Below are 52204 nucleotides of genomic sequence, written 5' to 3'. Positions count from 1 at the left end.
TGTGGGGGGGGGGGGGTCTTTTTTAGTGGTTGTTTTGCTGCTTTTTTTTTTGTTTTTGGTGGGTGTGGAGGGCTTAGAGCCCTCTCTCCCCTCCGCACGGGTGCGTCAGCGCCTGTAGGTGGCGGGCCACGCCTTCCCGAGGGTCAGGCCCCCGTCGACGACGAGGTTCTGCCCGGTCACGAACGTTGCGTCGTCGGAGACCAGATAGGCGATGGCGCCGGCGATGTCGTGGCCCTCGCCGGCGCGGGGGATCGGCTGGAATGTCGCCAGACCCTGCCGCACGCTGTCGACGCTGGCGTCCAGCGCGTCTCCGTCCAGGCCGGCGCCGTGACCGACGATGCGGGTGGCGACGCCGCCGGGCGTGACCGCGTTGACCCGGACGTGGAATTCCGCGAGTTCGCGTGCGGCGCTGCGGGTCATCTGCAGCACGGCGGCCTTCGCGGCGCCGTACGGGTGCGGGCCGAAGCCGGTGCGCACGCCCGCCACGGACGACACGTTGACCACGGTGCCGAACCCCTGCCCGCGCATCACCCGGGCGGCGTGTTTGGTGCCGAGGAAGGCGCTGCGCGCCAGGACGGCGAACGAGGAGTCCCACTCGTCGACGGTCGTGTCGGCGACGTACGTCCAGGACCCGACCCGGCCGGCGTTGTTGACCATCGCGTCGAGGCGTCCGAAGCGCTCGGTCGCGGCGCGGACCGCGGCCGCGACGTCCTCCTCGCGGGTGACGTCGGTGTGCAGGTAGACACCGTGCTCGCCGAGGGCGGCCGCGACCGCCTCGCCGCGTTCGTCGTCGATGTCCGTGACCACCACCCGCGCACCCCGCTCCGCGAGAAGTGCGCAGGTCGCCGCCCCGATCCCGCTCGCGCCGCCGGTCACCACCGCGACCTTGCCGTGCAGTTCCGCCATTGTGTTCTGTCCTTTCGCGCCATCCGTCCGAACTGTGGATCTTGAGGTATTAACCTAAAGGTATTAGCTTGATATGTCGACGGTACCGACACGAAGCGGAGGCCGTCGGAACCACACGAGGGGAAGGCCCCGAATGTCCGAACTGATACTGACCGAGCAGCCGCGGCCGGGCGTTCTGCTGATCCGCCTGAACCGCCCGGACGCCCTGAATGCGATGAACGCCCCGCTCGTCGAGGCGCTGCACGCGGTGCTCGCCGACGTCCGCCACGACTCCGAGATCCGCGCGATCGTGCTGACCGGGAACGGGCGGGCGTTCTGCGCCGGAATCGACCTGCGCGGCTACGGCACCCCACCGGGCGCGACCGGCGGCGAGGGCCGGGCGCAGGCGGGCATGCGTGTTCAGCAGCACATCGCCTCGCTCGTCGAGGCGTTCCGCGGTGCCAGGCCGCCGGTGGTCGCCGCGATCAACGGCGCCGCCGCGGGAGGTGGGATGGCATTGGCACTGATGGCCGACGTCCGGATCATGTCCGATACCGCGGCGCTGCATGCGTCGTTCATAAACCGCGGGCAGTCCAGCTGCGACATCGGCGTCAGCTGGTTGCTGCCCCGGATGATCGGATTCTCCAGGGCGGCGGAAATTCTCCTCACCGGTCGCCCCGTCGACGCCGCCGAGTGCGAGCGCGTCGGCATCGTCTCGTCCGTCGAACCGGCGGAGCGGCTGCTCGATTCGGCGCTGGACACCGCTGAGAACATCGCGCGCAACAGCCCGTTCGGCGTGTGGATGACCAAGGAGGTGATGTGGTCCAACCTCGAGGTTTCGAGCCTGCGCGCCGCGATCGACTTGGAGAACCGGACCCAGATCCTCGCCGCCATGACCAAGGACCACCGCGAAGCCGTGTACTCGTTTCTCGAGAAGCGCCCGCCGGTCTATCAGAACCACTAAAGGACGACAACTGTGACGAGTCGAGACGAGGACGGGGGTCGACGGTGAAGGTCGGTATCGCCGCGGGATATTGGGGCTCCGGGCCGCCGCGCAACGTCGACCGGATGCTCGCCGAAGCCGAAGCGCTCGGCGTGGACAGCTTCTGGACGGCGGAGACCTACGGATCGGACGCGCTGACCCCCCTCGCCTGGTGGGGATCGCGCACGTCCACGATCAAACTGGGAACCGCGGTCTGCCAGATGTCGGCCCGGACGCCGACGGCCCTGGCGATGGCGGCGCAGACGGTCGACCACCTCAGTGGGGGCCGGGTGATCGTCGGCATCGGCGCGTCGGGACCGCAGGTGGTCGAGGGCTGGTACGGGCAACCGTATCCCCGGCCGCTCGAGCGGACCCGCGAGTACGTCGAGATCATGCGTGCGGTGTGGGCCCGGGAGAAGCCGGTGACCTACGAAGGCAGGCACTATCAGCTACCGCTGGACGGTGGCAGTGGTCTCGGAAAGCCGTTGAAGTCGATCGTTCACCCACTGCGCGAGGACATTCCGGTCTATCTCGGGGCGGAGGGTCCGAAGAATGTCGCGCTCGCCGCGGAGATCGCGGACGGCTGGACCCCGCTGTGGTTCTCGCCCAAGAGCGACGAGTTCTACCGCGCCGCGCTGGCCGAGGGGTTCGGCCGGGACGGGGCCCGCCGGTCGCCGTCGGATTTCGAGATCGCCAACGTGTGCTGGCTGGTCGAAAACGACGATGTGGAAAAGGCGGCGGCCAAGATCAAACCCGTCGTCGCGTTGTACGCCGGTGGCATGGGCGCGAAGGGCGCCAATTTCCACAACGACGTCTTCACCCGCATGGGCTGGGCCGACGCCTGCGCCGAGATCCAGGAGCTGTACCTGCGTGGGCGGGCCGATCTCGCCGCGCAGGCCGTTCCGACGGAGATGGTCGAGGACGTCGCGCTGATCGGGCCTGCCGACAAGATCTGTGAGGACATCGTGAACCGCTGGAAACCCACCTGCCTGACGACCCTGATCCTCGGCGGCTGGCCGAGGCCGGAGAACCGGGAACGCATCCTCGAGGCGGTGATGTCGTGACACTCGATCCGCGCACCCCGATCCTCGTCGGCGGCGGACAGGTCAACGAGCGGACCGGGGGAGTGGAACCCGTCGATCTGATCGTCGCAGCGGCCCGCGCCGCCGCGTCCGAGGCGGGATCGTCGCGTCTGCTCGAACTCGTCGACTCGGTCCGGCTGATCGGGATGCTGTCGTGGCGGTACCGCGACCCCGGGGCGCTGGTCGGCGAACGCATCGGCGCCGCCGTCCGGCACACCGGGTACACCGGCAGCGGGGGCAGCGGCCCGCAGGTCCTCGTCAACCAGGCGGCCGAGGACATCGCGGCGGGCCGGGCCGACGTGGTCCTGGTGGGCGGTGCCGAGTCCTGGCGGACCCGGATGAAGTTGCGGTCTCAGGGTGTTCGCCCGGAGTGGACCGTGCAGGACGACTCGGTTCCATCCGCGGAGGTCCTCGTCCCCGAGGTGCCGATGGTCTTCGACGGTCAGTCCAGGATCGGGCTCGACCGGCCCGCGTACGTGTACCCCCTGTTCGAGCAGGCGCTGCGGATCTCGTCGGGCCGGTCGGAGGACGAGCACCGTGCCGCGATCGGCGCACTCTGGTCGGGATTCAGCAAGGTGGCGGCGACGAACCCGCACGCGTGGACCGGCCGTGAGTACACGGCCGACGAGATCGTCACGCCGTCCGAGGACAATCGGTGGATCAGCCGGCCGTACACCAAGCTGATGAACTCGAACAACATGGTGGAGCAGGGCGCGGCGCTGCTCCTCTGCTCCGTCGGCGTCGCCACCCGCCTCGGGATTCCCCGCGACAACTGGGTCTTTCCGCATGCAGGCACCGAGGCGCACGACACGTACGACGTCGCCGAACGGGAAGCGCTCGACCGGTCACCCGCCATCCGGCTGGCGGGGGCGCGCGCCCTGGAACTGTCGGGAATCGGGCGGGACGACCTGGCGCACGTGGACGTGTATTCGTGCTTCCCGTCGGCCGTCCAGGTCGCCGCGGCCGAGTTGGGGCTGCCCGTCGACGATCCCGGTCGACCGCTGACGCTCACCGGCGGCCTCACGTTCGCGGGCGGTCCGTGGAACAACTACAGCACCCACGCGATCGCCACCCTGGCGACCCGGCTGCGCGAGGCGCCGGGAACGTACGGACTGATCACGGCGAACGGCGGTTACCTCACCAAGCACGCGTTCGGCGTCTACCGGACGGAGCCGCCGCGCAGCGGTTTCCGGCGCCAGGACGTTCAGGCCGACGTCGACGCGCTGCCGACCACGACGGCGCTCACCAGCTATGAGGGGTCCGGCTCGATCGAGTCCTGGACGGTGGTGCACGGTCGCGACGGCGCCCCGGAGCGCGGCTTCGTGGCGGTGCGGACCGGCACCGGCGAACGCACGCTGGCCACCACGACGGAAACAGGCGCGCTGACCCGTCTGGTCGGCGTCGACGTCGCGCGGGACACAGCGGTCGTCGCCGCCGACGGCACGTTCCGGTTCGCGGACGATTGACTCCGGTTTACCTAACGACATAAGGTATAGGAATCGAGGGCATCCGCCGTGAGGCGTGAGGTTCTCATGGAGAAAAGGAGTTTCGAATGTCTGTCGAAGACTTCCGCGAACTGTACGAGCGGCACGTCGGATACGTGGTGTCCGGAGACATGAAGTCCGCACTCGCCGACATGGTTCAGGAGAACCTGCCCGCCGTGTTCGACGGTGTCACCGTTCCCCGCGGCGACGTCGACGGGTTCGAGATCAAGGACGTCCGGGCCGACGGCGACCGCCGCATCGGCGAGACGGTGTACACGACCCCGGGCGGCACGATCGGCCTGCGGTCGATCTGGGAGCGTCACGAAGGCCGCTGGCTGGCCGCGGCGCTCGAGAACTTCCCCGCCGAAGGAGGGCGTCCGGCATGACGGGAGAACCGTGGGGACCGTCCGCCGACGGCCTCGACCAACCGTACTGGGACGGACTCACCCGAGGTGAGCTGCGACTCCAGCGTTGCGGCAACTGCAAGACCTGGATCTGGGGACCGCAATGGGTCTGCGGATCCTGCCACACCCTCGACCCGAACTGGGAATCCGTGACGCCCACCGGGACTGTGTACAGCTGGTCGCGGAGCTGGTACCCGTTCATCACCGAACTGGCCGACCGCGTCCCGTACGTGACGATCCTGGTGGAACTTCCCGAGGCCGGGCACCGCCGGGTACTCGGAATCCTGACCGGCGACGACACCGATGCCATCCGCATCGGCGACCCGGTCGTCGGGCACATCGAGCACGACGAAGGCGCGACCTGGCCGCTGCTGCGCTGGCGTCGATCCACCGAAGGAGCGCAGGCATGAGTGCACTCACCATGCGCGGGGCGGCCGCCGTCGTCGGCGTGTCCGAACTGCATTACCGCCGCGGCGAGGCCCCGGCGGGTGAACTGAGGATGACGCTCGAGGCGATCCTCGCGGCATGCTCGGACGCCGGCATCTCGCCGCGCGAACTCGACGGATTCGTGTCGTATGCGGGCGGCGGGCACGACGGTGCGGTCATCGGCGGCGCACTGGGCGTCGACGACGTCCGATGGTCGAACATGATGTGGGGCGGCGGCGGCGGGACGGTCGCGGCCGCGATCAACAATGCCGCCGTCGCGATCGCTGCCGGGCAGGCCGAGTGCGTCGTCGTCTGCCGCTCGATGGCACAGGCGGATACCGGTCGCCTCGGCTACGCGAAGTACCACTACGGCCCGCACTTCCTCGCGCACGGCGTCGGATCGCCCGCCCAGGTGTGCGCGCTGCGGACACAGCGACTGCTCGAGCACGACGGGGTGCCGCGCGAAACGATGCGTGCACTGGTGCTCGCCGCGTACCGGCACGCCCAGAACAATCCGACCGCGCAGGGCTACGGCAAGCCGCTCGACGAGGCGACGTACGAGTCGTCCCGCCTGATCACCGAACCGTTCCACCTGTACGACTGCTCGCGGGAGAGCGACGGCGCCGTCGCACTGGTGCTGGTCTCCGCCGACCGCGCGAAGTCGCTGCGACCCGATCCCGCGTACGTTCTCGCGGGCGCGCAGGGCGCACCGGGCGGCTACTCCTCGATCATCGACAACGACGACCAGTACGCCACAGCGGGTTTCGCGGGCGCCGCCGGACGGCCCGGGGTCGCGGACCGACTCTGGGCCGCAGCAGGTCTGGGCCCCGACGACGTGGACGTCGTCCAGGTGTACGAGAACTTCAGCGGGCCCGCCGTCGCCGCGCTCATCGACCACGGCCTGGCGCCGTCCGGCCCCGCCGCAGGCGAGGTCCTCACCGTCGACAACCTCACCGCGGGCGTGGGCAAGCTCCCCGTGAACACGAGTGGCGGCAACATCGCCGACTCGTTCGTCAACGGAATGGGCCTGGCGGTCGAGGCCGTGCGGCAGATCCGCGGCACGTCGACCAATCCCGTGGCGCACGCCAAGACGTCGCTGTTCATCGGCGGCCCGATGGCACCGCTCGTCAGTTCGACGCTCTTCGCCCACGAAGACGTGCTGTAGCACCCCGACTCTGTGAGAAGGATCGACATGGACAACATGACCGTGGACCGCGACGCCCTGTTCATCGGTGGCCGGTGGGTCGCCCCGCAGGAGGGTGCCGCGGCCGACGTCGTCGAGGCTGCCACGGAGAAGGTGCTCGGGCGTTCGGCTCTCGCTTCGGCCGCCGACATCGACGCCGCCGTCTCCGCCGCACGCGACGCACTCCGCGGACCGTGGGGGCAGCTCGACAACCGCGCTCGGGCAGACCTTCTCGACGCGTTCGCGTCCGCGCTGAAGAAGCGTGGTCGCGACACCGCGACGTTGGTGAGCCGCGAGAACGGGATGCCGATCTCACTCTCCGCCGGGGTCAACGGTTTCGGGCCCGCCGCCATGATCCGCTACTACGCCGCGCTCGTCCGCGACGCGGCGTCCGAGGACGTCCGTCCCAGCGCGTTCGGCGGCCGCACGGTGGTCCGGCGGGAGCCGGTGGGCGTCGTCGCCGCGATCACCCCGTGGAACTACCCGCAGCCGCTCGCCGCGATGAAGATCGCGCCCGCGCTCGCGGCCGGCTGCACCGTGATTCTGAAGGCCGCCCCCGAAACCGCGCTCGACGCGTTCGCGTTCGCGGATGCCGCCGAGGAGGCCGGTCTGCCTCGCGGCGTCCTGAACATCGTGCCCGCGGGCCGCGAGGCGAGCGCCTACCTGGTGCAGCACCCGGGGGTCGACAAGGTCGCGTTCACCGGTTCGACGGCGGCGGGACGAGCGATCGGGGAGGTGTGTGGCAGGCTGCTGCGCCCCGTCACGCTCGAACTCGGCGGCAAATCGGCTGCAATCGTGGCAGCCGACGCCGACCTGTCCGTGTTCGCCGCGAACCTCGCGGAGGTGTCGCTGGTGAACAACGGCCAGACGTGCCATGCGAGTACCCGGATCCTCGCCCCCCGTGCCCGGTACGAGGAGGTCGTCGAGGCGGTCACCGAGACGGTCCGGGGTCTCGTCGTCGGGGATCCCCTCGACAAGGCCACCGCGATCGGGCCGTTGGTCAGCGCCGCCCAGCGCGAGCGCGTGCTCGGCTACATCGAGGACGGGCGCAGCGCGGGCTACCGCACGACGACCGGCGGGGGCGTACCGGATTCGCAGCCGCTCGGCTGGTTCGTCGAGCCGACGGTGTTCGTGGACGTGGACAACTCCGCCCGCATCGCCCAGGAGGAGATCTTCGGGCCCGTTCTGACGATCACCCCCTACACGGACGAGGACGAGGCCGTGGCGATCGCCAACGACTCCGAATACGGTCTGGGCGGCACGGTCTGGACCTCCGACGAGGAGCACGGCCTCGCCCTGGCCTCCCGGATCCACAGCGGGACCGTCGGTGTCAACCATTACGCCCTCGACCTCGACGCGCCGTTCGGCGGCGTCAAGTCGTCCGGCCTCGGACGTGAACTCGGTCCGGAAGGCCTGAACCCGTATTTCGCGACGAAGTCCGTGTACTTCGGAACACGCTGACTCGAAACGCTTTTCATTCACCATCAGATCTGATCGAACGGAGCAGGCGATGACGCTACCGCTGACCGGTGTCCGTGTACTGGACCTCACCGACGGCCTCGGTGAGTCGTGTGGCCGGTACCTCGCCGACCTCGGCGCGCAGGTGACGAAGGTGGAAGGCCCGGGGGGCGCGCGTTCACGCCGCGCCGAGCCCGTGGTGGACGGGGTCAGCATCCCGTTCGCGCTGCGCAACGCGAACAAGCGGGGGATCGTCGTGGACCTCGACGACCCCGCGGGCCGCGATCGGCTGCGGGAACTCGCCGCGGAATCCGACATCCTGATCGAATCGCACGCGCCGGGCGCGTTGAGCGAGCGGGGAGTGGGCGCAGCCGAACTCTCCGCTCTCGCACCGTCACTGGTGTGCGTGTCGGTCACACCCTTCGGTCAGACCGGACCCTACCGGGACTGGGCGGCCACGGAACAGGTGCTGTACGCACTGAGCGGTGTGCTGTCCCGCTCCGGTGCTCCCGGAGCCGAACCCCTCCTTCCTCCCGCCGGCCTGGTGGAGGAGACCGTGGGGATGCACGCCGCCTGGTCGGCGCTGCTCGCCTACTACGACCGGATCCGCACCGGCCGCGGGCAGGTCGTGGATCTGTCCGCGTTCGAGGCGCTCGTGCACGGCTTCGATCCCGGATTCGGGACGCAGGGTTCCGCGGCCGCGGGGCGTTCCGACGACTTCCCCCGGAACCGGCCGGACGCGTCGAACTTCTACCCGGTGTTCCCCTGCGCCGACGGCTACGTGCGGATCTGCCTGCTGGCCAAGCGGCAGTGGCGGGGAATGTTCGCATGGCTCGGCGAGCCGGAGGAATTCGCCGACCCGAAGTACGACACGATCCCGGCCCGATTCGCCGCCGCCGACACCCTGCACCCCCTCATCGAGGCGCTGTTCGCGACCCGCACCCGCGACCAACTCGTCGCCGAGGGTGCGGCCAGGGGAGTGCCGGTCGGCGGTGTCCTCTCGCTCGGGGAAGTACTGACCACCGAGCACTTCGACGTGGCCGGTGCCCTCGCGGACATGGAGATCGCCGCCGGGGTGCACGCCCGGGTTCCGACGGGATACGTGTCGATCGACGGCGCCCGCGTCGGAATCAGGACCCCGGCGCCCGAGGTCGGGGAGCACGACGCCCAGCCCCGGGCGACGCGGGAGGCACCGGCGGGCGAGGCGTCCGGGACGCGGCAACGGGGCACCCGCCCACTGGACGGCCTCCGCGTTCTCGACCTGGGCGTGATCGTCTTCGGCGCCGAACTCAGCCGCCAGTTCGCCGACTACGGCGCCGATGTCATCAAGGTCGAGAATGCCAAGTTCCCCGACGGTCTCCGGCAGTCGAAGCGGGGTGCGGCGCTGGCCGCGTCCGTCGCCTGGGGGCACCGCAACAAGCGCAGCCTCGGTCTGGACCTGCGCAGCGCGGAGGGCGGGAAGTTGTTCCGCCGCCTCGTCGCCGAGGCCGACGTGGTCCTGGCCAATTTCAAGCCCGGAACACTCGCGTCGATGGGCCTGTCGTACGACGAACTCGCCGCACTCAACCCCCGCGTCATCGTGTCCGAGAGCAGCGCGTTCGGCAGTACCGGGCCGTGGAACAACCGACTCGGATACGGCCCGCTGGTGCGTGCCGCGTGCGGTGTGTCCGCCCTGTGGCGGTACCCCGGGAACGAGGATCTGCTCTGTGACGGCTCGACCGTCTATCCCGATCACATCGCCGCCCACGTCACGGCGATCGCGGTGCTCGCCGCCCTGATCCAGCGGACCCGCACGGGTAGGGGCGCAGCGCTCGAGGTGGCGCAGGCGGACACCGCGCTCGTCCAACTCGGTGCTCAACTCGTCACCGAATCGCTCCGACCGGGCACCGTCTCCGCGCCCGGCAACGCGGACCCGTTCGCCGCGCCGGCCGGGGTGTTTGCCTGTGCGGGTGACGACGAATGGTGCGTCGTGTCGGTCAGGGACGACGACGACTGGGTGCGACTGTGCGCCGCGATCGGCACGCCCGAACTGGCGGACGTTCCAGCGTTCCGCACCCGGGCCGAGCGGATCCGCAACCGCGTGGACGTCGACGCCGTGCTGGGTGAGTGGCTGCAGACGCGTTCTCCCGCAGCGGCGGTCGCGCAGTTGCAGGCGGCGGGAGTGCCCGCCGGGATGATGCTGCGCCTTCCCGAACTGCTCACCGATCCACACCTGGCGGCCCGCGACGCCTACACGGTCACCCATCACGCGTTGCTCCCGAAGGCGTTGCCCACGGCAGCCCGCATCGCCCGCTTCTCGGCCATTTCCGATCCGCCGCTGCGCCAGGCCCCGCTCGCCGGGCAGCACACCCGCGAGATCTGCGAGGAGCTGCTGGGCATGACGTCCACCGAGGTGGATCGCCTCGTGGACGAGGGAATCCTGCAACCGCCCGTCACGGATCCCCCGCTCGGGGTGGCCGCCTCCGCCGCGCGGTGACACGCGAGTGGATTCGACAGCGACCCGGGTTACCCTGGGCCGCTGTCGAATCACGCCCATGTCACCGGTGTTCCGGTGAGGCCGAAAGACCCGAAGGTACAACGTAGACAAAACTAATGGCCGTTGGTTAACGTGGCATCCGTCACAATCATTCTCGAACTATTCGAGACCGCACGACACGGAGTGTGTGCATGACGACCAACCCATCAACCGCCGCAGGCGGCGCCACGACGGTCTCCGAGTCCGGGTCCGCCGGCGACTCGAAGCGAGCCAGCCGAGCCGCCTTCGTCGGAACTCTGCTCGAATACTACGATTTCAGCCTCTACGCCTCCGCCGCGTCGGTGGTGTTCGGGAGCGTCTTCTTCTCCGGTGCGAGTCCCTTCCTGGCCACGCTGCAAGCGGTCGGGACGTTCGCGGTCGGCTTCCTCGTCCGGCCGATCGGCGGCGTCGTCCTCGGCAGCCTCGGCGACCGGATCGGACGGAAGAAGATCCTCGTCTTCACCCTCGTGATGATGGGGGCCGCGACGATGCTCGTGGGCCTGCTGCCCGGCTACGAGCAGATCGGCTGGCTGGCCCCGGCCCTCCTCGTCCTCCTCCGGATCCTCCAGGGCATCGGCGCCAGCGCCGAATACGGTGGCGCCACCCTGGTCGCGGTGGAGTTCGCGCCGCAACGCCGAAAGGGACTTCTCGGATCCCTGCCCGGGGCGGGGGCGTCCATCGGCGGCGTTCTCGGCACCAGCGCCCTGCTGATCGTCTCGGCCGCGCTCCCCGAGGAAGCATTCATGTCCTGGGGATGGCGCCTGCCGTTCCTGCTCAGCGGACTGATTCTGCTGTACGGCCTGTCGCTGCGCGCCCGGCTGCCGGAGACCCCGGCGTTCCGCCACATCGAGGAGACGGACGGCAAGACCACCTCGCCCGTGCTCGACGTCATCCGCAGCCAGCCCCGCGCCATCCTGTCCGTACTCGTGATGGTGTTCGGGCAGGCCGGGCTGGGGTACTTCTACCTCGTCTTCATGCTGACGTTCGGCCGCAACCAACTGGGCATGGGGCAGACCGACATCCTGATCGGCCTGGTGCTCGCGCAATTGAGTTGTGCGGCATTCATTCCCCTGTTCGGGATGCTGTCCGACCGGGTGGGCCGGCGACCGGTCATCATCTCCGGATTCGTGTTCTCCGCGCTGCTCGCCTTCCCGGCATTCTGGCTCGTCGGGCACGGCGGCGGTACCGCCGCGTTCTGGTTGGTCCTGGTGCTGGGGAACGGGGTCGGCGTCGCTGCGATCTTCGGGCCGATGGGGGCGTATGTCACCGAACTCTTCGAGACCCGGCACGCCTTCAGCGGTCTCGGGTTGGGCCGTGAACTCGGGAACGCCCTCGGCGCCGCGCTCGTGCCGGTCCTCGCCGTGCAACTTGCGTTCAACGACGGCGGCAGCACCGCAGCACTGAGCATCCTGCTGGTGGCGATCTCGGTGGCAGGCGTCGCCGCCGCATGGGTCTCGGTGTCGCGCACAACGCGCGCGCGGGACGGTGCGGAGCGGGCCGCGTCGTCGTCCGAGGTCGCGGTCTAACGCAGGTCGTGGTTCAGGGCAAAGGCGCCACGGGATGGCAGGCGGGGGCAACGGCCGTCTCCGGGTCGAGAAGGTTGCGCACGATCCGGAGCGTGATGTCGTCGTAGACCATCGTTCCGTGATTGGTCAGATTCTCGGGGCAGAAGTCCTGAACCACGACGTTGGACACGTTCGGCCCGGGCGGCAGTTGCGACTCGCTCAGTTGCACGACGAGGTCGTGCCGCGAACTGACGGTCGCATACTCGACTCCCGGGCGGGTCATGCCGCCCTCGCCGGTCTCCGTGACGAACGCGGAACCCGCCGTCCCGTCGTCGACCGCCGGAATCACTTTCCCGACCGCATCTTTCGCCTGCGAATGCGCGGCGAGAAAATGCAGGATTCCGTAGGCGCTGATGCCGTTGGTGGCGGGAGCGACCCCGATCATCGTGCCGACCTTCGACTCTCCACCGAGGTGGTTGATGAAGTAGAGGGGGACGAGTCCGCCCTGGGAGTGCCCGACGAGGTCGACCCGGTCGGCGCCGGTGGCGGCGAGGACGGTCTCGACGAACTCGCCGACCTGCCGGGCGGACACGCGCATGTCACCGGTCTGATGGAACGGGCCGGTGTCCGGGCCCCCCGTAGTCGAGGCCAAAGACGCAGTAGCCGTCGGCCTTCAGCTGGGGTGAGTACATCGCCCAGTTGGCGTAGCTGTTCTCGAACGTTCCGTTGACGAGGACGACGGGCCGCGGATGAGCGGCGTCCGGCCGGCACGAGAAATCGTTCATGCCCTGCGGAATCGCATCGGGGTGCTCGATGGAATAGGCCCACGCGGCAGGCCACCCCGTTTGCGGGGGCCCGACGGGAGCGTTGTCCGGGGCGGCGTCTGCCACCGCGGGAGTGCCCAGGACTGCCAGGGCTCCGAGAACTGCCGCCGTGCGTGCGCGTGCACCCATCGCGTCCGACTCCTTTACCGCCGAGCGACCGTTTTAACTAACTAGTGTAGTTTCCTCCCGGGTGTGCACGGGTGTGCACGGGTGGGAACGGCATGAAAGAAGGGGTGCGGCGAATACTTCTTCGCCGCACCCCTTCCTGCCGGAATCGTTCAGGCCTTCATCAGGTCTCGATGGATGATTTCCTTCATGATCTCGTTGGTGCCGCCGTAGATCCGCTGGATCCGCGCATCGATGTACGCCTTGGCGACGGGATACTCCATCATGTAGCCGTAGCCACCGTGGAACTGCACCCCGGCATCGATGACGCGGCCCTGCAGTTCCGTGGCCCAGAGCTTCGCCTTCGCCGCATCCACGGCGGTGAGGGTGCCCGCATTGTGCTCGCGCACGCACCGGTCGATGTACGCGCGGGACACCTCGACGGCGGTCTGCAGTTCGGCGAGGGTGAACCCGAGGCCCTGAAATTCCCCGACCCGCTTGCCGAAGGCCGTCCGCTCCTTGACGTAGTCGAGAGTCCAGCCGAGGACCGCCTCGGCGGACACCTGCGCGGCGATCCCGATGCCGAGTCGTTCGAGGGGGAGGCTCTGCATCAGATACGCGAACCCCGAACCGATCTCACCGAGCAAATTCTCCTTGGGGACGCGGACGTCCTCGAAGAACAACTCCGCGGTGTCCTGGGCGTGCAGACCGAGCTTATCCAGTTTGCGGCCCCGGGCGAATCCCGGCGTCCCGTCCTCGACGACGAAGAGGCTGAAGCCGCGGGAGCCGGCGGAAGGATCGGTCTTCGCGAACACGATCACCAGGTCGGCGAGGATTCCGCTGGTGATGAACGTCTTGGACCCGTTGATCACCCAGCTGTCGCCGTCGAGAACCGCCGTGGTCTGGATGGCGCGCAGGTCGCTGCCCGCGGCAGGCTCGCTCATCGCGATCGCGCCGATGGTCTCGCCGGTGACGAATCCGGGCAGCCAGCGCCGACGCTGCTCGCCGTCGGCGTGGCGGAGCAGGTAGTTCAGGACGATGTCGTCGTTCGTGGAGAATCCGGACTGCAGCGCCGACGCGCCGACCCGGGCGATCTCCTGCTGGATCACGAAGCGGAAGCGGTAGTCCAGTTCGCCGGGCCCGCCGTACTCCTCGGGGACGGGCAGTCCGAGCAGGCCCTGGCGACCGGCTGCCAGCCAGGTCTCGCGATCGATCAGGCGATCCGCATCCCATTTCTCGAGTTGGGGCACCACGTGCTTGTCGACGAATCCCCGCACGGATTCGCGGAACAACTCGTGGTCCCGGTCGAACAGATCGCTCTGCATGTCTTCCTCCTGATGCGGGACGCCCGGTGGGCGCCCCGCACGTCATGTGTTGTCAGTTCGTTGCCAGTAGTTTCTGCGTCTCACGCCGGAACACCTGGTTGGCGACCTCGTTCTGGCCCAGCACCATTCGGCCGGCGTTGGCGCTGGTCATGCCGTGCTGGGAGTCCCGCAGGAGCGGGAAGTCCTCGGCGTGGAGAACCGCGAGGAGAATCTCCCAGTTCTTGTTCCACAGGCGAGTCCACTTCTCCTCGGTCATCTCGGTGTCCGCCACCGGCGGCACGATCAAGCGCATCTCCATGCGGCAGCGCTGCGGATCGGTGGGGTGGGGCCGGAAGGTGAGGAGCTGGAAGTGATCCGGCTGCCGCAGCAGGGTGCTGTTGGGAAGCAGGAAATGGGTTTCCGTGATGTCCTTGGCGAGGCTCCGGTCGCCGGGGTCCTCCTCGATCCACCGATCGATCGACTTGCGCGGGGCGATGAAGCGGCAGTGCCTGCCGAAGTCCTCGAATGCCATCACGTTGGTGTGAATGTGCTTGGCTGCGGTATTCGGATGCGCGTACTGGATGTGATACCCGTCGAGGAAGGCGTCCTGCATGATCTTCCAGTTGACCGGTTCGTCGAATCCCTCGGACTGCACGGCGATCTTGGAATCGAGGCCGTACCCGGAGAGGATCGTGTCCATCTCTTCGCCGAGCCAGCCCGCCACGTCGATCTCGGCGTTCGCATCGTCCACGACCCAGATGAAGCCGTGACGCTCCTCGGTCGGCAGCTCGACGAGGCCCATGTTCGCGGTGTCGGTCTCGCCGAACGTGTTGTCGCGGGTAATCGTCCGGAGACTGCCGTCCGTGTCGTACGACCACCGGTGGTACGGGCAGGAGAAGAGTCGGCAGCGGCCCTTCTCCTCCTTCTCGAGGAGGGCGCCACGGTGCCGGCAGAGGTTGACGAACGTCTTGACGCCGCCGTCGCGCTGCCGGACCACGATGATGTTGTTCCGCGGCATCTGCAGGGTGAAGAAGTCGCCGGCGCGGGGGATCTCGGAGCCGTGAGCGACGATCGAGGGGACACGTCCGAAGATGAGGTCACGTTCCCGCTTGGCCACGGCCGGATCGGTGAATTCCTCCGGCTGGAACCAGGTGATGTGGTCGAATTCGTCCGTCGTGTCGTTGCGCAGGTGATCCAGGGCGCGGCGAATGCGTTCCTCGCGGGGTGCTCCGACCTCGGTCATTGCGTTTCCTCCAGTGTCGTGCGGAGTCGATGGGCCCGGCATTGTCGCCGCTACCCGTCACCGGCTCCGAATGCGGTGTGGATCGACCCATTAAATCTAACTCACATAGATTTATGTGTAAACCCTCGCAGGTCCGGCCGTTGCGGGTGTTATCAATGAGCATTAGGTTTAGGTGACGCTGTCCGATGAGGAGTGATACGGATGATTTCCTGTCAGTGGTGCGAGGAACTCGCAGACGACGACCGCGACGAAGTTCTCGCCCTGGTGGGCGCGGCCGCGGAATACGACGACGAAGCGGGGTTCTCGCGCATCGAACCGCGTGACGTCACGGCACGTTCGCGGCCGGGGATGCGGGTATCGCATCTTGCCGTCAAGGCGCGTCGCGGTTTGAGCGCTGTCGACGACGTTCCGCTCGTCGTGGTGGCGTACCTCAATATCGCCGTGGACGACGACGGTCTCGGGGCCGTCCAATTCGTCGTGCACCCCGACTATCGATCGCGGGGGATTGCGACCCTGCTCGTCGAGGAGCTGGGCCTCGACGTGGACCGGCCGGACGGCTGGATGGGGACCGGTGCGCGCGCGCTGCGCGCCTGGGCCTTCGGCACGCATCCCGCGGCCGAGCGCCTGACCCGACGGTTCCGGATCTCGTCGGTGAGCCGGCTGTGGACGCTGTTCCGCAGCCTGACCGGGCCGTTCGCGGTTCCGCTCGACCCGGTGCCCCTCCCGGCCGGGTCCGTGCTGGAGGCGCCGCGCGGGCTCGACGCCCCCGAGTCGGTGACGGCTCTCGACGACGTGCTGGGCCGTTCGGGAATTCCGGCCGCTCAGCTGGAAAAGCTGTCGGAGAGCCGTGCCCACGGAACCGGGTCCGTCGTACTCGCGTCCGGCGACGCCGGCCGGCCCCAGGGGTTCGTCTGGCTGGACCCGTCGCTGCACACGCACCTCGAACTGCGGGCGGCGTGGATCCGTGCACTGGTGCTCGAGAAGGAGGCACGGGGCGGCGGCCTGGGTGCGGCGCTGCTCGTGCGGGCGCTCGAGGTGCTGCGCGACGCGGGGGCCCAGATCGCCTTGATGAGAATCGATCCCGACGACGACGGTGCGGTCCGGCTCTGCCGGTTGCTGTCGTTCGAGCAGGAGGATGCGCACACGTGCTACCAGGTCGGTGAGTGGCACGAGGCTCCCGGCTACCTCTGAGGCATGAGACGGAGAACGATATTTGTGTCACTGTTGACGAGCGGCGAATGTCACGCTACTGTCCTGTGACACGGCTCACAAGCAGTGTCCGTTTCGAGGGCGTCCGGCCGACGGCCCTCGAACCCAAGACCCACATCCAGTGCTCACATCGCGCGCACGCCGCGCGACATTTCGGCGCACATCACCGACATCTCAGGCTCGGTTGAACGAGAGGACACGTCATGGCACGACTCGAGGGGAAGGTCGCGTTCGTCACCGGTGCGGCACGCGGACAGGGACGTTCGCACGCGGTGCGACTGGCGGAGGAGGGCGCCTCCGTCATCGCGATGGACATCTGCGAGCAGATCGACACCGTCTTCTATCCGATGGCGACCACGGACGACCTCGCCGAGACCGAACGCCTGGTCAAGGAGGCCGGCGGTTCCATCGTCACGTCGGTGGGCGACGTTCGGAACCGCGCCGACGTCCAGCGCGCGTACGACGCCGGGATCGAACAGTTCGGACACGTCGACATCGTCCTGCCCAACGCCGGCATCATGCCCGTCATCGGACCCGGAAATCAGCCGCAGGCGTGGCACGACGCCATCGACGTGATGCTCACCGGCGTGTGGCACGTACTCGAGGTGACGGTCCCCGGGCTGATCGAGCGGGGCGAGGGCGGGTCGATCGTCATCACCAGTTCCGCCGCGGGCCTGACCAGCATCGGGCTCAACACATTCCCCGGCCAGGCCGGTTACTCCGCGGCCAAACACGGCGTCGTCGGTCTCATGCGCCTGTACTCGAAGCAGCTTGCGAAGCACAGCATCCGGGTCAACACCGTGCATCCCACAGGGGTGAACACCCCGATGGTGGCCAACGCCGAATACGGCGAGTTCGTGAACTCGCACCCCGAGGTCGCGAACGACGAATCGTACAAGAATCCGATGCCGGTCGAGCTGATCGAGGCCGTCGACATCAGCAACGCCATCGTGTTCCTCGCCTCCGACGAGGCGCGGTACGTCACGGGCGTGACCCTGCCGGTCGATGCCGGCTACAACAACCGCTGAGCGAAGGGAATTTTCGACCATGACGACAACAGAGTCGGCGGCCGCAGCGCCTCCGAAGATCGCCGATCGCGAGCAGGTGTTCGTGGGCGGCCGGTGGGTGGAGTCGACGGGAGACGAGTGGATCGACCTCGTCGACCCGTTCACCGAGAAGAAGGCGGCGCGAATCCGCAGCGCCACAACCGAAGACGTCGAACGCGCCGTGCAGGCCGCTCGCACGTCATTCGATTCCGGTGAGTGGGCGTCGCGCACGATGGCCGAACGCGCCGACGTCCTCGACGAGATCGCTTCGCGACTCGAGAGCCGCGTGGAGGAGTTGACCCCGCTCGGCGTGATCGAGGTCGGCATCCCCGTCGCGGTCAGCGGCCCGACCCAGCAGATGACCGCCGGCTTGTTCCGCGCCGTGGCGGCCGTGGCCCGCGACTATTCCACCCGCGACGACCGGACCCGCGCCGACGGCGGGGTCTCGCGAATCCTGAAGGAACCGACCGGGGTCGTCGCAGCCATCATCCCCTGGAACGGGCCCATCGGAACGATCGCCTTCAAGGTGGCCCCCGCCCTCGCCGCAGGCTGCTCGGTGATCCTCAAGACGGCGCCGGAAGCCCCGCTGTCGCCGTCCGTGTTCGCCGACGTCATCGGGGAACTGACGGCCGAAGGCAAGATTCCGGACGGCGTCGTCAGCGTTCTCTGCGCCGACCGGGAGGTATCCGAAACTCTCGTCACCAATCCCGACGTCGATCACATCACGTTCACCGGAAGCACTCTCGCCGGGCGGCGCATCATGTCGCTCGCCGGGGAGCGGATCGCCCGGGTGTCGCTCGAACTCGGTGGCAAGTCGGCGGCGATCATCCTCGACGACGCCGACCTGGGGCACGTCATGCAGTCGCTCCCGATGGGTGGCTGCATGCAGAGCGGTCAGGCGTGTATCGCGCTGACGCGGGTGCTCGTGTCACGCAAGCGCCACGACGAGGCGGTCGAGGCGCTGAAGGGTGCACTGGGCTTCCTCACCATGGGAAACCCGTGGGAGCAGACGACATTCCTCGGCCCGCTCGCCATGGAACGGCAGCGTGACCGGGTCGAGAGTTACATCGCCTCGGCGAAAGAGGAGGGCGCGACCGTCGTGCTCGGAGGCGGTCGTCCCGCAGGAGTCGACCACGGCTTCTTCGTCGAACCGACCCTGATCGACGGCGTGCGCAACGACATGCGCGTCGCGCAGGAGGAGATCTTCGGTCCCGTCGTCTCCGTGATCACCTACGAGGACGAGGAGGAGGCGATCGCCATCGCCAACGACTCGATCTACGGACTGTCCGGCGCGGTGTACACCGCCGACCTCGAGCACGGTTTCGAGGTGGCGCAGCGTATCCGGACCGGAACGGTCAGCGTGAACGCCGCCATCATCGATTTCACCGTGCCGTTCGGCGGCTACAAGCAGTCCGGCGTCGGACGTGAAGGCGGCGTCGAGGGTCTCGAGGAGTTCTTCGAGACCAAGACGGTGCATCTGCCCGCCATCGGGTAGCGGATCGCCGGCACCGAGATGACGAAGGGCCCCTGGAACTCGTGTCCCAGGGGCCTTCGCCTCGTCGGGCGCCGGCGTGTCAGGCGGAGCGTTCCTGCGGTGCGTTCGCGGCGGCAGCGTCGTTTCGCATCACGCCGTACAGGAAGCTGCGGATCATCTCCTCGAACAATCGCTTCGACGAGAGTTCGTTGGCGGCAAGCGCTTCGGCGAGGAGTGGCTGAGACTCCGGGTCGACGTTCGGGAAGATCGTTGCCCGGGTGCTCGGCTTGCGCATCGCCTCCGTGAGGACCGCGCCGATCGACAACGTCTCCATCCCGTCCAGAATCTGGACGTGGAGATGCGTCGGCACACCGGAGTCCAGCAGGAATCGCGCTGTGTCCTCGTACGTGCCGATCAGGAGGTCCCGGGGCAGATACTGCAGGAGGATCGGCGCCGCGTTCCGGTGCCGCAGGATGGCCTGGCGGAAATTCATGCTCAACGCCACGAAGAACTCGGGCCAGTCGGGACCGGGTTTGCGGCGGGGACGGACCACGGATGCGCCGGCGATGTGCCGAGCCACGGCGGAGAGGATCTCGCTCTTGTCCGCGAAGTGGTGGTACAACGACGGCGCCTGCACTCCGAGGTGCTTGGCCAGTCGCGGCAGACTGAATGCCTCGAGTCCTTGGGAATCGATGATCTCGATGGACGCCTGCACCGCAGCCGCGCGGCTGATCAGGGGCTTCGATGGTCGGGGCATGTCAGGCTTTCCGGTCAGGGTGTTCGCTCGGATGGTTGTCAGTCATGATGAGGTGAATCGTAGTCGGTCGTGGTCACCTCATGGGTGTAGGCGACGTCGCTGTCGAGGAAGTCGAGCAGGCCGCCGCTGAGCAGGTCGTTGTCGTCGCCGCTGACCATGTGCCCGGCCCCTCCGACATCGATATGGCGGGCCGTCGGGATCAGTTCCAACAGGTCACGGGCGCCGTCCGCGCTGACGACGTCGGACTGCGCGCCCCGGATGAGGAGGGTCGGGACACGCACTTCGCGCGCCGCGGCACGGGCCCGCGCTTCCCGGACCTCGGCGTGGGCGTCGGTGTTCTCCCGATACGTGATCATCCGTGGATCCCAGTGCCAGTACCAGCGCCCGTCGCGGAGGCGAAGGTTCTTGCGAAGTCCCTCGACGCGCGGCGGACGACGACGGTGCGGGTTGTAGGCGACGACGGCGTCGAGCGCGTCGTCGAGGGTGTCGAAACCGGCGAGGCCGCTCTCCATGAACGACGTGATCTTGGCGAGGCCGCCGGGTTCGGCGCGGGGGGTGATGTCCACCAGGACCAGCGCGCGGCCGATGCCGTGGTCGCCCTGTGCGAGCAACGACGCCATCCCGCCCATGGACGCGCCGACCAGGACCGGTGGTTCGTCGAGACCGGCGGCGACGGCCGCGACGTCGCGCGCATGGGCGTTGCTGCCGTAGTCGCCGTCGTCGGCCCACTCGCTCTCACCGTGACCGCGGGCATCGATCGCGAGGGCGCACCAGCCGTTGTCGGCGAGTCGAATTCCGGTGCGCTGCCACGAATGACGAGTCTGCCCACCACCGTGCAGCAGCAGGACGATTCCCTTCCTCGTGGACGCCGGCTCCCACCGGTCCGCGACGAGTGTGACTCCGTCGCCTCGCAGTTCGGTGCGCATCGTGGTGATCGGCATGGTCGTTGTCGCCTTTCGTCGGTCAGTGACCGGAGGTTCCGCCGTCGACGGCGAGCGTCGAACCGGTGATGTAGCCCGAGGCCCGGCTGGCGAGGAAGACCACCGCCGCGTCGAGTTCGCGCTGGGTGGCGGTCCGTCCGAGTGAACAGTCGTGGAGGAATGCCGCGAGTGTCTCCGCCGACATCTCGCCGATCATGTCGGTGTCGACGAATCCCGGTGCGATCGCATTGACCCGGATGCCCTTGCGCCCCGACCACTGGTTCGACAGATCCCTGGTCAAGCCGATGAGCCCCGCCTTGCTCGACGAGTACGCGGCCTGCGGGAGCACGGACTTCACCAGGCCGAGCATGCTGGTGATGTTGACGATGCTGGAACCGGGACCCATCACGCGGGCGCAGGCCTGTGCGGCCCAGTAGGCGCCGAAGAGGTTCACGTCGAGCACTGCCCGATAGTCCTCGGGCCGCTCGCGGGTGGCGGGTGCGGCGTGGGTGACGCCGGCATTGTTCACCAGGATGTCGAGTCTGCCGAACCGTTCGATCGCCGCCCGGGCGAGCGCGTCGCACTGCTCTGGATCGGTCACGTCGGTGGGGACGACCAGGCAGTCGCGACCGCGTTCGGTCACCGATCGGGCGACCGCGTCGAGTCGGTCGCGCCGTCGTGCGGCGATCACGACATCCGCGCCCGCCTCGGCGAGCGCGCACGCGAAACCTGCGCCGAGGCCGCTGCCCGCGCCGGTGACGACGGCCACGGCGTCGGTCAGGCGGAACAGGTCGAGCACCGATTCGGTTGCCTGCGGGTTCATGAGCGAGGTCTCCCATCCAAAATTCTAATGCACATAGGTTTATCGCAGGTGCTGCCGCGGGGCAACATCTCCGACGTGCGTCTTGCGTGACATTAATCTAATGACATAAGATTTACGAGCAAGTGGAGTCGAGTGGAACGAGACAGGTACATGACCAGCACCGCGAACCAGGACCGGCTGCAGATGCAGGTCGCCGGTAAGGAAACGCTTGCCGACGGCGTCGTGCGACTCACGCTGGTCGACGAGTCCGGTGCCGCGGCCCCGGCCTGGACCCCGGGTTCGCACATCGATCTGGTCCTCGACGACACGACCACCCGCCAGTACTCGCTGTGCGGGGATCCCGGCGACACGACGTCGCTGACCGTGGCCGTGCTCCGTGAGGCCGACGGTCGAGGCGGCTCGATCCGCGTCCACGACAAGCTCGAACCCGGCGACGTCGTCACCGTGGCCGGTCCCCGGAACCACTTCGCCCTCGTCGACGCCGACTCGTACCTGTTCGTAGCGGGCGGGATCGGCATCACGCCCCTGCTTCCCATGGCGCGGGAAGTGGAGTCGAAGGGAACGCCGTGGCGCCTGCTCTACGGCGGGCGGACCCGCGCGAGCATGGCGTTCGCCGGCGAACTCGCGGACGCACACCCGGATCGGGTGCTCCTCCGCCCGCAGGACGAGTACGGACACCTCGACCTCGCCACGGCCCTCGACGAGGCCGAGCCCGGAACCGTCGTGTACTGCTGCGGGCCGGAACCGTTGCTGCAGGCCGTCGAATCGGCGTGCCGGGAACGTCCGCACGTCACCCTGCACGTCGAGCGCTTCGCACCGAAGGCGCTTCCGGAAGGCGACGACGGCGCGTTCGAGGTCGAACTCGGCCGATCCGGGCGCACGGTGCAGGTCGCCGCGGACGAGACGGTTCTCGACGCCGTCCTCCGGGAAGGCCTCGACGTCGACTTCTCCTGCCGGGAGGGCACCTGCGGAACGTGCGAGGTCGCGGTTCTCGGCGGCACCCCCGATCACCGTGACTCCGTTCTCAGCGCAGACGAACAGGCGGAGAACGACGCCATGATGATCTGCGTGTCGCGGAGTTGCACACCCACGCTGATCCTGGACCTCTGAGGATGGTGGCGACGGGCGCGGAGTCGGTCACGCTCCCGGTCCGACGGTCCGGGACACGCGATCGGCTGCTGGTCCCGGCGCTGTGCTTCGTCGTCATGACCACGGCCGTCATCCAGACGGCGGTCGTGCCGCTGCTCCCCGCGATGGCGTCGCAACTCGGGGTCGATTCGGCCGCCGCGGGCTGGGTGGTCACGGCGAACCTGCTCGCCGCGGCAGTGTGCACTCCGGTTCTCGGCAGACTCGCCGATCGGCAAGGTCCGCGCCCGGTGCTGCTGGGGACGCTCGTCCTGGTGCTCCTCGGTTCGGTGCTGTGCACCGTCACCGAGCAACTCCCGGTCCTCGTGCTCGGCCGCATCCTTCAAGGGGTGTCGTTCGCGCTGTTCCCGATCGGCGTCGCCGTGCTGAGAGGGCGTCTCGACCCGCGCCGGCTCCTGGGGGCCATCGGGCTGATGTCGGGGATCCTGGCCGTGGGCGGGGGGCTCGGCATGGTCGCCGCCGGCGTCCTGCACACCGAGGGCGCGGACTTCCGGCGAGTGTTCGCCCTGCTCGTCGGGCTGAACCTCGCCGCCCTCGTCGTCGCCTGGGTGACCGTACCTCGCGGCGGTGCGGCGCGGACCCGCGACGGTATGGACCCGGTCGGCGTCGGACTCATGGCCGTGGGCCTGTCCGCGATCCTGATCGCCCTCGCCCAAGGCGGCCGGTGGGGCTGGGCCTCACCTGCGACGATCGGCGTGGCGGCACTGGGGATCGCCGTCACGGCGGGGTGGTACCTGCACGAGCGACGAACCCGGGCGCCCCTTGTCCCGCCGATGCTGCTGACCGGGCGGCGAGTTGCGGGCACGCACCTCGCCGCGTTTCTCGTCGGGATGGCCATGTACATCCAGTTCCTCGGTTCGGCGCAGTTCGTGCAGGCCTCGCGCGCCGCCGTCGGATACGGCTTCGACGCCTCGGTGCTGCGCACCAGCCTCCTCGTGCTGCTCCCCGGTTCGGTGGCGGGGGTGGTGGCGGCGTCGGCGAGCGGCCGGTTGATTCACCGCTTCCGCGCCGACCGCGTGCTCGTCGCGGCCTGCGGGATCGGGGTGGCCGGATTCGCGATGCTGGCACTGGCCCACTCCCGGTTGTGGCAGGTGGTCGTGGCGCTCGTCGTGATCAACGTCTTCGTGAGCGGGTCCTACGCGGTGCTGCCCGCGTTGCTCGTCGACGCCGTGCCCTCCGAATTCACCGGGGTCGCCAACGGCGTCAACGCGATTGCGCGGACGTTCGGCAGTTCGCTCGCCAGCGCTCTGGTCGCGACACTGCTCGCGTCCGTGACGGTCGCCGGCACGGACCTGGCATCGGAGCGGGCGTTCGTGATCGCGTTCTGGGTGGGCTGTGCGGCGGCGGGATCGGCCGGGTTGGCAATCGTTCGAGCGGAACACTTTTCGAGAAAACGTGCCGATCGGGGTGTCCGATTCGGTGCAGCATCAGTTAATCTATAGATCATAGGTTTGTAGCGGTGGCGCGAGGCGCCTGCCGTGACATCGATGTCGCCCGGCGGCGACGGCGGAAGGTTGAGTGGAGATGGCTGCGACAATCGGGTCGGCATTGCACTGGTGGGCGGCGACGAAGGGCGACCAGCGGGCGATCGTCGTCGACGACGACGCGCTCACGTACCGGGAACTGCAGGACTGGTCGAGCCGCGTCGCTCGCCGGGTCGTCGAGGCCGGGATCGAGCCGGGTGACCGCGTCGGTGTCCTCGGCCCGAACTCGCTGGAGTGGCCGGCGGTCGCGCTCGGAGTGCTCAAGGCGGGCGCGGTCCTCGTCCCGCTGAACCCCCGGCTCAAGCCCGCGGAACTCCGCAAGGTCGTCGACGACGCGGGAGCCCGGCTGGTGCTGGCGCCCGCCGAATTCGGCGACGCGGTCGAGAAGACCCGCGCTCTCGGCGCGACATTCGATTCGCTGCCCTTCGACGAGTTCACGGCGCTGCGCGGTGGCGGTGTGGACGACTTCCGGATCGACGTCGGTCCCGAAGCGCCGACGGCGCTGCTGTTCACCAGCGGGTCGACGGGGCTCTCCAAGGGCGTGATCTGCACCAATCGCACCCTGCTCAACATCGTCTTCGAGGCGTCGCTGACCGAAGAGGGGCTGCGGCCCGGGGCGACGACACTGCTGGTCCTGCCGCTCGTCTTCACCCCGGGCCTCGTGTGGGGCCTTCTCATGACCACCGTGCTCGGCGGCACCATCATCATCGAGCGCGAGCTGAAGCCCGGACGCGCGGCGGCACTGCTGAGCGAACACAAGGTCCAGGCCCTGTTCGGTGTCCCGTTGATCTTCGAGGCCATCTCCCGTGCCCCGGAATTCGACAACGCGGATCTCGGTTACCTGCGCACGGCGATCGTCGGCGGCGCCGCCGTCGCACCCGCCCTGCTGCAGCGGTGGGCGGACAAGGGGGTGGCGCTCCGGCAGATCTACGGAATGACCGAGGCCGGGGGAGTCGCGACCGCCACGCTGGTGAGCGAGGCATTCGACCACCCCGGGACGTGCGGAAACGGCTCCATCTTCACCGAGATGAAAGTCGTCCGCCCGGACGGGACCGAAGCCGACCCCGGCGAGGAAGGCGAAATCCTCCTCAGCGGGCCCGGCGTCACGCCCGGCTACTGGAACGACGAGGAGTCCACCGCGGCCGCACTGCGGGACGGCTGGCTGCACAGCGGTGATCTGGGAACCCGGGACGCCGAAGGGCGCCTCCAGTTCGTCGACCGGCTCAAGGACCTCATCATCACCGGGGGAATCAACATCTCTCCGGTGGAACTCGAACGCGTGATCGGTGAGATCGAGGGAGTGGAGGAAGTGGCGGTGATCGCCGCGAAGGACCCACGCTTCGGTGAGACCCCCGCCGCGATCGTGACGGTGACCGGCGACGTCGACGAGGTCGCCATCGTCGAGCACTGCGACCGCCTCGTCGCCGACTACAAGGTGCCCCGGTACGTCGTGATCCGCAACGAACCCCTGCCGCGTCTCCCCAGCGGAAAGCTGTCGAAGACCGCGATCAGATCCGAGTACCGCGACGTATCCGAACGGTTCTCGAAGGTGCGCTGACACACCGCGCGACACGGGACCACACACGACGAAAGGAGAACAGTTCATGACGAGTATCGCCACCGAGAGCGTCGTCCACCTCGAGCGGGACGGTGAGATCGCGATCGTGCGGCTGAATCGCCCGGATCGGCTCAACGCCTTCACCCTCGAGGTGCGGGACCGCATCATCGAGGTCTTCGACGAATGCGATGCCGACGACACCATCCGTGCGATCGTCCTCACGGGAACCGGCCGGGCCTTCTGCGCCGGGGCCGACCTCGCGAAGGGCGGCGACACGTTCGTCACGGAGGACGACCCGGACAGCGGCGAGGCGCCACCCGATTCGGGCGGTCAGGCGTCACTGCGGATCTACCGGTCCACGAAGCCGGTGATCGCGGCGATCAACGGTCCTGCAGCGGGAGTCGGGGTGACGATGACACTGCCCGCCGACATCCGGATCGCCTCCGACACAGCCAAGTTCGGTTTCGTGTTCACCCGCCGCGGGCTCGTGCCCGAGGCCTGTTCCACCTGGTTCCTGCCCCGGATCGTCGGGATCTCGACCGCCGTCGAGTGGGCCGTGGGAGGGAAGATGGTGTCGGCGGCGGAGGCGCTCGAACGCGGCCTCGTCCGCGAGGTCGTCCCCGCCGACGAAGTGCTGCCGCGGGCGATCGAGGTGGCGCGCGAACTGGCGGCGGGCACCTCGCCGGTCTCCGTCGCGCTGACCCGGCAGTTGATGTGGAGGATGCTCGGCGCCGACAGCCCAGAGGTCGCGCACCGGGCCGAGTCGATCGCCATCCACGTCCGCGGAACGTCGGCGGATGTCCGTGAAGGGGTCGCGGCGTTCCTCGACAAGCGGCAACCCGATTTCCCCCAGTCGGTGTCCGACGGCCTGCCCGACGTCTTCCGCTGAATCTACTGCTTGGCCACCACCTCGAAGCGGCGCAGCGTCAGCGCCGGGTTCTTGGCGCGGACCTCGGCGATGCGCTCGGCGGAGACGGTGCCGATCGCGGTCCCGGTCCGTTCGCCGAGGGACGCGATCACCACGCCCATCGGATCCACGATCATGGACGCACCCGAACCCACCGGAGCGCACTGATCGGCCGCGAGGACGTAGAGGGTGTTCTCGATGGCCCGGGCGCGGACGAGCGTGGTCCAGTGGTCCTCCTTGAGCGGGCCCGGCATCCACGCGGCCGGCAGGACCAGGACGTCGGCGCCCGCGTCGACGATGCGCCGCGTCACCTCCGGGAACCGCAGGTCGTAACACGTCTGCATGCCGAACGTGATGCCGTCGACCGTGAACGTCTCGGGATCGCCGATGGTCCCCGCCTGCACGAACTCCGACTCCCGGTAGCCGAATGCGTCGAACAGGTGCAGCTTCCGGTACGTGGCGGCGATGCCCCCGTCGGGGTCGACCGCGACGAGGGTGTTGAAGATCCGGCGCTCGCCCGGGATCGCCTCGTTGATCCCGGTTACCAGGGTCAGCCCGTGCCGGACGGCGATCTCGCGCAGGCCGGTCACGAATTCACCGCCGAGGGATTCGGCAGTGTCCACGAACCGCTCGTCGATCGCCGGGAGCGCGAACATCGCGTATTCGGTGGTCGCCAGCACCCGGGCGCCGCCCGCGGCCGCCTCCCCGGCGAACGTCGCGATCTGCCCGAGGTTGTCGTGCTTGTCCGCACCCGATGCGAACTGTGCGATTGCGACGTCGATCATGTCGGTACCTCTCCGCGGTGACGGGTCCGGACGGCGTGCCCGCCTCGGCGACGAAACTAGCTGAACACCACCGTCTTACGGCCGTGCACGAGGACGCGGTCCTCGAGGTGCCAGCGCAGGCCGCGGGACAGCACCAGCTTCTCGATGTCGCGACCCTGCCGGACCATGTCCGCGACCTCGTCGGCGTGGTCGACACGGATCACGTCCTGCTCGATGATGGGGCCCGCGTCGAGTTCGGCCGTCACGTAGTGGCAGGTCGCGCCGATCAGCTTCACACCACGGGCGAATGCCTGGTGGTACGGGCGGGCGCCGACGAACGACGGCAGGAAGCTGTGGTGGATGTTGATCGCCCGGCCGGCCCAGTGCTCGCACAGCTGCGACGGCAGCACCTGCATGAACCGTGCCAGCACCACGGCATCGGGGTCGTGGGCGTCGACCAGTTCACGCACCTGCTCGAACGCCGGCCCGCGCTCGGCGGGATCCTTCGGGAACGGCACATGGTGGAAGTCGATGCCGTGCTGCCGGGTGACCGCCTCGAGGTCGCGGTGGTTGCCGATCACCGCGCAGATGTCGGCGGGCAACTCGCCTCCGGCCGCGCGGCCCAGCAGGTCGTGGAGGCAGTGCGCCTCCTTGCTCACCAGCAGCACCACCCGTTTGCGCTCGCCCGTGTCGGACACGGTCCACTCCGTCTCCGGACCGAGTTCGGCGGCGACGGCCGCGAACCGCTCCCGGAGTTCCCCGATCGACATGTCGACGGACGACGCCCGCACGGCCTGACGGGTGAAGAACCAGCCGGTGTCGGCGTCGGCGTGGTACGCCGCCTCGACGATCCAACCGCCGACCTCGGCGAGGAACGTCGAGATCCGGGCGACGATGCCGGTGCGGTCGGGGCAGCCGAGAGAAAGAACGTACCGGTGGTCCTCGGTCGAAGCAGCGCTCATGGGCAACAGTCTTTCAGGTCGCACTCCGGCCGTTCACCACGGCGGTGCCGACGAGGGTGCCGGCGTCGACGTCGTGGATCGCGCGCTCGGTGAGCAACTCCAGGAAATCGAGGCGGATCTGCTCGACCGTCCGGTCGTCGAACGGGGACAGCGCGCGGCGCAGGTTCCCGCCCATCACGAGGTCCCACACGAACTCGGGTGTCGCGGGAATGATGTTGGACAGCTCCCGGACCTCGGTCGAGTGCGCGCCCAGCTCGCCGAGCCACTGGTGCAGCCCGTCCGGGGTGTCGATGTGTTCGAGCGCGTCGAACGGCGACCCGCCGGAGTCGGCCTCCGGTTCCCGGTGCCGGGCGACAGCGTCGTGGAGCGCCTCGGCGAAGTCCCGTAACGCGCCCCGCCGCCACACCGTGATTCCGACCTTGCCGCCCGGCCGGACGAGGCCTGTGAGCCGCGTGAACGAGGCGTCCATGTGGGGCAGGAAGAACACGCCGTACGAACAGGCGAGTGCGTCGTAGCCTGCCGCCGGGACGGTGCTCGGCGACTCCCACGTGGTGGCGTCCGCGCGGACGAACTCGATGTTCTGCAGCCCGCGGTCCGACGCCTTCAGCCGCCCCACCTCCAGGAGTTCGTCGGACAGGTCGACACCGTGAACGAGGCCCGACGGACCCACCGCGGTGGCCGCGGGAAGCGCCGAAGACCCTGCGCCGCAGCACACGTCGAGGACGGCGTCCCCGGGACGCAAACCGAGTTGGAAGGCGAGGGACTGCCCGGCCGGCCCCCACACGGTCGTCGTCAGCCGGTCGAACTCGAGCCGTGCCTCGTCGAAGACCGATCCCGGATCACTCATACGGCGATGCTAGGCCGTGCAGCGGGCCAGGGAAGGCGTTGTGCGAAGCTCACAGGCATGTCCGACGTTGCACTGACCCGCTCCCAGGTGGCCGACCTCGTCGACCACACACTCCTCAAGCCCGAGGCCACCACCGACGACGTGAAGGCGCTGATCGACGAGGCGCGCTCGCTCGGTGTGCTCGCAGTCTGCGTGTCGCCGTCGATGCTGCCCGTCAAGGCGCCCGGACTGGTGACCGCGGCGGTGGTCGGGTTCCCGTCGGGGAAGCACCACTCGCTGGTCAAGGGGGCCGAGGCCAGGCTCGCAGTGGATCAGGGCGCCCAGGAGATCGACATGGTGATCGACATCGGCGCCGCGGTGGCGGGCGACTTCAACGCGGTGCTCGCCGACGTCCTCACCGTCCGCGAGGCCGTCGGCGACAGCACCGTGCTCAAGGTGATCCTCGAGACCGCCGCGCTGAGCGACGAGGCGATCGTGGAAGCGTGCCGTGCCGCCGAGCGGGCGGGCGCGAACTTCGTGAAGACGTCCACCGGGTTCCACCCGGCCGGGGGAGCGACCGTGGAGGCGGTGCGGTTGATGGCGCAGACCGTCGGCGGGCGGATCGGGGTCAAGGCGAGCGGCGGGATCCGCACCGCGGCGGCCGCGCTCGACATGATCGCGGCCGGTGCGACGCGGCTGGGACTGTCGGGCACCCGCGCCGTCCTGGACGGACTGCCCGACTGACCCGGCCGCCGATCAGACGAGGAGGCCGCAGCTGCTCTGCTGCTCCTGCTGCTGTTGCTGGGTGGGGGCGGCAGGCATCGTGTAGGCGCCGCCTTCGAGGGTGATCTCGATGGCGTCGTCGGTGACCTTCAGCGACGTCGGCTGCATGCCCAGCGGGTAGGTCTGCAGGCTCGAGGTCAGGATCTGGACCACCCCGTCGACGAGGTCGGTGGGGAGCCCGAAGCCGAGGATCGCGGCGCCCACCGTGTCGACCTTCACGGTTCCGTTCACGACCTCCGGTTTGACGGTCAGATCCGCGAGCCCGGCCGGCCCGACGGAGAACTTCAGGGTTCCCGCGCTCGAATCGGCGGTGACACCGCTGATCAGCGAGCCGAACGCCTGCTGCTGCAGCGTGGCGAGGATGCCGGCGGTCGACCAGGTGACGTCCGCGTCGGAACTGCCGATGGTGCCGCTGCTGTCCGCGGTGTTCTCGATCCGGATGTCGTTGACCTGGGCGTGCACCTGCATTCCCTGGGCGGGGCCGAACTTGGTGTCGTCGCTGTCGATGGTGATGTAGGGGACGTTCTTGTCGACGGACTGCAGCAGGACCGGCTTCCAGCTCAGCCCCACGTCCACCTGCGAGCCGAGTTGGCTCTCGAACTGGTCTGCCATGCAGGTCTTCACTCGGTGGCGGACGAAGAGTTCGCCGCCGACGAGTACCGCCACGAGCGCGGCGATGACGACCAGAGAGATGACGAGCACACGGTTACTTCGGGGTGCGGAGTTCGTTCGGGCTGCCATTACACGGATTCTTCCCGACAACTCTGAACAAATTCTGTGAATGCGTCGGCGGAGGGTCGCCGAGATCCGCAGAAATTGTGATACCCGCCACAATTGCCCAGTAATGTAGGGGAATGTCCGGATGGTTGGCTCCACGTCCCGGTGACCCGGAGCGCGAAGGTGTCGGTGAAGAACTGACACGCGTCGCGACGGCTCAGGCGGGTTTCTTCACCACTGCGCAGGCGCTGCGCCTCGGGTTCGCTGCCGACGAGATCGGCGAGCGACTCGCCGACGGCTCGTGGGTCAAGATCGAGCGAGACCTGTTCCGTTTGAAGGATTGTCCGCACTCCGATCTCGAGGAGTTCGCGAAGTGGTGCACCTGGTTCGGTGCCGCTGCCGCGGTCTCCCACCAGAGTGCTGCCGAACTTCACGGTCTCGGGCACCTGTACCCGCGGTTCATCCACCTCTCGACGGTGCTGTCGCCGCCCTCGCCGACGCAGCAGTTGGCGCTGCACCGGCGGTCGCTGCGCCCGGAGGACTGCGAGCAGGTCGGCCCGCTGCGCATCACCACCCCGCTGTGCACGGCACTCGACCTCGCCGCCAGCGGAATCTCGCAGGAACTGCTCGACGAGGTGGTCGCCGACGGCGTCGCGATCGGGCGACTGAACGCCCGCGCACTGCACGGCGAATGCGGATCCCTGCCGGCGCAGGTGGCGCAGCGCGTCGAACACGCACTGGCCACCTGCACCTGACGGAACGCTCCGGCCTTCAGAACAGCCACTCGCCGTCCCCGGCGCCTTCCAGGAGCGGGATCATCGAGAACCCCGCGTCCGACAGTCCGCCGAACGTGTGACGGTTCGCGGACCCCGTCGGCCCGTGACCGTGCCGGTAGCCCGCCACGTTCCACGTGTAGACGGGGACATCGGCCGGGACGTGCCGGGTCGGATCGCCCCACGCCGCCTGCTCGTCGGTGACGACGACGACGCGATCGTGGCCGCGGTAATGCTTCCGCACCGCCGCCGCCGTGTCGGTGCCGCCCAGGTCGCCGAAGCTGTCGACCACCCGCAGCACCGCCCGATGCACGAACGGCACGGTCCGGCTGTCCGTGCCGAATTCGACGAGGTCCGCCCGCTCGGCACGTGCCGCCAGCACGGTGCCGAACACAGCGGCCGCGTCCGCCCTCGTCAGTTCCGACCGCGCCGAGACGCGGCTGTAGAACATCGATCCGGACCGGTCGACGAGAACCAGCGTGCGGCCGGGCAGCGACGGGACCGCGGACATCGACGCCCCGAGCGCACGCTCGAGCGCGTGCCCCCACCGCAGGCTCGGCGCGTTCCGGTACGCCGCGAGAAAGCGCATCGGCAGCTGCCGCGACTTCGCGACCTCCCCCGGATCGGCGATCCGGGCCGCCACCTGCTCCGCGACGTGGTCGGGGATCCCGGCCTCGTCGAAGTTCCGCAGGTTACGGAGAAGCGCCATGAAACCCATGGACGGGATCACCGCCTGCCAGGCCGCGGCATCCATCGGTCCCTGCAGCCAGCCGGCGAGCGACTCCCATGTCATGCCGGCCGCCGACAGCCGCTCCGGGGTCCGGAGAACGGCACGCCGGTCCTCCGGCGGGAGTGCCGCCAGCGCCGCCCGTTCCGTGAGCATGCGCAGACCGGCAGGCACGGCGTTCTCGCGACCCTGCCGACGGTCGATCGCGTGCCGGAACAGCTCGCCCTGCCACGCCGCCGACGGCGACGCGTGGGTGAGTTCGAGAACGTCGCCGAAGCGGACGTCCCTGGCCTCGGAATCCCACTTCAGCAGTGAACGTTCCGAGTACAGCCGGGCGGCGGCGTCGGCGACACCGCGCTTGACCGGCTTCGGGATCGAACGGCCGTGCCGGGACATCCAGTACGCGAGGATCTCGCCCGGCTCGTCGGCCCGCTCCAGCGCGGAGGAGATGACGGCACGGTTGCCGCCGTGCAGACCGGCACCCAGCCGGGCCCGGACGAACTCGGCTGCGGCCACCACCGACGCCGAACGCAGATGCGCATCGCGGCGCAGCCACCCGATCAGGCGGGCGGTCCACTCCGGGTCCGACAGTGCGACCTCGTGGACCAGCGCGACGAACCGTCCGTCGCGGTCCGAAGCCGACTCGTAGAACGTGTGCTCACCGACCATGTTCGTGACCGCGAGGAGGAACAGCTCGCTCTTCGCGTCACGGGCGTAGCCGCTGCCGCCCTCGAAGGTGCGGCCCGACGGTTGCGTCCCCGACGTGATGGGGCTCCGTGCCTTGTTGCGGCGCAGTATCTTCGGGTTGAACTTGCTCATGGTTGTTCCTCCTTCCGGGAGGTGTCGGTGCTCGTGGGTGCGCGCCACCCGAGGTCGAGGCGACGACGGGGTGCGGAGTCGAACCGCGTGCTCACGCACTTCGCCAGAGAAGTATCCGTCGTCTGCGCACCGGGTGGCGCGCACACATGTCGTGCCGAGTTCGGAGTCGGCGGAGGCACGGACGCGCTCTACCACTGAGCTACAGGGACCTGCGTCCCTGACCGGATTCGAACCGGCGACCACGCGATCCAGAGTCGAAGTAGCCCTCGCCTGCGCACCGGCACAACATGTTTCGTGAACCGACTCTACGGGGCGCGTCGGGGGATGTCGCGTGAATTAATTCGTGCCGGAACCGGGTGCGACCAGATCCCACGGAACGGTGAGGATGTTGTCGCGGATCCGGCGGCGCTGCGGCTGCACGGGAAGTCCCTGCGCGCGCAGCAGTTCGAGGGCGGCCCGCCACCGCACCCGCGGTCCGAACGAGCCGTGCGGCGCCGCGGTGGCCCACGCGCGATCCGCCGCCGCGAGGAGGGCGTGGACCGGCTCACCCGGGACATTCCGATGGATCAGCGCCTTGGGTAGTCGTTCGGCGATGTCCGACGGCTTGTCCACCGCGAACGGATCCCACGCCAGGGTCAGCGACAGCGGGCGGGTGGCGTCGAGCAGCACCCACGCACAGCGGCGGCCGAGCTCGTCACACGTGCCGTCGAGGATCAACCCGCCCGGGGCGAGCCCGGACTGCATCCGCGCCCAGGCAGGCCCGACCGCATCCTCGGGGTACTGCCGCAGCACGTTGAACGCACGGACGAGGACGGGGCGCAGTCCGGAGAGCTCGAACCCGCCGCGGGCGAAACTCACACCGTTCCTGCTCTCGACCACACGCTCGGGGTCGATCTCGAGCCCGACCACCCGGCGGTCGCCGCGCACGGCGGTCAACCGGTCGGCCAGCTCGAACGTGGTGTGCGGCCGGGCGCCGTACCCGAGGTCGACGACGAGCGGGTCAGCGGACGCGTGCAGCGTCCGGCGCACCAGCGCGTCGTGGACGAGCCAGCGGTCGCTGCGGCGCAGCCGGTTGATGCCTGTCGTACCCCGGGTGATGACACCGTGGGGCCGCCTCAGCGTCGCTGAAGTCATGGGAAATCCGTGCTGTGAGTGCTAGTGCTGCGACAACCACGTTTCGGTGATCTCGGCCTCGGCGCGGAACAGGTCGATCAGGTTGACCAGCATCAGCTGCTCGAGCTTCCCGCCGATGAACGGCAGGTACACCTTCGCCTCGGACGAGGTGCGGAACGTGCACCCCGTCTCGGTGGCGAACAGCTTCATGGTGCCCGTCAGACTGCCGGGACCCGCAGGGATCGACGCCTCGTACGTGCCCGTGGTCGGCTCACCGAAGGGCGTGTACGACTCCTTGCGCGTGATGACCATGTCCTTCTTCATCACGGTCTGCGCGATCTCGGGGAGTTCCGACCGCGGCAGGATGTGGTGCAGGACGATGTCGATCCCGTCGTCGTTCACGTCGAAGTGCTCGATGTGGTTCTCAGAGTACTTCCGCATCTCCTCGATGCGCGCATCCCAGTAGTCACGGTTGGTGAACGCGTTGTACACCTCTTTGGGGGTGTGCTTGTAACGGGCTGAGTAGTCGATGCGGCGAGCCATGATCGCCTAGGTTACCGGCTGGGACCCGACACAATGGACACCCGCCCCAGGTCAGCTCCCGAGCCACTGCTCGGTGAACTCCTGCTCCTTCGCGATCAGGCGGAGGACCTCGTCCGCGATCGCGTTCTCGATCTTGCCGCCGATGAGCGGGATCCTGACCTCGGCCTTGCCTTCGACCTGCACGTTCGCCCGGGAACCGTCTTCCTTCAGCGTCTGGGTTCCGGAGATCGTCGCGGGCGCACCCACGACCTCGGCCGTGAACGTGCCCTCGGCGTGATCGCCGTCGAGCGTGCCCCACGTCTCCGTGCGCTTGATCACGAGGTCGCCCGGACGGACCTTCGAGACGATGCTGGGCAGGTGCTCGGCGGGAATCGACTGCGACATGGCCACCGAGATGGTGCCCGGGCCGGTCGTGACCTGCTCCAGGGTGGCCCCCGGTCCTCCGACCTTGTCCAGACGGTCGCGCCAGTACTGCTCGGTGATCAGGCCCGCATGGACCTGGGCGACGGGAAACGCATAGGACGACGAATGCTCGATGCGGCGGCTCACGATCGGCCACGCTACCGTTTGCGGTTGTGTGGGATGTGAGCATTGTCAGTCAACTCGTCGATTCGGGTGCCTTCGTGTCGGAAAACCTCGAACTGTCGGGGATGACCACGCTGCGGGTCGGCGGGCCGGCGCGGATCGTGGCGGAGTGCCCGACCACGCAGGTCCTCGTCGACGTGGTGCGGCTTCTCGACGCCGCGCACATCCCGACGCTGATCCTCGCCGGCGGCTCCAATCTCGTCGTCGGGGACGACGGATTCGACGGCGTGGTGGTGCGTGTGTGCAACACCACTGTCGGTCTGGAGGAGGGATTCGTCACTGCGGAGGCGGGCGCCGAGTGGGATCAGGTGGTCGCGCAGACCGTCGCCGCCGAACTGGGCGGGCTCGAATGCCTGTCGGGGATCCCCGGGTCGACCGGGGCCACCCCGGTGCAGAACGTCGGCGCGTACGGCGTCGAGATCGGGTCGATGCTGCGGCGGGTGCACCTCCTCGATCGGCGCACCGGTGAGGCACGCTGGGTCGAACCCGGCGCGCTGGGCCTCGGGTACCGCACGAGCGTCCTCAAGCACTCCGACGCCGCACTGGTGCTCGCCGTCGAACTGACCGTGCATCCCGACGGGCTCTCCGAGCCGCTGCGCTACCGCGAACTCGTCTCGGCCCTCGACGGTTCCGAGGGCGACCGGTTGCCGTCGGCGCAGGTCCGGGGCGCCGTGCTGGATCTCCGCCGGGGCAAGGGCATGGTGCTGGACCCCGACGACCACGACACCTGGAGCGCGGGCTCGTTCTTCACCAATCCCGTCGTCTCCGACGGCGAACTGGCGGGGGTCCTCGCCGCGATCGAGACCCGCCTCGGCGACGTCACCGTTCCGCAGTACCCGGCCGACGGCGGAACCAAGTTGTCTGCCGGTTGGCTGATCGAGCGGTCCGGCTTCTCGAAGGGGTATCCCGGCGAGAACGCCGTCGCGCGGCTGTCGACGAAGCACACACTCGCGTTGACCAACCGGGGCGCCGCGAAGAGCGAAGACCTGCTCGCACTGGCTCGCGACGTCCGGGACGGCGTCCAGTCGGCGTTCGGTGTCCGGCTCGAACCCGAACCCGTGACGGTCGGCTGCGCGATCTGAGACAGGTCCGTAGCGCAGGTAACCTGTTAGCTGTGCATGAACTGGGTTCTCGGACAAGTCGGTCGCGCGTCGCGCTGATCGCGACGGCGCTGCTCGCGTTTGTAGTTTTGCTGACCGGATGCACGGTCGGCTCCGAGTCGGGAACCGCCACCGCGCCTCCCGAACCGGCGGTCGAGGTCACCCAGAATCCGGCGTCGGGCACCGAGGACGTCAGCCCGGTGGCGCCGATCTCCGCGACCGCGTCGCAGGGCACGTTCACCGACATCTCCCTCGTCAACGCCGAGGGGCGTGCCGTGCAGGGTGTGCTGTCACCCGACCGGACCACGTTCACCGTCGGGGAGGCGCTGGGCTACGGCGCCACCTACACCTGGAAGGGCACGGCACTCGGCACGGACGGCAAGTCCGCCGCCGTCGACGGCAGCTTCACCACACTCGAACCGGACGAGACGATCGGCGCCACACTCAACATCGGCGACGGCCAGGAAGTCGGGATCGCCGCCCCGATCATCGTGCAGTTCCACGATTCCGTCGAAGACAAGGCGGCGGTCGAGAAGGCGATGACCGTCACGACCGACCCGCCCACCCCCGGCTCCTGGGCGTGGCTGCCCGACGACAACGGGTCGCGCGCGCACTGGCGTCCCCAGAACTACTGGGCGCCCGGGACCACCGTCGCCCTGGACGCGAAGCTGTACGGCGTGGACTTCGGCGGGGGAGCCTACGGCGAGCAGGACCTGTCGCTGAACTTCACAGTCGGGCGCAGTCAGATCGTGATCGCGAACGCCCCCAGCCACCGCATGCAGGTGGTGCGCGGCGGCGAAACGATCATGGACATCCCCGTCAGCTACGGCGAGGGCAACGAGGCGCGCAACGTCACCCGCAGCGGCATCCACATGGTGACCGAGAAGCACGAGGACTTCCTCATGTCCAACCCGCCGTTCTACGAGAACGTCCGCGAACGCTGGGCGGTCCGCATCTCCAACAACGGCGAGTTCATCCACGCCAACCCCGAGACCATCGGCGTCCAGGGTTCGTCGAACGTCACCAACGGCTGCATCAACCTGTCCCTCGAGGACGCCCAGCAGTACTTCGGCACCGCGATGTACGGCGACCCCGTCGAGGTGACCGGGACGTCCATCGACCTGTCGGCCGCCGACGGCGACATCTACGACTGGGCGATCAGCTGGCCCGACTGGCAGTCCCTGTCGGCCCTCGCATAGGTGAGCGGCACAGCGTGCTCGGGCACACTGTGCCGCTCACCTACGGGTCGGCCGCTCTGAAACTTTCTTCACACTCGGTGGAACCGAAGCCGACTCCGTTGCGTCTACCTGAATGAGGACGCGTCAACGGCGCCGCGTTCTCGGGTGACACAACTGTGGGGAGTCGTCCGCTGTCGAGGGGTCGACGGACGACCCCGACAGTCCGTTTCGGTCGAAAGTCGTTGATCGGCAGGGGGCTGTGGGATGGGATGGATGTTGCTGGGTTTGGTGACGATCGTGGCGGGACTGTGGGCGGTGGTCCTGTTCCTCGAACACCAGGACAGGCGGATCGCCGCGAAGTCGCCTACGTCGTACGGTGAAAACGTCCGGACGAGGCCTGATCTCGTGGCTTGACGACGATCTGGTCGATGTTCACGTGGGACGGCCGGGAGGCGACGAATCCGATGATGTCCGCGACGTCCGTGGCCACCAGCGGGGTGATGCCCTGGTAGACCTTGTCGGCGCGGTCCTGGTCGCCTTCGAAGCGCACCAGCGAGAACTCGGTTTCCACTGCGCCCGGGGCGATCTCGGTGAAACGGACCGGTTTGCCGAGCAGTTCGCCGCGCAGCGTGCGGTGCAGGACGGCCTCCGCGTGCTTGGCCGTCGTGTACCCGGAACCGTTGTCGTACGCCTCGAGCGCAGCCAGCGACGTGACGGTGACGACCAGACCGTCACCCGACTCGATCAACTTCGGCAGCAGCGCCTTGGTGATCCGAAGGGTGCCCAGAACATTGGTCTCCCACATCCACCGCCAGTCGTCGAGATCGGCCTCGGCGACGGTGGCCAGTCCCTTGGCACCGCCCGCATTGTTCACGAGCACGTCGACCCTCGGCAGTACCGCGCTGAACGCGTCCACGGAATCCTGGTCCGTGACGTCGAGTTCGAGCGCGGTACCGCCGATGTCGTCGGCGATCTTCTCCAGACGATCCAGTCGCCGCGCCCCGATCACCACATGAAATCCCTGTTCGGCCAGGGTGCGGGCGGTGGCTTCGCCGATTCCGGAGCTCGCTCCGGTGACGACGGCGATGCGGGTGTCAGGTGAAAAGGTCATGCCGACATGTTAGGGCTCGTCGATGACGGAGTAGTCACTCGCGTCGCCTGCGACGCTGCGGCTGCGCTCGCCCCGGACGTCGACGGGGACGTCGCCGGCCAGGGTGATGCGGTTGAGTCGCCGGTACTGGTCGTCGTAGTCGGCGACGGCGTAGTGCTGAGTGGCACGATTGTCCCAGATCGCGACATCGCCCGACTGCCAGTTCCACCGGGTGGTGAACTCGAGGGAGATGGCGTGATCCTGCAGGACCTTGAACAGCGCTTGCGACTGGGTGCTGCTCAGGCCGACCAGCTTCTTGACGAAGTGACCGAGCAGCAGTGTGCGTTCGCCGGTCTCGGGGTGGACCCGCACCACCGGGTGCTCCGTCTCGAAGTAGGTGGACTGGAACTCGGCGCGGTATTCCTGCGACTTCTCGTCCTGCGCGCGTTCGGCGCTGGTCGCCGCGTAGTCGTAGACGTTGGTGTGCGTCGCCCACAGGTTGTCGGCGAGGACCTTCAGCGGCTCGGGCAGCGCGTTGTAGGCGGCGACACCCGACGCCCAGGTGGTGGTGCCGCCGTACGTGGGGAGTTCCACGGCGCGCAGGATCGACGCCTTCGGGATGCGGTCGACGAACGTGACGTCGGTGTGCCAGCTGTTGGCTTTGCCGTAGTCGGAGTCGATGGGCAGCACCTTGGTGCCGCGCGAGGTGACGGTCGGGTGCGCCGTCGTGGGGGAGCCGAGAAGCTCCGCGAACTCGTACTGCGAGTCGTCGGTGAGATGTTCCTGGCCGCGGAAGAAGATCACCTTGTGCTCGAGCAGGGCCTGACGGATGAGCGAGACGGTGGCGGGGTCGAGGTTGCCGCCGAGCCGGACGCCGTCGATCCGGGCGCCGATGTGGGCGCCCAGCTTGACGACGCTCGCCGCGTTCGGGGACCCCTCGGCGTCGGTCACGTGCTCGGGCGCGAAATCGATGGACATGGTGGGCCTTTCGGATACCGGAGACGGTGTGGAGTCCTGTAACCGAACCATCGGGGAGCGTGTCGCCGGAAGGATTTGCGTCACCCTGATCGCAACGGGTGGGCGCACGACGACGTCTCCGCCGCACCGGCGGGCGGCGTGGCGGAGACCGTGGTCCATCGTGTCGTCGCTACGCGGAGGCGCGGACCTTCCGGGTGATCGCGACGACGCAGAGCAGGCTGAGCAGCGTGACCGCGGTGAGGTACACGGAGATCGGCGCCGACGAACCCCACCTCGCGTACAGCGCGGCGGCCACCGTCGGGGCCAGCCCACCACCGAGAACCGAACCGATCTGATAGCCGAGTGACGCACCGCTGTACCGGACTTCGGCGCTGAACAATTCGGTGAACAGTGCGGCGATCGGCCCGTACACGATGCCCATGAACACGGCCGTGCCGAGAAGCGCGATCATCATCACCGCCGGGTTCCCGAGGTCGATCAGCGGGAACAGCGCCGCCGCCCAGACCGTCAGCCCGACCGAACCGGTGACGAGCAGTCGCCGGCGGCCGTACCGGTCGGACAGCATCGACGCGACGGGGATGACGATCAGCCACACGAACGAGGCGACCAGCGTGAAGACGAGCACGAGCGTCTTGCTCATGCCCAGGACCTTCGTCGAATAGGACAGCAGGTACGCCATGAAGATGTATCCGACGGTGTTGATGCCGACGAACGCGCCCGCGGACAGCAGCACTTCGCGCAGGTTCTCCCGCAGCACGGTGACGATCGGCAGTCGCTGATCGCGGTGCGTGTCCTTGACCTTCTCGAAGTCGGGGCTCTCGGTGATGGTGAATCGGATGACGAGACCCATCAGCACCATCACGGCGCTGGCCAGGAACGGGATCCGCCAGCCCCAGGCCAGGAACGCTTCTTCGCTGAGGCTCGTCGACACCCCGAGGAACACGAGATTTGCCAGGATCAGACCGCCGGGCACACCCATCTGCGGGAAGCTCCCGTAGAAGCCCTTCCTGTTGGCGGGCGCATGCTCGACCGCCATCAGCACGGCGCCGCCCCACTCTCCGCCGACCCCGATTCCCTGGATGAAACGCAGGGTGACCAGCAGAATCGGCGCCCAGACGCCGATGGTGGCGTAGGTGGGCAGCAGTCCGATGCCGACGGTCGCGCCGCCCATCAGCATCAGCGACAGGACGAGCATGGACTTGCGTCCGATGCGGTCACCGAAGTGGCCCATCACGACGCCGCCGATCGGCCGCGCGATGAAGCCGACGGAGAACGTCGCGAACGCGGCCAGGGTGCCCGCGATCGAGGAGAAGGACGGAAAGAACAGCGGGCCGAACACGATCGCGGCCGCCATGCCGTAGATGAAGTAGTCGTACCACTCGATGGCGGTCCCGATGAGACTGGCGCCGGCCACCTTCAGCGGCCGGACGGGCGCCTGCGGTGTCACGGAGATCTGCGTGGAGGTCATGTCGATGTCCTTCGAGGGCGCCGGGGCGGCGGACGTGCCGCCCCGGCAGGGGATGAGGAGTGCGTACCGAACTGCCGAATCCGTTAGTTCAACGTCACCTCGCCCGACTTGTTCGCATCAACCGACTGTTCGGTCAGCGGATCGGTCTTGCACTGGAAGTTCCGATACATGTCCATCTGGTCGCTGTAGTGCCGCGACCGCGTGCCGTCCGGTGCGATGAAACCACTCTGGCCGGGCGGCCCGACGGTGCAGAGGTCGGCGATGCCGTCGCCGAGCACGATGCGGTCGTTCTGGGTTCCGCGATTCATGTACGGCGACAGCGACAGAATCTCGTCGCTACCGGCCTGGGGAACGCCCAGGTAGTTCTTGAAGTCGAACCGGTTCGCGCCGACCGGCAACGTCCAGCCGGCGGGGTCCGGGCCCTGCTCGGCGCGCAGCCGGTCCATCGCCTGGCCGAACGTCGAACGGAGGACGGAGAGGCGATCCGCTCCGTTGAAGAAGTCGGTGGTCTGCGGAACGCCGGACTCGTCGCCGCGCAAGGCGTTGTAGACGAGTTTCGTCGCCTCGGCGGGACGTGCGGTGCCCGCGGCAGGGTAGACCTTCGCCGCATACGACGCGTACACGTCTTCCGGAAGGTCGTCGCGGATCACCGCATCGAACAGGATCGGCAGCCACGTGCGCATGATCACCGGTTCCGGTCCGTCGTAGACGCCGTCCGCGTTGTCGTCGGTGGCCTGCCCGTCCCAGTTGCGGAGCAGGTTCACGCCCGAGGCGACGGGGTCGCCGTCCGGCAGTTGCCCGGTGGCCTGATCCAGGTACGGCAGCAGATAGTCGATGTTGAGGTCGGCGAACGACGCCTGCCTGTTGATGTCCCAGATCTCGCCGGGAGTGAATTCGTCCTTGGCCTCGAGGCGGGTGGTGATGGCCCGCACGCGGTCGACGGGGGACCAGTTGTAGCCGTCGGCGAGCGCGCCTGCCGCGGACTGGTTGTTCCAATTCGCCAGGTAGCCCTGCTCGGGGTTGTACGACTGCGGGTTGTCCTCGAAGGGCCGGATGCCCTCCCACTCCATGCTGCCGTCACCGATCGCGGGAAGCCGCAGGTCCTGGCCGGCCGGGCGGACGGGCAGTCGACCGGGAGAGACGTAGCCGATGTTTCCCTGATTGTCGGCGTAGTACCAGTTGATGGTGATGGCGACCTTCTTCGCCTGCTCGAGGAACTCGTCCCAGTTGGTGGCCTTCATGATGTCGATCCAGGCGACCAGCGACTGGATCTCGTACCCCGCCCAGCTCTCCTTCAGCGAGTACCCAGTTCCGTTCGCGGTATCGAAGCTGGTGACCCGGCCGTGCACCGTCGAGTAGACCGGGTACGCGACGTCCGCTCCGCCGCGCACCTTGATCGTGTCGTTCCGGATCTCCATCGGGCGGTACTCGCCGTCGAATCGGTATGCGTGCTCGTTCGAGGGGTCGAGGACTTCCTGGTAGACATCGTTGACGTCGAGCGGCCCGGCGGTCGCTCCCCACGAGATCGTCTTGTTGGTGCCGAACAGAACGGTCGGGACGGCATAGGGCGTGTTGCCTGCGACGTCGAGACCGGCGCCGTGCAAACCGACGCCGTACACATAGGACGGGTTGAACCAGCCGAACTGCGGCCCGTTCATCAGGACGGACGTGCCGTCGGTGGTCTTGTCGGCGCCGACCATCCACAGATTGCTGGCCTCGGGTTTCATGTGCGGCCAGTCGCCGCCGCCCGCGTTCTTCATCCGAGTCAGATTCGCGTCGGGGAGTGCCTGCGTCACGTCGGAGAGCCCGGCTTCCGCGGTCATCGCGTGCGGTTCGTCGCCGGGCGACGTCGACTTGTCGCGGGGGACCGTGGTCGGGGCGGTGGGGTCTTCCTCGGCCCAGATCAGCTGGTCGAAGAGTTGCCGGCCCTTCTCCGCGCCGTTCTTCGCCTGCAGGCTCTTCAGGACCTGGAGGTTCGCGAGTTCACTGCTCGACTGGGAGAACCTGTTGGCCATGGTCTGCACCCAGACCATCGCCACGTCGTATCCGGTCCAGTGCTCCGGCCGGAAATCGCCGTCCAGGAACTGCTTCGGCATCAGGTGATCCGGGTCCGCGGCGACCTCGTCGATCCGCTTGTTGAACCCCTCGGCGTAGCCGTCGAAGATGTCGCGTTCGTCCTGCGGCAGTCGGGAGAGTTGATCCTTGATCGACTGCGGATCGATGCTCCCCCGCGCCGTCTTGTCGATCTCGACGTAGTCGGGTCCGAGCACCTCGGCCGCCGTGCCGATCGACGACCGCTTGGCCATCTCCATCTGGAACAGGCGATCCTCGGCCACGGAGTAGCCGTATCCGGAGTAGAGCGCGCGCGTGGTGTCGGCGTACACGTGTGGGATTCCGTAACCGTCCCGTTTGACGGTGATTCCGGCGGCGGACTCCTGCGTTCCGGTGGCCGTGCAGGCCGTCAGCAGCACGGTGAGTCCCGTTCCGAGGGCGAGGACCGCCCTCGTCGTCTTCATCGACAACTCCGGACCCGGTGTGCCGACCAGTGACGATCACATCGATACATCTCGCTCCTATAACCGTACGTTCGGTTGGTATCCCGGTGTATTGTGTCGTGAGACACGGTCGGCCGTCAAGAGTGGCGTCGGTCTCCCGCTGCTGCGGATGCCGCCGCCCTGCAGCAGCGGGAACTGGGGAATGGGGTGGCGCGCCCGTACACGCCATCGCGCCTTCGGATTGGTGAAACCGACCGAAGCTGCTACTTTCGTGACATGTCCTCAGGCCAGTCGACCGCTCCGCGGGTCACCTACGTGACCTCCGCGCTGGGTTCGCGGCTGCCCTTGGCGCGGGAACTGTGTTGTCGCTGTCTCAGCATCTGCAGCTAATTAGCGCCGTCTTCTCCTGATCGATCGTCCTCGGTCGTCCCCATCTCCACCCGGGACCGATGCAGCGTTCGGACGAAGGTGCGCACCGCCTCCGCATGCAAGGACTGCCACGTGTCTACCCCCACCCTTTCCAGCCCTACCCGGACCGGATCCGCATCTCGATTCCAGCGGCCCGTGTCCCGACCCCGTCTGCACATCGTTCCTCCCGAACTGCGGATCAGCGACGGCCCCGCCGCCGGCGTTCTGCGGGTGGCCCGGTCCCGTGGGCCGCTGTCGCGGGACGTCGCCGCGAAGGCGACCGGGCTGAGCATCGCCACCGTCAACCGTCAGGTGTCGGCGCTCCTCGACCTCGGGTTGCTGCGCGAACGCGGCGACCTCACGCCGTCCGGCGCGATCGGTCGTCCGCGTGTTCCGTTCGAGGTCAACCACGAGCCGTACCTGACCGTGGGCATCCACATCGGTGCGGTCGTGACCAGCATCATCGCCAGCGACCTCCGTGGAAAGGTCCTCGGCGCGGTCGAGGTGCCCACCCCGCAGGGCGCGTCCGCCGACGCGCTGACCGGCATCGCCCGCAGCGCACGGGCCTTCGCGTCCCGCTGGCACCGTCGTCGCCCGTTGTGGGCGGGTGTCGCGCTCGGCGGACGCGTCGATGCGCAGACCGGTGTCGTCGACCACCCCAGGCTGGGGTGGAAGTCCGCTCAGGTCGGCGCCATCATCGCGACCGGACTCGGGTTGCCCGTCTCCGTCGCGGCGCACGTCGAGGCGATGGCCGCATCCGAGTTGCTGCTGAGCCCCGACAGCGAAGACGGTGTCGCGCAAGGCGAAACGGGCCTGTACTTCTACGCCCGTGAGACGGCCGGAATCGCGATCACGATCGACGGCCGCGTCCACACCCCGTCGAGCGGTCCCGGTTCCATCGCGCACCTGCCGACCGGTTCGTCGGCGCAGTGCTCGTGCGGTTCACGCGGATGCCTCGAGGCGACGATCAGCGATCGCGCGGTCATCTCCGCCGCGCTCGACGCCGGCATCCTCCCCGAGTCGAACCAGCGTCCGACGATGAGCGCGCTCTACAAGGCGGCATCCTCGGGTTCCGTTCCCGCGCACGAGATCCTGGTCGAACGTGCGCAGGTGCTCGGCAAGACGGTCGCGATGCTGCGGGACCTGTTCAACCCGGACCGTGTGATCCTCGGCGGTCAGGCGTTCACCGAGTACCCTGCCGGAATCCCGCACGTCGCGGAGGCGTTCGCGCAGGCATCGTCGCTGGAGCGCAGGGACATTCGCATTTCCGGATTCGGCAACCGGGTGCAGGAGTACGCGTCGACGGTGGTGTCGCTGAGCGCCATCTACTCCGACCCCGTCGGAGCGATGCGCCGCACATCGCCGTAGTTTCACAGCAATTCGTCAGCTGCACAGGCAATTGCCTGTGCAGCTGACGAATTCGTGGGCATCTGCCCCGGCGAGCGGGGCTTCAGAGTCTGCGCAGCCCGTCGAGGACGCGTTCCATCAACTTCCGATCCGGGCCGGTGGATCCGGCGGTCTCGTTCACGGTGACCGCTCCGGCCGCCGCGAGGTCGCCGACGAGTACCCGCGCGACCCCGAGCGGGATCGACGCGAGCGACGCGATCTCGGCCACCGACCGCGGTTCGGAGCACAGCGCGAAGACACGGCGCAGTTCGTCCGGCGCCGGCATCGCGTCCACGACGGCGTCCCCGTCGGCGCGGGCGACGATGACCGCCTCCAACGGCAGATCTATCCCGGACTCCGTCCGCCCGCCCGTGAGAATGAACGGCCGGACGATGGAGACCGTCTCCTCGGGCTCCGCCCACTCCGTGGACTCGGCCGTCTCGGGCGCTCGGCCGGCGGGTTCGGACGGGGCCTCCACCTGCTCGGGAACGGCCTCCGCCCGGCCGGGCTCCACCCACTCGACCGACTGCGACGGGCTCGGCTCTGCCGTCGGCGACTGCTCTTTCCTGTCGCTTCGGCGCCGGCCGGCCGAACCGAAACGCGCCCCTGTCGCGCCGATCATCGGCCAGTTCTCATCGCTCACAGTCATCGGTCGGGACCCTTCTCGCACTACCCCACCCGTTCCATGGTCCCAAACCCGCGTTCCATGCCCATGGTCCGGTCCCTGTGATTCCGGCTACAGAATCCGCGTGAGCGTTAGATTTGCTGCGTGACCCACTGGCGGCAGAACTCGGATCCGTTCCTCGCGCCCGATCTCGGCCGGTCCGCGCTGCTCGTCGTCGACATGCAGGTGGACTTCGTGGACGGCGGGAGGGCCCCGATCCCGGGCACGTCGGCGGTGCTGCCCGCGATCGCACGTCTCGTGGACGCCTACCGGGAGTCCTCGGCCCCGAATCGCTCCTCGCCGGTGACGTCCAGGCCGTATCGCCCACCGAACACGTCCTGTTCAAGCCGCGGTGGAGTGCGTTCTACCGCACCGGGCTCGACGAGCACCTGCGCCGGTGGCGGGTCGACACCGTGGTGATCGCGGGCTGCAACTACCCCAACTGTCCGCGCGCCACGATCGTCGACGCCAGCGAACGGGACTACAAGGTGCTCGTCGCCGCCGATGCGATCTCGGGCGTCGACGCGCGTCACCTGGAGGAGGCCGGACGGATCGGGGTTCTGCACGCGGAGACCGACGAGATCGTCGAGGCGTTGCAGCCACCCGAACTCGAGGTGATCAGCTGAGGGGCGGAGCCGACGTCGCGTCCGGCGGCGCACCCCGCCTGCGCAGTTCCGCGCGCGCCCGCTCGATCCCGCCGTGCTCCAACGCGGCGAGCGGCGATTCGTTCGCCCAGACGAGTTCACCACGGCGGCGCACCGTGACACTCATCGAACCCGCGAGGTGCTCGAGGGCGCCGGGAATGTTGCGACGCTCGGCGGGGAGCGGAACCGGAAGCACGTGGGCCGAGCGCAGCGGGGAGGCGCCCTCGATCTCGACGCTCCATGTGCGGCCGCGGCCGCACAGCGACCACCGCTCGTCCGTCACGTGCGCCCGCACGGGGGAGGTGACCGGATTGCCGAGGCGGAACACCGTGCCGTCGGGCAGCGCGACGACGACGGCCGTGACCTCGGTGCGCAGCCCGCCCGCGGTGATCTCGCCGCCGGCGAACGCGACGCACGCCTGCCGGTCGGCGAATCCCTGGGCCTGGCCCCACCACCAGGAGTCGGGGAATCCGCCCCTGCCCCAGTTCTTCTCGCCGTAGACCTGGGCGCCGTCGAGGTCGATCTCGGTGCCGCCCAGCACCGCGGTTCCCTCGGCCCGTCCGCCGAGCAACCACGGATGCCAGTACTGGTTCAGCGCGGGCACGGTCTGGAACACGCTCGACCCGCCGAGCCTGCGCCGCGGCCACGGGACCTGGGCGCCGATCCGGACGTCGAGGCGGGCGTCCGGCCCGAGATCCACCCGCACGCGGTCGACGGACCCGCGGAACTGATCGCCGGCGAACGCGCCGAGTCCGGCCGGGTTGGCGTAGCCCTCCGGATGCGCGGCGGTCCGCAGGAACCTCGCGGGGTGACCGGCCAGACCGAGCGTCGCCCAGTGGCCGTCCGCGGCCCTGTTGATTCCGGCCAGTGCGATGACGACCTGTCCGGTCGCGGGCTGGGTGAACCGCCAGAAATAGCCTTCCATCGCGACGTCGTGCGCGGCGAGGACGTTGCCGAACGGCAGATCCGCACCCGTGGACCGGTACGCCCGCAGCAGTCTCGACACGGGTTCAGCGGACGCGCGGTCGCGGTGACGGTGCCCTTGCGGACCCGGTGTGCACGACGAACGGCATGGTCGCGACGAGATCAGCGGGGTCCATACCCGTGGATGCTAGGCGCGGACCCGAATCCGCGGAGGCAGTTCCGGTCAGAGCGGCAGCGACGACTCCGCGAGCCCCGCAGGCGCCCCGCGCCGGCGGAACCATTCCTGACCGAACGCCGCCTGCAACTGCTCTTCGGGCATCTGCAGGAACGGGCCGAAGTCCCCGATCTGGGTGGCGTGCGCGTGCATCGCGGCGCGTTTGGCGCCCATCGCCGAAGTGACGTCGACGACGGTGGTGATCTCGGAGTCCGGAAGGCCGAACGTGTCGAGGTCCGGTGGCTGCGCGTTCTCGGACCATTCCGGATTCGCGGCCATCAGTCGCCGGATGTGGTCGCGGCTGACGGCGGCCTCGTACACGTGCGGCACACCGGCCAGTTCGGCGGCCCGGAGGCCCACGTGATGCACCTGGACGTGGTCGGGGTGCCCGTAACCACCGTTGGGGTCGTAGATGGTGACCACGTCGGCGGATTCCTCGACGAGGATCGCGGCCAGCCGGGTAGCGGCCTCCTCGACGTCGACGTTGCAGAACGCTGCCGGATTCTCGTTCTCCGGCGTTCCCGCCATCCCGGAATCCGCGTAGTGCAGCAACACCACACGCTGGGCGCCGAGCAGCGACGTCGACTCCTCGAGTTCGCGGCGCCGACGCTCGGCGAGCGACTCGCCGTCGATCAGAATCCCCTCGGGCGCCTCGCCGAGCGCCCCGTCCGTCGCGGTGACCACGACGACGCGGTGACCGGCGTCGGCGGCCTGACGCATCACGCCGCCGGTGGTGAACACTTCGTCGTCGGGATGGGCGTGGAAACACACCAGGACACTCATGAGCGCAATACTTGCACGTGCTGGAAGTCGCGGCCACGATCTGTGAGGCTCGACGCGTGCTCGGTACCTATCGTCAGATCTTCGCCGCCCCCGGCTCCGCAGCGTTCTCGGCAGCAGGATTCGTCGCGCGCGTACCGATCGCCATGGTCGGCATCGGCATCGTCACGATGCTGTCCGAACTGCGCGGAGACTACGCGCTCGCCGGCGCCCTGGCCGCGGTGTTCGCGCTGACCTACGCGTTCATCACGCCGGTCGTGTCCCGTGCGGTCGACCGCTACGGGCAGTCCCGCGTGCTGCCCGTCGCGTCGGGGATCAGCGCGACGTCCCTCGCCGCGATGCTGCTGTGCGTGCGGTTCGGGACCCCCGACTGGGTGCTGTTCGTGTGGGCTGTCCCGGCCGGCTGCATGCCCACGATCGGTGCGATGGTGCGCGCCCGCTGGACCGAGCTGTACCGCGGGACGCCACTGCTGCGGACGGCGTTCGCATTCGAGGCGGTGGTGGACGAACTGTGCTTCATCGCGGGACCGGTGGTCTCCGTCGGGCTCTCCGTCACGGTGTTCCCCGAGGCGGGACCGCTCGCGGGACTCGTGCTGCTGGTGGTCGGCACCCTCGCGCTCGTCGCTCAGCGTGGCACCGAGCCGCCCGTGCACTCGTCGCCGGACGGCGGCACACCGTCCGTCGTCCGGACGCCCGCGCTGTGGATCCTGGTGGCGGTCATGGTGTCGATGGGCACGATCTTCGGCGTCATCGACGTCGGGGCCATCGCCTTCACCCGGAGCCACGATGCACCCGCCTCCGCCACCGTGGTGCTGGCCCTGTTCGCGGCCGGGTCCGCGGCGGCGGGCCTCGTGTTCGGTGCGATCCGGGTGTCGGTGTCGCTCCGGAAACAGCTGATGGTCGCGGTCCTCGCGGTGGCGGTGCTGATGGTGCCGCTGCTGTTGGCCGGGAGCATTCCGGCGCTCGCCGTCGCCTACGCGGTGGCGGGAATGACGGTGGCGCCGATCATGATCGTCACCACCGGTCTGGTCGAGCAGATCGTGCCCGCGGGCGCGCTCACCGAGGGCATCACCTGGATCGTCACCGGGCTCGGTGTCGGCGTCGCCGTCGGGTCGGCGCTCGCCGGCCGGATGATCGACGAATTCGGCACGACCGCCGGGTACGCGGTGGCGGCGGTCGCCGCGTTGCTGGCCTCTATGGTGACCCCATGGCTATTCGTGAAGCAGTCGGCATCGACGGAACGCCCCTCGTCTACTCGGTGACCGGTGACCCCGACGCGCGGGCCCTGGTTCTCCTGCACGGCTGGGCGCAGTCGTCGAAGTGCTGGGGCACCGGCGTGCTCGACGAACTCGCCGCCCGCTACCGCGTGATCGCCGTCGACCTTCGCGGACACGGCTACTCGGGCGCCCCGGCCGCCGGCTACGACGACTCCGCGATCTGGGCCGGGGACGTCGACGCGGTGCTCACGGCGGAAGGCGTCACGTCCGGTGCGGTGCTCCTCGGCTGGTCCTACGGCGGCCTCGTGATCTGCGACTATCTGGAGTCCCACGGCACGTCCGCCGTCGACGGCGTCGTCCTCGTCGGGGCCATCACCAGCATCGGTCGCGGGGAGGCCGGCGGCAAGGTCGGTGCGGCGATGCGCGCCGCGATCCCCGGCGCGATGTCCGAGGAGCCGCGCGAGGCGATCCGCGCGCTGGGCGCGTTCGGCACCGCGCTCACCGGACCTCCCGAAGGCAAGGGCGCGCAGTCGCAGGCGCTGTTCGGCGCCAGCCTCGCCACCCCGCCGCACGTGCGGGCCGCCCTGTTCCACCGCTCCGCGAGCCACGACGACCTGCTCCGGTCGCTCGACGTCCCGGTACTCGTCCTGCACGGCACCGAGGACTCCGTCGTCGACGTCTCGGCTGGTAGGCACGCTGCTGACCTGATCCCGCAGGCGCGGGCGTCGTTCTGGGAGGGCTGCGACCACGGGCCGTTCGTCGAGGATCCCGGCCGCTTCGTGAAGGACGTCGGCACGTTCGTCGACAACCTCGGTTAAAGAGGCCGATCGGTGGGGGAGCACTATGGAGTGGTGACGCCCTTGCACAACTCGCGCCCCCGCAGGGTGGCCGTCCTCTCGGTCCACACCTCACCGCTGGCGCAGCCCGGTACCGGAGACGCGGGCGGCATGAACGTCTACGTGCTGCAATCCGCCATCCAGATGGCCCGCCGCGGCGTGGAGGTGGAGATCTTCACCCGGGCCACGTCGTCCTCCGACGCCCCCGTCCAGGAAGCGGCGCCGGGCGTCCTCGTCCGCAACGTCGTCGCCGGCCCGTTCGAGGGACTCGACAAGCAGGACCTGCCCACGCAGCTCTGCGCGTTCGTGGCCGGGGTGCTCCGCGAGGAGGCCCGCCACGAACCCGGCTACTACAACCTGGTGCACTCGCACTACTGGCTGTCGGGGCAGGTCGGCTGGCTCGCCCGCGACCGGTGGGGTGTGCCGCTGGTGCACACCGCGCACACGCTCGCCGCGGTCAAGAATCTGTCGCTCGCCGAGGGGGACACCCCCGAACCGGCCGCCCGTCAGATCGGCGAACAGCAGGTGGTGGCCGAATCCGACCGGCTGGTGGCCAACACCACCGACGAATCCGATCAGCTGGTCCGCCACTACGGCGCCGACCCGAACCGGATCGACGTGGTGGCGCCCGGCGCCGACCTGACGCGCTACCGCCCCGGCAACCGGGACGCCGCCCGCGCGAAACTGGGGCTCGACCCTCGCGAGACCGTCGTGACGTTCGTCGGACGCATCCAGCCGCTCAAGGCCCCCGACGTACTGCTCCGCGCCGCCGCCGAACTGATCGCCCGGGATCCCGAGTCGTCGCTGCGGGTGCTCGTGGTCGGGGGGCCGTCCGGATCCGGACTGGCCCGGCCGGACGCGCTGATCGAACTCGCGTCCTCGCTCGGCATCGCCGCGCGGGTCACGTTCCTCCCGCCGCAGGCGCCCGATCGGCTCGCCGATGTGTACCGGGCTTCGGATCTCGTTGCGGTGCCCAGCTATTCGGAATCGTTCGGGCTGGTCGCCATCGAGGCGCAGGCCTGCGGCACACCGGTGATCGCCGCGAACGTGGGTGGACTCGGCGTCGCGGTCCGGCACGGTGAGACCGGGCTGCTCGTGGACGGGCACCGCACCGAGGACTGGGCGACGGCGTTGCAGTCTCTGGTGTCTGCGCCCGGCAGGCTGGCCGCGCTGGCCGCGGAGGCTCCGCGGCACGCCGAGAATTTCTCCTGGGAACACACCGCCGACGGACTCCTCGAGAGCTATCGGATGGCGACCGTCAACTACAACTACGGACACGGCCCGAGCGAGTTCTCCCCGCGTCGCGGACGCGGATTGTGGAAGCTGCGCAGGGTCGGGGGAGTGCGCGCATGACCGATTTGGCCGAGGTGATCGAATCCGCCCTGACCGACCGGGAGTTGGACTTCACGAGGAAGGACTCGACACACTTCGTCGTCGAGTTGCCCGGCGAGCGCAAGCTCAAGACCACCACGCTCCTGACAGTCGG

At 68.7% G+C, this 52204-nt stretch carries 48 protein-coding genes and 1 pseudogene (1 of these 49 cut by a window edge); 26 read left to right on the top strand and 23 right to left on the bottom strand.

What is annotated here, in order from left to right; translation table 11 throughout:
- Window positions 1-105: 105 nt before the first annotated feature.
- Complete coding sequence (locus ACFU5V_RS18050) at window positions 106-906, bottom strand: glucose 1-dehydrogenase (protein ID WP_378701005.1); 801 nt, start codon at window positions 904-906, stop codon at window positions 106-108.
- Window positions 907-1039: 133 nt separating this feature from the next.
- Between ACFU5V_RS18050 and ACFU5V_RS18045 the strand changes: the two genes are divergently transcribed.
- From ACFU5V_RS18045 to ACFU5V_RS18005, 9 genes are all read left to right on the top strand, one after another.
- Complete coding sequence (locus tag ACFU5V_RS18045) at window positions 1040-1849, top strand: enoyl-CoA hydratase/isomerase family protein (RefSeq protein ID WP_378701003.1); 810 nt, start codon at window positions 1040-1042, stop codon at window positions 1847-1849.
- A 44-nt stretch (window positions 1850-1893) separates the two neighbouring features.
- Window positions 1894-2931 (top strand): LLM class F420-dependent oxidoreductase, encoded by a 1038-nt coding sequence (locus ACFU5V_RS18040; protein ID WP_378701001.1) that lies wholly within the window; start codon window positions 1894-1896, stop codon window positions 2929-2931.
- The gene (locus ACFU5V_RS18035) at window positions 2928-4415 is read left to right on the top strand and encodes an acetyl-CoA acetyltransferase (protein WP_378700999.1); all 1488 of its coding nucleotides are present in this window, start codon (window positions 2928-2930) and stop codon (window positions 4413-4415) included. Before ACFU5V_RS18040 ends, ACFU5V_RS18035 begins: the two co-directional genes overlap by 4 nt.
- A gap of 86 nt (window positions 4416-4501) precedes the next feature.
- Window positions 4502-4819 carry a hypothetical protein gene (locus ACFU5V_RS18030; RefSeq protein WP_378700997.1) on the top strand — a complete coding sequence of 106 codons (318 nt, stop codon included), beginning with the start codon at window positions 4502-4504 and terminating at the stop codon, window positions 4817-4819.
- Complete coding sequence (locus ACFU5V_RS18025; protein WP_378700995.1) at window positions 4816-5247, top strand: Zn-ribbon domain-containing OB-fold protein; 432 nt, start codon at window positions 4816-4818, stop codon at window positions 5245-5247. Before ACFU5V_RS18030 ends, ACFU5V_RS18025 begins: the two co-directional genes overlap by 4 nt.
- The gene (locus ACFU5V_RS18020; RefSeq protein WP_378700993.1) at window positions 5244-6428 is read left to right on the top strand and encodes a transporter; all 1185 of its coding nucleotides are present in this window, start codon (window positions 5244-5246) and stop codon (window positions 6426-6428) included. The genes ACFU5V_RS18025 and ACFU5V_RS18020 overlap by 4 nt, the downstream gene beginning before the upstream one ends.
- Window positions 6429-6455: 27 nt before the next feature.
- Window positions 6456-7907 carry an aldehyde dehydrogenase gene (locus ACFU5V_RS18015; protein WP_378700991.1) on the top strand — a complete coding sequence of 484 codons (1452 nt, stop codon included), beginning with the start codon at window positions 6456-6458 and terminating at the stop codon, window positions 7905-7907.
- A gap of 49 nt (window positions 7908-7956) precedes the next feature.
- A complete protein-coding gene (locus ACFU5V_RS18010) occupies window positions 7957-10380 on the top strand; it encodes a CaiB/BaiF CoA transferase family protein (protein WP_378700989.1) in 2424 nt (807 codons plus the stop codon).
- Window positions 10381-10571: 191 nt separating this feature from the next.
- Complete coding sequence (locus ACFU5V_RS18005; RefSeq protein ID WP_378438678.1) at window positions 10572-11945, top strand: MFS transporter; 1374 nt, start codon at window positions 10572-10574, stop codon at window positions 11943-11945.
- 13 nt (window positions 11946-11958) lie between these two features.
- Here the strand turns inward: ACFU5V_RS18005 and ACFU5V_RS18000 are convergent, their stop codons facing one another.
- The 4 genes from ACFU5V_RS18000 to ACFU5V_RS17985 all read right to left on the bottom strand — a co-directional run bounded on the left by ACFU5V_RS18000 (window position 11959) and on the right by ACFU5V_RS17985 (window position 15400).
- On the bottom strand, window positions 11959-12522 hold the full coding sequence (locus ACFU5V_RS18000) for a lipase family alpha/beta hydrolase (protein ID WP_378700986.1): 564 nt from the start codon (window positions 12520-12522) through the stop codon (window positions 11959-11961).
- Window position 12523: 1 nt separating this feature from the next.
- Window positions 12524-12877, bottom strand: a complete 354-nt coding sequence (locus ACFU5V_RS17995) for a hypothetical protein (RefSeq protein WP_378700984.1) — start codon at window positions 12875-12877, stop codon at window positions 12524-12526.
- 149 nt (window positions 12878-13026) lie between these two features.
- Window positions 13027-14178, bottom strand: coding sequence for an acyl-CoA dehydrogenase family protein (locus ACFU5V_RS17990; protein ID WP_378700982.1), 1152 nt, complete (start codon window positions 14176-14178; stop codon window positions 13027-13029).
- Between the two features lie 52 nt (window positions 14179-14230).
- A complete protein-coding gene (locus tag ACFU5V_RS17985) occupies window positions 14231-15400 on the bottom strand; it encodes an aromatic ring-hydroxylating dioxygenase subunit alpha (RefSeq protein ID WP_172651453.1) in 1170 nt (389 codons plus the stop codon).
- 201 nt (window positions 15401-15601) lie between these two features.
- Between ACFU5V_RS17985 and ACFU5V_RS17980 the strand changes: the two genes are divergently transcribed.
- The 3 genes from ACFU5V_RS17980 to ACFU5V_RS17970 all read left to right on the top strand — a co-directional run bounded on the left by ACFU5V_RS17980 (window position 15602) and on the right by ACFU5V_RS17970 (window position 19150).
- Complete coding sequence (locus ACFU5V_RS17980) at window positions 15602-16591, top strand: GNAT family N-acetyltransferase (RefSeq protein WP_378700979.1); 990 nt, start codon at window positions 15602-15604, stop codon at window positions 16589-16591.
- 221 nt (window positions 16592-16812) lie between these two features.
- Window positions 16813-17637 carry a mycofactocin-coupled SDR family oxidoreductase gene (locus ACFU5V_RS17975; RefSeq protein WP_072939746.1) on the top strand — a complete coding sequence of 275 codons (825 nt, stop codon included), beginning with the start codon at window positions 16813-16815 and terminating at the stop codon, window positions 17635-17637.
- 19 nt (window positions 17638-17656) lie between these two features.
- Window positions 17657-19150 (top strand): aldehyde dehydrogenase, encoded by a 1494-nt coding sequence (locus ACFU5V_RS17970; protein ID WP_378700977.1) that lies wholly within the window; start codon window positions 17657-17659, stop codon window positions 19148-19150.
- Between the two features lie 79 nt (window positions 19151-19229).
- Here the strand turns inward: ACFU5V_RS17970 and ACFU5V_RS17965 are convergent, their stop codons facing one another.
- From ACFU5V_RS17965 to ACFU5V_RS17955, 3 genes are read right to left on the bottom strand one after another with little or no spacing between them, the layout of a single operon-like run.
- The gene (locus ACFU5V_RS17965; protein ID WP_072939750.1) at window positions 19230-19886 is read right to left on the bottom strand and encodes a TetR family transcriptional regulator; all 657 of its coding nucleotides are present in this window, start codon (window positions 19884-19886) and stop codon (window positions 19230-19232) included.
- 38 nt (window positions 19887-19924) lie between these two features.
- Window positions 19925-20827, bottom strand: a complete 903-nt coding sequence (locus tag ACFU5V_RS17960) for an alpha/beta fold hydrolase (RefSeq protein WP_378441211.1) — start codon at window positions 20825-20827, stop codon at window positions 19925-19927.
- 22 nt (window positions 20828-20849) lie between these two features.
- On the bottom strand, window positions 20850-21629 hold the full coding sequence (locus ACFU5V_RS17955) for an SDR family NAD(P)-dependent oxidoreductase (RefSeq protein WP_378700975.1): 780 nt from the start codon (window positions 21627-21629) through the stop codon (window positions 20850-20852).
- Window positions 21630-21779: 150 nt separating this feature from the next.
- Between ACFU5V_RS17955 and ACFU5V_RS17950 the strand changes: the two genes are divergently transcribed.
- The 4 genes from ACFU5V_RS17950 to ACFU5V_RS17935 all read left to right on the top strand — a co-directional run bounded on the left by ACFU5V_RS17950 (window position 21780) and on the right by ACFU5V_RS17935 (window position 26706).
- Window positions 21780-22739, top strand: a complete 960-nt coding sequence (locus tag ACFU5V_RS17950; protein WP_378441206.1) for a PDR/VanB family oxidoreductase — start codon at window positions 21780-21782, stop codon at window positions 22737-22739.
- A gap of 2 nt (window positions 22740-22741) precedes the next feature.
- A complete protein-coding gene (locus ACFU5V_RS17945; RefSeq protein ID WP_378700973.1) occupies window positions 22742-24217 on the top strand; it encodes an MFS transporter in 1476 nt (491 codons plus the stop codon).
- Between the two features lie 82 nt (window positions 24218-24299).
- Window positions 24300-25817 carry a class I adenylate-forming enzyme family protein gene (locus ACFU5V_RS17940; protein ID WP_378700971.1) on the top strand — a complete coding sequence of 506 codons (1518 nt, stop codon included), beginning with the start codon at window positions 24300-24302 and terminating at the stop codon, window positions 25815-25817.
- Window positions 25818-25863: 46 nt separating this feature from the next.
- Window positions 25864-26706 (top strand): enoyl-CoA hydratase-related protein, encoded by an 843-nt coding sequence (locus ACFU5V_RS17935; protein ID WP_378700969.1) that lies wholly within the window; start codon window positions 25864-25866, stop codon window positions 26704-26706.
- A gap of 2 nt (window positions 26707-26708) precedes the next feature.
- On the opposite strand, the gene ACFU5V_RS17930 is transcribed toward ACFU5V_RS17935, so the two are convergent.
- Genes ACFU5V_RS17930 through ACFU5V_RS17920 form a run of 3 tightly spaced genes read right to left on the bottom strand, consistent with a single transcriptional unit; the run spans window position 26709 to window position 29297 of the window.
- Entirely contained in the window at window positions 26709-27509 is an 801-nt protein-coding gene (locus tag ACFU5V_RS17930; protein ID WP_378437995.1) for a carbon-nitrogen hydrolase family protein, read from the bottom strand.
- 56 nt (window positions 27510-27565) lie between these two features.
- Window positions 27566-28450: a formyltetrahydrofolate deformylase gene (purU, locus tag ACFU5V_RS17925; protein ID WP_378437997.1), complete on the bottom strand. Its 885-nt coding sequence runs from the start codon at window positions 28448-28450 to the stop codon at window positions 27566-27568.
- 13 nt (window positions 28451-28463) lie between these two features.
- Window positions 28464-29297 (bottom strand): class I SAM-dependent methyltransferase, encoded by an 834-nt coding sequence (locus ACFU5V_RS17920; RefSeq protein WP_378438000.1) that lies wholly within the window; start codon window positions 29295-29297, stop codon window positions 28464-28466.
- Between the two features lie 57 nt (window positions 29298-29354).
- Here ACFU5V_RS17920 and deoC point away from each other — a divergent pair, with 57 nt between their 5' ends.
- Window positions 29355-30020, top strand: a complete 666-nt coding sequence (deoC, locus tag ACFU5V_RS17915) for a deoxyribose-phosphate aldolase (protein WP_072939783.1) — start codon at window positions 29355-29357, stop codon at window positions 30018-30020.
- Between the two features lie 12 nt (window positions 30021-30032).
- Here deoC and ACFU5V_RS17910 read toward each other — a convergent pair whose 3' ends face one another.
- Window positions 30033-30800, bottom strand: a complete 768-nt coding sequence (locus ACFU5V_RS17910; protein WP_043824446.1) for a DUF2993 domain-containing protein — start codon at window positions 30798-30800, stop codon at window positions 30033-30035.
- A gap of 113 nt (window positions 30801-30913) precedes the next feature.
- On the opposite strand from ACFU5V_RS17910, the gene ACFU5V_RS17905 reads away from it, so the two are divergent.
- Window positions 30914-31531: a hypothetical protein gene (locus tag ACFU5V_RS17905; protein ID WP_378438003.1), complete on the top strand. Its 618-nt coding sequence runs from the start codon at window positions 30914-30916 to the stop codon at window positions 31529-31531.
- Window positions 31532-31547: 16 nt separating this feature from the next.
- On the opposite strand, the gene ACFU5V_RS17900 is transcribed toward ACFU5V_RS17905, so the two are convergent.
- The 4 genes from ACFU5V_RS17900 to ACFU5V_RS17885 form a co-directional block, all read right to left on the bottom strand.
- Window positions 31548-33095, bottom strand: a complete 1548-nt coding sequence (locus tag ACFU5V_RS17900; RefSeq protein ID WP_378700965.1) for a TROVE domain-containing protein — start codon at window positions 33093-33095, stop codon at window positions 31548-31550.
- 336 nt (window positions 33096-33431) lie between these two features.
- Window positions 33432-34229, bottom strand: coding sequence for a class I SAM-dependent methyltransferase (locus tag ACFU5V_RS17895; RefSeq protein ID WP_378438007.1), 798 nt, complete (start codon window positions 34227-34229; stop codon window positions 33432-33434).
- Window positions 34230-34250: 21 nt separating this feature from the next.
- Window positions 34251-34751, bottom strand: a complete 501-nt coding sequence (locus tag ACFU5V_RS17890; protein ID WP_005560412.1) for a DUF2505 domain-containing protein — start codon at window positions 34749-34751, stop codon at window positions 34251-34253.
- Between the two features lie 51 nt (window positions 34752-34802).
- Window positions 34803-35300, bottom strand: a complete 498-nt coding sequence (locus ACFU5V_RS17885; RefSeq protein ID WP_378438010.1) for a DUF2505 domain-containing protein — start codon at window positions 35298-35300, stop codon at window positions 34803-34805.
- Between the two features lie 26 nt (window positions 35301-35326).
- Between ACFU5V_RS17885 and ACFU5V_RS17880 the strand changes: the two genes are divergently transcribed.
- Window positions 35327-36418, top strand: coding sequence for a UDP-N-acetylmuramate dehydrogenase (locus ACFU5V_RS17880; RefSeq protein WP_378438012.1), 1092 nt, complete (start codon window positions 35327-35329; stop codon window positions 36416-36418).
- A gap of 32 nt (window positions 36419-36450) precedes the next feature.
- A complete protein-coding gene (locus ACFU5V_RS17875; protein ID WP_378438014.1) occupies window positions 36451-37635 on the top strand; it encodes an Ig-like domain-containing protein in 1185 nt (394 codons plus the stop codon).
- A gap of 343 nt (window positions 37636-37978) precedes the next feature.
- On the opposite strand, the gene ACFU5V_RS17870 is transcribed toward ACFU5V_RS17875, so the two are convergent.
- The 4 genes from ACFU5V_RS17870 to ACFU5V_RS17855 all read right to left on the bottom strand — a co-directional run bounded on the left by ACFU5V_RS17870 (window position 37979) and on the right by ACFU5V_RS17855 (window position 43666).
- Window positions 37979-38725 carry an SDR family NAD(P)-dependent oxidoreductase gene (locus tag ACFU5V_RS17870; RefSeq protein ID WP_378438016.1) on the bottom strand — a complete coding sequence of 249 codons (747 nt, stop codon included), beginning with the start codon at window positions 38723-38725 and terminating at the stop codon, window positions 37979-37981.
- A gap of 9 nt (window positions 38726-38734) precedes the next feature.
- On the bottom strand, window positions 38735-39682 hold the full coding sequence (locus ACFU5V_RS17865) for a TauD/TfdA dioxygenase family protein (RefSeq protein ID WP_378700962.1): 948 nt from the start codon (window positions 39680-39682) through the stop codon (window positions 38735-38737).
- 169 nt (window positions 39683-39851) lie between these two features.
- Complete coding sequence (locus ACFU5V_RS17860; RefSeq protein ID WP_378700960.1) at window positions 39852-41150, bottom strand: MFS transporter; 1299 nt, start codon at window positions 41148-41150, stop codon at window positions 39852-39854.
- Between the two features lie 83 nt (window positions 41151-41233).
- Window positions 41234-43666 carry a penicillin acylase family protein gene (locus ACFU5V_RS17855; protein WP_378700957.1) on the bottom strand — a complete coding sequence of 811 codons (2433 nt, stop codon included), beginning with the start codon at window positions 43664-43666 and terminating at the stop codon, window positions 41234-41236.
- Between the two features lie 480 nt (window positions 43667-44146).
- On the opposite strand from ACFU5V_RS17855, the gene ACFU5V_RS17850 reads away from it, so the two are divergent.
- A complete protein-coding gene (locus ACFU5V_RS17850; RefSeq protein WP_378442415.1) occupies window positions 44147-45421 on the top strand; it encodes an ROK family protein in 1275 nt (424 codons plus the stop codon).
- A gap of 82 nt (window positions 45422-45503) precedes the next feature.
- Here ACFU5V_RS17850 and ACFU5V_RS17845 read toward each other — a convergent pair whose 3' ends face one another.
- Window positions 45504-46088 carry a DUF742 domain-containing protein gene (locus ACFU5V_RS17845; protein WP_378440736.1) on the bottom strand — a complete coding sequence of 195 codons (585 nt, stop codon included), beginning with the start codon at window positions 46086-46088 and terminating at the stop codon, window positions 45504-45506.
- Window positions 46089-46298: 210 nt separating this feature from the next.
- Between ACFU5V_RS17845 and ACFU5V_RS17840 the strand changes: the two are divergent.
- Window positions 46299-46729 (top strand): annotated as a pseudogene (locus tag ACFU5V_RS17840) (cysteine hydrolase family protein).
- Here the strand turns inward: ACFU5V_RS17840 and ACFU5V_RS17835 are convergent.
- Together ACFU5V_RS17835 and ACFU5V_RS17830 are read right to left on the bottom strand one after the other, a co-directional pair.
- A complete protein-coding gene (locus tag ACFU5V_RS17835) occupies window positions 46722-47753 on the bottom strand; it encodes a tocopherol cyclase family protein (RefSeq protein ID WP_378700953.1) in 1032 nt (343 codons plus the stop codon). The pseudogene ACFU5V_RS17840 and the gene ACFU5V_RS17835 sit on opposite strands and share 8 nt — an antisense overlap.
- Before the next feature lie 141 nt (window positions 47754-47894).
- On the bottom strand, window positions 47895-48668 hold the full coding sequence (locus ACFU5V_RS17830) for a PIG-L family deacetylase (protein ID WP_378440740.1): 774 nt from the start codon (window positions 48666-48668) through the stop codon (window positions 47895-47897).
- A gap of 56 nt (window positions 48669-48724) precedes the next feature.
- Here ACFU5V_RS17830 and ACFU5V_RS17825 point away from each other — a divergent pair, with 56 nt between their 5' ends.
- The 4 genes in view from ACFU5V_RS17825 to ACFU5V_RS17810 are tightly spaced (at most 12 nt apart) and all read left to right on the top strand, a layout consistent with a single transcriptional unit that may run on beyond the window.
- On the top strand, window positions 48725-49927 hold the full coding sequence (locus ACFU5V_RS17825) for an MFS transporter (protein ID WP_378700951.1): 1203 nt from the start codon (window positions 48725-48727) through the stop codon (window positions 49925-49927).
- Window positions 49873-50700, top strand: coding sequence for an alpha/beta fold hydrolase (locus tag ACFU5V_RS17820; RefSeq protein ID WP_378440744.1), 828 nt, complete (start codon window positions 49873-49875; stop codon window positions 50698-50700). Before ACFU5V_RS17825 ends, ACFU5V_RS17820 begins: the two co-directional genes overlap by 55 nt.
- A 12-nt stretch (window positions 50701-50712) precedes the next feature.
- Window positions 50713-52071, top strand: a complete 1359-nt coding sequence (gene mshA / locus ACFU5V_RS17815; protein WP_378440746.1) for a D-inositol-3-phosphate glycosyltransferase — start codon at window positions 50713-50715, stop codon at window positions 52069-52071.
- Window positions 52068-52204, top strand: partial view of a YbjN domain-containing protein gene (locus ACFU5V_RS17810; RefSeq protein WP_095862545.1) — the 5' end (the start) only. The gene runs 355 nt beyond the window's last position; 137 of the gene's 492 nt are visible here — the first part of the coding sequence; it begins with the start codon at window positions 52068-52070; its stop codon lies beyond the right edge, outside the window. Before mshA ends, ACFU5V_RS17810 begins: the two co-directional genes overlap by 4 nt.

Source organism: Rhodococcus sp. NPDC057529, from assembly GCF_042802055.1.
Classification (GTDB): Bacteria; Actinomycetota; Actinomycetes; order Mycobacteriales; family Mycobacteriaceae; genus Rhodococcus_F.
The sequence above is the reverse complement of the archived record's forward strand: the minus strand, read 5'-3'. Positions and strand labels throughout refer to the sequence as shown.

Excerpts from the sequence above, each read along its gene's own strand:
- ACFU5V_RS17930 (WP_378437995.1), bottom strand. The coding sequence starts at position 27,509 with ATGATCGACGTCGCAATCGCACAGTTCGCATCGGGTGCGGACAAGCAC.
- ACFU5V_RS17900 (WP_378700965.1), bottom strand. The coding sequence starts at position 33,095 with ATGAGCAAGTTCAACCCGAAGATACTGCGCCGCAACAAGGCACGGAGC.
- ACFU5V_RS17950 (WP_378441206.1), top strand. The coding sequence starts at position 21,780 with ATGACCAGCACCGCGAACCAGGACCGGCTGCAGATGCAGGTCGCCGGT.
- ACFU5V_RS17975 (WP_072939746.1), top strand. The coding sequence starts at position 16,813 with ATGGCACGACTCGAGGGGAAGGTCGCGTTCGTCACCGGTGCGGCACGC.
- ACFU5V_RS17940 (WP_378700971.1), top strand. The coding sequence starts at position 24,300 with ATGGCTGCGACAATCGGGTCGGCATTGCACTGGTGGGCGGCGACGAAG.
- ACFU5V_RS17970 (WP_378700977.1), top strand. The coding sequence starts at position 17,657 with ATGACGACAACAGAGTCGGCGGCCGCAGCGCCTCCGAAGATCGCCGAT.
- ACFU5V_RS17830 (WP_378440740.1), bottom strand. The coding sequence starts at position 48,668 with ATGAGTGTCCTGGTGTGTTTCCACGCCCATCCCGACGACGAAGTGTTC.
- ACFU5V_RS17965 (WP_072939750.1), bottom strand. The coding sequence starts at position 19,886 with ATGCCCCGACCATCGAAGCCCCTGATCAGCCGCGCGGCTGCGGTGCAG.
- ACFU5V_RS17935 (WP_378700969.1), top strand. The coding sequence starts at position 25,864 with ATGACGAGTATCGCCACCGAGAGCGTCGTCCACCTCGAGCGGGACGGT.
- ACFU5V_RS18050 (WP_378701005.1), bottom strand. The coding sequence starts at position 906 with ATGGCGGAACTGCACGGCAAGGTCGCGGTGGTGACCGGCGGCGCGAGC.
- ACFU5V_RS17820 (WP_378440744.1), top strand. The coding sequence starts at position 49,873 with ATGGCTATTCGTGAAGCAGTCGGCATCGACGGAACGCCCCTCGTCTAC.
- ACFU5V_RS17920 (WP_378438000.1), bottom strand. The coding sequence starts at position 29,297 with ATGAGTGATCCGGGATCGGTCTTCGACGAGGCACGGCTCGAGTTCGAC.
- ACFU5V_RS17865 (WP_378700962.1), bottom strand. The coding sequence starts at position 39,682 with ATGTCCATCGATTTCGCGCCCGAGCACGTGACCGACGCCGAGGGGTCC.
- ACFU5V_RS17980 (WP_378700979.1), top strand. The coding sequence starts at position 15,602 with ATGATTTCCTGTCAGTGGTGCGAGGAACTCGCAGACGACGACCGCGAC.
- deoC (WP_072939783.1), top strand. The coding sequence starts at position 29,355 with ATGTCCGACGTTGCACTGACCCGCTCCCAGGTGGCCGACCTCGTCGAC.
- ACFU5V_RS17955 (WP_378700975.1), bottom strand. The coding sequence starts at position 21,629 with ATGAACCCGCAGGCAACCGAATCGGTGCTCGACCTGTTCCGCCTGACC.
- ACFU5V_RS18025 (WP_378700995.1), top strand. The coding sequence starts at position 4,816 with ATGACGGGAGAACCGTGGGGACCGTCCGCCGACGGCCTCGACCAACCG.
- ACFU5V_RS17945 (WP_378700973.1), top strand. The coding sequence starts at position 22,742 with ATGGTGGCGACGGGCGCGGAGTCGGTCACGCTCCCGGTCCGACGGTCC.
- ACFU5V_RS18010 (WP_378700989.1), top strand. The coding sequence starts at position 7,957 with ATGACGCTACCGCTGACCGGTGTCCGTGTACTGGACCTCACCGACGGC.
- ACFU5V_RS17905 (WP_378438003.1), top strand. The coding sequence starts at position 30,914 with ATGTCCGGATGGTTGGCTCCACGTCCCGGTGACCCGGAGCGCGAAGGT.
- ACFU5V_RS17870 (WP_378438016.1), bottom strand. The coding sequence starts at position 38,725 with ATGACCTTTTCACCTGACACCCGCATCGCCGTCGTCACCGGAGCGAGC.
- ACFU5V_RS18045 (WP_378701003.1), top strand. The coding sequence starts at position 1,040 with ATGTCCGAACTGATACTGACCGAGCAGCCGCGGCCGGGCGTTCTGCTG.
- ACFU5V_RS18030 (WP_378700997.1), top strand. The coding sequence starts at position 4,502 with ATGTCTGTCGAAGACTTCCGCGAACTGTACGAGCGGCACGTCGGATAC.
- purU (WP_378437997.1), bottom strand. The coding sequence starts at position 28,450 with ATGAGCGCTGCTTCGACCGAGGACCACCGGTACGTTCTTTCTCTCGGC.
- ACFU5V_RS18000 (WP_378700986.1), bottom strand. The coding sequence starts at position 12,522 with ATGCGCGTGTCCGCCCGGCAGGTCGGCGAGTTCGTCGAGACCGTCCTC.
- ACFU5V_RS17890 (WP_005560412.1), bottom strand. The coding sequence starts at position 34,751 with ATGGCTCGCCGCATCGACTACTCAGCCCGTTACAAGCACACCCCCAAA.
- ACFU5V_RS17990 (WP_378700982.1), bottom strand. The coding sequence starts at position 14,178 with ATGCAGAGCGATCTGTTCGACCGGGACCACGAGTTGTTCCGCGAATCC.
- ACFU5V_RS17985 (WP_172651453.1), bottom strand. The coding sequence starts at position 15,400 with ATGACCGAGGTCGGAGCACCCCGCGAGGAACGCATTCGCCGCGCCCTG.
- ACFU5V_RS18005 (WP_378438678.1), top strand. The coding sequence starts at position 10,572 with ATGACGACCAACCCATCAACCGCCGCAGGCGGCGCCACGACGGTCTCC.
- ACFU5V_RS17855 (WP_378700957.1), bottom strand. The coding sequence starts at position 43,666 with ATGAAGACGACGAGGGCGGTCCTCGCCCTCGGAACGGGACTCACCGTG.
- ACFU5V_RS17895 (WP_378438007.1), bottom strand. The coding sequence starts at position 34,229 with ATGACTTCAGCGACGCTGAGGCGGCCCCACGGTGTCATCACCCGGGGT.
- ACFU5V_RS17995 (WP_378700984.1), bottom strand. The coding sequence starts at position 12,877 with ATGGGTGCACGCGCACGCACGGCGGCAGTTCTCGGAGCCCTGGCAGTC.
- ACFU5V_RS17860 (WP_378700960.1), bottom strand. The coding sequence starts at position 41,150 with ATGACCTCCACGCAGATCTCCGTGACACCGCAGGCGCCCGTCCGGCCG.
- ACFU5V_RS17845 (WP_378440736.1), bottom strand. The coding sequence starts at position 46,088 with ATGACTGTGAGCGATGAGAACTGGCCGATGATCGGCGCGACAGGGGCG.
- ACFU5V_RS17960 (WP_378441211.1), bottom strand. The coding sequence starts at position 20,827 with ATGCCGATCACCACGATGCGCACCGAACTGCGAGGCGACGGAGTCACA.
- ACFU5V_RS18015 (WP_378700991.1), top strand. The coding sequence starts at position 6,456 with ATGGACAACATGACCGTGGACCGCGACGCCCTGTTCATCGGTGGCCGG.
- ACFU5V_RS17910 (WP_043824446.1), bottom strand. The coding sequence starts at position 30,800 with ATGGCAGCCCGAACGAACTCCGCACCCCGAAGTAACCGTGTGCTCGTC.
- ACFU5V_RS18020 (WP_378700993.1), top strand. The coding sequence starts at position 5,244 with ATGAGTGCACTCACCATGCGCGGGGCGGCCGCCGTCGTCGGCGTGTCC.